This is a genomic window from Streptomyces sp. SCSIO ZS0520, from assembly GCF_025643355.1.
Lineage (GTDB): Bacteria > Actinomycetota > Actinomycetes > Streptomycetales > Streptomycetaceae > Streptomyces > Streptomyces physcomitrii.
Genome location: NZ_CP092644.1, coordinates 1,664,682 through 1,722,352, shown reverse-complemented (window position 1 = coordinate 1,722,352; position 57,671 = coordinate 1,664,682). Strand labels below are relative to the sequence as shown.

Annotated in this window: 42 protein-coding genes and 1 pseudogene (2 of these 43 cut by a window edge); 26 read left to right on the top strand and 17 right to left on the bottom strand. The window is 71.9% G+C overall.

From position 1 onward, the window contains the following. The 7 genes from MID12_RS05790 to MID12_RS05760 all read left to right on the top strand — a co-directional run. A protein-coding gene (locus MID12_RS05790; protein WP_263165252.1) for a GNAT family N-acetyltransferase crosses the window boundary here: on the top strand, positions 1 to 634 show its 3' portion. Its footprint begins 161 nt before the window's first position; only the last 634 of its 795 coding nucleotides appear in the window; the start codon falls outside the window, past its left edge; its stop codon occupies positions 632 to 634. A 135-nt stretch (positions 635 to 769) separates the two neighbouring features. Then, positions 770 to 2,020 carry a 1-deoxy-D-xylulose-5-phosphate reductoisomerase gene (dxr, locus tag MID12_RS05785; protein WP_040247668.1) on the top strand — a complete coding sequence of 417 codons (1,251 nt, stop codon included), beginning with the start codon at positions 770 to 772 and terminating at the stop codon, positions 2,018 to 2,020. After that, positions 2,017 to 3,321, top strand: a complete 1,305-nt coding sequence (locus MID12_RS05780) for a M50 family metallopeptidase (RefSeq protein WP_040247664.1) — start codon at positions 2,017 to 2,019, stop codon at positions 3,319 to 3,321. Before dxr ends, MID12_RS05780 begins: the two co-directional genes overlap by 4 nt. 120 nt (positions 3,322 to 3,441) lie before the next feature. Continuing rightward, a complete protein-coding gene (gene ispG / locus MID12_RS05775; RefSeq protein WP_078844776.1) occupies positions 3,442 to 4,596 on the top strand; it encodes a flavodoxin-dependent (E)-4-hydroxy-3-methylbut-2-enyl-diphosphate synthase in 1,155 nt (384 codons plus the stop codon). A gap of 110 nt (positions 4,597 to 4,706) precedes the next feature. Next, positions 4,707 to 5,555, top strand: a complete 849-nt coding sequence (locus tag MID12_RS05770) for a GNAT family N-acetyltransferase (RefSeq protein ID WP_040247662.1) — start codon at positions 4,707 to 4,709, stop codon at positions 5,553 to 5,555. Positions 5,556 to 5,642: 87 nt separating this feature from the next. Next, entirely contained in the window at positions 5,643 to 6,206 is a 564-nt protein-coding gene (locus tag MID12_RS05765) for a GNAT family N-acetyltransferase (RefSeq protein ID WP_040247660.1), read from the top strand. Positions 6,207 to 6,315: 109 nt separating this feature from the next. Further along, positions 6,316 to 8,007, top strand: a complete 1,692-nt coding sequence (locus tag MID12_RS05760; RefSeq protein ID WP_263165245.1) for a proline--tRNA ligase — start codon at positions 6,316 to 6,318, stop codon at positions 8,005 to 8,007. Between the two features lie 237 nt (positions 8,008 to 8,244). On the opposite strand, the gene MID12_RS05755 is transcribed toward MID12_RS05760, so the two are convergent. The 3 genes from MID12_RS05755 to MID12_RS05745 all read right to left on the bottom strand — a co-directional run bounded on the left by MID12_RS05755 (position 8,245) and on the right by MID12_RS05745 (position 10,428). Then, positions 8,245 to 9,165, bottom strand: coding sequence for an aminoglycoside phosphotransferase family protein (locus MID12_RS05755; protein ID WP_040247656.1), 921 nt, complete (start codon positions 9,163 to 9,165; stop codon positions 8,245 to 8,247). Between the two features lie 38 nt (positions 9,166 to 9,203). Next, a complete protein-coding gene (locus MID12_RS05750; protein WP_040256428.1) occupies positions 9,204 to 9,662 on the bottom strand; it encodes a DUF4439 domain-containing protein in 459 nt (152 codons plus the stop codon). A 205-nt stretch (positions 9,663 to 9,867) separates the two neighbouring features. After that, positions 9,868 to 10,428 (bottom strand): hypothetical protein, encoded by a 561-nt coding sequence (locus MID12_RS05745; protein ID WP_263165243.1) that lies wholly within the window; start codon positions 10,426 to 10,428, stop codon positions 9,868 to 9,870. 226 nt (positions 10,429 to 10,654) lie between these two features. Between MID12_RS05745 and rimP the strand changes: the two genes are divergently transcribed. The 9 genes from rimP to MID12_RS05700 all read left to right on the top strand — a co-directional run bounded on the left by rimP (position 10,655) and on the right by MID12_RS05700 (position 23,012). Then, the gene (gene rimP / locus MID12_RS05740) at positions 10,655 to 11,185 is read left to right on the top strand and encodes a ribosome maturation factor RimP (RefSeq protein WP_040247654.1); all 531 of its coding nucleotides are present in this window, start codon (positions 10,655 to 10,657) and stop codon (positions 11,183 to 11,185) included. Positions 11,186 to 11,187: 2 nt separating this feature from the next. Continuing rightward, entirely contained in the window at positions 11,188 to 12,189 is a 1,002-nt protein-coding gene (nusA, locus tag MID12_RS05735; protein WP_040247653.1) for a transcription termination factor NusA, read from the top strand. A gap of 130 nt (positions 12,190 to 12,319) precedes the next feature. Beyond that, positions 12,320 to 12,619, top strand: coding sequence for a YlxR family protein (locus MID12_RS05730; RefSeq protein ID WP_040247651.1), 300 nt, complete (start codon positions 12,320 to 12,322; stop codon positions 12,617 to 12,619). A gap of 161 nt (positions 12,620 to 12,780) precedes the next feature. Next, positions 12,781 to 15,900 carry a translation initiation factor IF-2 gene (gene infB, locus MID12_RS05725; protein WP_263165239.1) on the top strand — a complete coding sequence of 1,040 codons (3,120 nt, stop codon included), beginning with the start codon at positions 12,781 to 12,783 and terminating at the stop codon, positions 15,898 to 15,900. Positions 15,901 to 16,111: 211 nt separating this feature from the next. Further along, positions 16,112 to 16,405, top strand: coding sequence for a DUF503 domain-containing protein (locus MID12_RS05720; RefSeq protein ID WP_040247645.1), 294 nt, complete (start codon positions 16,112 to 16,114; stop codon positions 16,403 to 16,405). Positions 16,406 to 16,483: 78 nt separating this feature from the next. Continuing rightward, positions 16,484 to 16,963, top strand: coding sequence for a 30S ribosome-binding factor RbfA (gene rbfA / locus MID12_RS05715; RefSeq protein ID WP_040247642.1), 480 nt, complete (start codon positions 16,484 to 16,486; stop codon positions 16,961 to 16,963). Then, entirely contained in the window at positions 16,960 to 17,868 is a 909-nt protein-coding gene (gene truB / locus MID12_RS05710; RefSeq protein ID WP_263165236.1) for a tRNA pseudouridine(55) synthase TruB, read from the top strand. Before rbfA ends, truB begins: the two co-directional genes overlap by 4 nt. A gap of 185 nt (positions 17,869 to 18,053) precedes the next feature. Beyond that, positions 18,054 to 21,818 (top strand): trypsin-like peptidase domain-containing protein, encoded by a 3,765-nt coding sequence (locus MID12_RS05705; protein WP_263165235.1) that lies wholly within the window; start codon positions 18,054 to 18,056, stop codon positions 21,816 to 21,818. A 234-nt stretch (positions 21,819 to 22,052) separates the two neighbouring features. Next, positions 22,053 to 23,012 carry a bifunctional riboflavin kinase/FAD synthetase gene (locus tag MID12_RS05700; RefSeq protein ID WP_263165234.1) on the top strand — a complete coding sequence of 320 codons (960 nt, stop codon included), beginning with the start codon at positions 22,053 to 22,055 and terminating at the stop codon, positions 23,010 to 23,012. A 51-nt stretch (positions 23,013 to 23,063) separates the two neighbouring features. Here MID12_RS05700 and MID12_RS05695 read toward each other — a convergent pair whose 3' ends face one another. The 9 genes and pseudogenes from MID12_RS05695 to eccE form a co-directional block, all read right to left on the bottom strand. Further along, positions 23,064 to 24,074, bottom strand: a complete 1,011-nt coding sequence (locus tag MID12_RS05695) for an ABC transporter ATP-binding protein (RefSeq protein WP_040247631.1) — start codon at positions 24,072 to 24,074, stop codon at positions 23,064 to 23,066. Next, complete coding sequence (locus MID12_RS05690; protein ID WP_040247629.1) at positions 24,071 to 25,063, bottom strand: ABC transporter ATP-binding protein; 993 nt, start codon at positions 25,061 to 25,063, stop codon at positions 24,071 to 24,073. The genes MID12_RS05695 and MID12_RS05690 overlap by 4 nt, the downstream gene beginning before the upstream one ends. Continuing rightward, positions 25,060 to 26,034, bottom strand: coding sequence for an ABC transporter permease (locus MID12_RS05685; RefSeq protein WP_263165233.1), 975 nt, complete (start codon positions 26,032 to 26,034; stop codon positions 25,060 to 25,062). The genes MID12_RS05690 and MID12_RS05685 overlap by 4 nt, the downstream gene beginning before the upstream one ends. Further along, positions 26,031 to 27,107 carry an ABC transporter permease gene (locus MID12_RS05680; protein WP_040247623.1) on the bottom strand — a complete coding sequence of 359 codons (1,077 nt, stop codon included), beginning with the start codon at positions 27,105 to 27,107 and terminating at the stop codon, positions 26,031 to 26,033. The genes MID12_RS05685 and MID12_RS05680 overlap by 4 nt, the downstream gene beginning before the upstream one ends. A 69-nt stretch (positions 27,108 to 27,176) precedes the next feature. Then, the gene (locus MID12_RS05675; RefSeq protein WP_040247621.1) at positions 27,177 to 29,054 is read right to left on the bottom strand and encodes an ABC transporter substrate-binding protein; all 1,878 of its coding nucleotides are present in this window, start codon (positions 29,052 to 29,054) and stop codon (positions 27,177 to 27,179) included. Between the two features lie 490 nt (positions 29,055 to 29,544). Next, positions 29,545 to 33,888, bottom strand: a complete 4,344-nt coding sequence (locus MID12_RS32250; protein ID WP_317633417.1) for a MinD/ParA family protein — start codon at positions 33,886 to 33,888, stop codon at positions 29,545 to 29,547. An 801-nt stretch (positions 33,889 to 34,689) separates the two neighbouring features. Continuing rightward, a pseudogene (locus tag MID12_RS05665) lies at positions 34,690 to 34,818 on the bottom strand (SCO5717 family growth-regulating ATPase); the annotation flags it as partial. 379 nt (positions 34,819 to 35,197) lie between these two features. Next, a complete protein-coding gene (locus MID12_RS05660; protein ID WP_263165230.1) occupies positions 35,198 to 36,061 on the bottom strand; it encodes a hypothetical protein in 864 nt (287 codons plus the stop codon). Positions 36,062 to 36,066: 5 nt separating this feature from the next. Then, positions 36,067 to 37,431 (bottom strand): type VII secretion protein EccE, encoded by a 1,365-nt coding sequence (gene eccE / locus MID12_RS05655; protein WP_263165228.1) that lies wholly within the window; start codon positions 37,429 to 37,431, stop codon positions 36,067 to 36,069. Between the two features lie 227 nt (positions 37,432 to 37,658). Here eccE and eccB point away from each other — a divergent pair, with 227 nt between their 5' ends. Both eccB and mycP read left to right on the top strand, forming a co-directional pair. Then, positions 37,659 to 39,182, top strand: a complete 1,524-nt coding sequence (eccB, locus tag MID12_RS05650) for a type VII secretion protein EccB (protein ID WP_263165225.1) — start codon at positions 37,659 to 37,661, stop codon at positions 39,180 to 39,182. A gap of 50 nt (positions 39,183 to 39,232) precedes the next feature. Continuing rightward, positions 39,233 to 40,501, top strand: coding sequence for a type VII secretion-associated serine protease mycosin (gene mycP / locus MID12_RS05645; RefSeq protein ID WP_263165223.1), 1,269 nt, complete (start codon positions 39,233 to 39,235; stop codon positions 40,499 to 40,501). A 64-nt stretch (positions 40,502 to 40,565) separates the two neighbouring features. Here mycP and MID12_RS05640 read toward each other — a convergent pair whose 3' ends face one another. The 3 genes from MID12_RS05640 to MID12_RS05630 all read right to left on the bottom strand — a co-directional run bounded on the left by MID12_RS05640 (position 40,566) and on the right by MID12_RS05630 (position 43,989). Continuing rightward, positions 40,566 to 40,973, bottom strand: a complete 408-nt coding sequence (locus tag MID12_RS05640; protein WP_263165222.1) for a hypothetical protein — start codon at positions 40,971 to 40,973, stop codon at positions 40,566 to 40,568. Between the two features lie 188 nt (positions 40,974 to 41,161). After that, complete coding sequence (locus MID12_RS05635) at positions 41,162 to 43,456, bottom strand: hypothetical protein (RefSeq protein WP_263165221.1); 2,295 nt, start codon at positions 43,454 to 43,456, stop codon at positions 41,162 to 41,164. A 35-nt stretch (positions 43,457 to 43,491) separates the two neighbouring features. Beyond that, a complete protein-coding gene (locus MID12_RS05630) occupies positions 43,492 to 43,989 on the bottom strand; it encodes a hypothetical protein (protein WP_263165220.1) in 498 nt (165 codons plus the stop codon). Positions 43,990 to 44,300: 311 nt separating this feature from the next. Here MID12_RS05630 and MID12_RS05625 point away from each other — a divergent pair, with 311 nt between their 5' ends. The 5 genes from MID12_RS05625 (at position 44,301) to MID12_RS05605 (ending at position 48,668) form a co-directional block, all read left to right on the top strand. Beyond that, a complete protein-coding gene (locus MID12_RS05625) occupies positions 44,301 to 44,768 on the top strand; it encodes a hypothetical protein (RefSeq protein ID WP_263165218.1) in 468 nt (155 codons plus the stop codon). Next, on the top strand, positions 44,768 to 46,516 hold the full coding sequence (locus MID12_RS05620; RefSeq protein ID WP_263165216.1) for a hypothetical protein: 1,749 nt from the start codon (positions 44,768 to 44,770) through the stop codon (positions 46,514 to 46,516). Before MID12_RS05625 ends, MID12_RS05620 begins: the two co-directional genes overlap by 1 nt. Positions 46,517 to 46,716: 200 nt before the next feature. Further along, positions 46,717 to 47,850: a S8 family serine peptidase gene (locus MID12_RS05615; protein ID WP_263165215.1), complete on the top strand. Its 1,134-nt coding sequence runs from the start codon at positions 46,717 to 46,719 to the stop codon at positions 47,848 to 47,850. A gap of 60 nt (positions 47,851 to 47,910) precedes the next feature. Beyond that, positions 47,911 to 48,258, top strand: a complete 348-nt coding sequence (locus MID12_RS05610; protein ID WP_263165214.1) for a WXG100 family type VII secretion target — start codon at positions 47,911 to 47,913, stop codon at positions 48,256 to 48,258. A 110-nt stretch (positions 48,259 to 48,368) separates the two neighbouring features. Then, on the top strand, positions 48,369 to 48,668 hold the full coding sequence (locus MID12_RS05605; RefSeq protein ID WP_263165213.1) for a WXG100 family type VII secretion target: 300 nt from the start codon (positions 48,369 to 48,371) through the stop codon (positions 48,666 to 48,668). Positions 48,669 to 48,838: 170 nt separating this feature from the next. Here MID12_RS05605 and eccCa read toward each other — a convergent pair whose 3' ends face one another. Continuing rightward, complete coding sequence (gene eccCa, locus MID12_RS05600) at positions 48,839 to 52,807, bottom strand: type VII secretion protein EccCa (protein WP_263165211.1); 3,969 nt, start codon at positions 52,805 to 52,807, stop codon at positions 48,839 to 48,841. A gap of 354 nt (positions 52,808 to 53,161) precedes the next feature. On the opposite strand from eccCa, the gene eccD reads away from it, so the two are divergent. Continuing rightward, positions 53,162 to 54,682: a type VII secretion integral membrane protein EccD gene (gene eccD, locus MID12_RS05595; protein WP_263165209.1), complete on the top strand. Its 1,521-nt coding sequence runs from the start codon at positions 53,162 to 53,164 to the stop codon at positions 54,680 to 54,682. A 69-nt stretch (positions 54,683 to 54,751) separates the two neighbouring features. On the opposite strand, the gene MID12_RS05590 is transcribed toward eccD, so the two are convergent. Continuing rightward, positions 54,752 to 55,018, bottom strand: a complete 267-nt coding sequence (locus MID12_RS05590; RefSeq protein ID WP_040247617.1) for a DUF397 domain-containing protein — start codon at positions 55,016 to 55,018, stop codon at positions 54,752 to 54,754. Positions 55,019 to 55,397: 379 nt separating this feature from the next. Here MID12_RS05590 and rpsO point away from each other — a divergent pair, with 379 nt between their 5' ends. Together rpsO and MID12_RS05580 are read left to right on the top strand one after the other, a co-directional pair. Beyond that, a complete protein-coding gene (rpsO, locus tag MID12_RS05585; RefSeq protein ID WP_040247614.1) occupies positions 55,398 to 55,685 on the top strand; it encodes a 30S ribosomal protein S15 in 288 nt (95 codons plus the stop codon). 427 nt (positions 55,686 to 56,112) lie between these two features. After that, positions 56,113 to 57,671, top strand: the 5' portion of a protein-coding gene (locus tag MID12_RS05580; RefSeq protein WP_040247612.1) for a polyribonucleotide nucleotidyltransferase. It continues 661 nt past the right edge of the window; only the first 1,559 of its 2,220 coding nucleotides appear in the window; the start codon lies at positions 56,113 to 56,115; the stop codon falls past the right edge of the window.

The following is a 57,671-nucleotide window of genomic DNA, read 5'->3' as shown; positions in this document are numbered from 1 at the left end:
GCGCGGCGCGGCGCTCGACGAACTCATCGCCCGGCAGCGGGAGTTCTGGGCCGCGCGCGGCGAGGCCGTGGAGTGGAAGACCCGCGGGCACGACCTGCCCGGCGACCTCCCCGAGCGGCTGCGGGCGGCCGGGTTCGTACCCGAGGAGCGCGAGACGGTCGTCATCGGCGAGTCCGCGGCCCTCGCCGCCACCACCGTGCGGCTCGACCCCGGGCTGAGCATCCGCCGGATCGAGGACCGGGCCGACCTGGAACGCCTCGCCGCCCTGCAGAGCGAGGTGTGGCGGGAGGACTTCGGCTGGCTCGCCGAGGACCTCGCCGGGCGGATCGCCGCCGGTCCGCGGGACATCGCCGTACTCGCCGCCGAGGCCGGGGAGCGGATGGTCAGCGCCGCCTGGCTGGTCCTGAACCCCGGCACCGACTTCGGCGGACTGTGGGGCGGCTCCACGCTCGCCGCCTGGCGCGGTCGCGGCATCTACCGCGCGCTGATCGCCCACCGCGCCCGCCTCGCGGCCGAGCGCGGCGTGCGCCACCTCTACGTCGACGCCTCCGAGGACAGCGCCCCCATCCTCGGCCGGCTCGGCCTGACGGCGGTGACCACGACCACCCCGTACGTGTGGACTCCGGGCGGCTGAGGGCCCGTTACCCGGGGGCGCGGGAGCGGTGAAGGGCGCGGGACCCGGCTGAAGCTCCGCCGCCGAATGTCAGGAAAGGGTGACATCCCAGGGAGCGCTGTCCCCGCGCGCCGACCCACCGGCCACAATGGAGACATGAGCGACAGCCCTGCCTCACTCGCGGACCCGCATCTCGTCTACGACCCCGTCGACGGACACCGGGACATCGTCATCCTCGGCTCGACCGGCTCGATCGGCACCCAGGCCATCGACCTCGTGCTGCGCAATCCCGACCTCTTCCGGGTCACCGGGCTCTCGGCCGCGGGCGGCAGGGTCGACCTGCTCGCCGAGCAGGCCCACCGGCTGCGGGTGCGCACCGTCGCCGTCGCCCGCGAGGAGGCCGTACCCGCGCTGCGCGAGGCGCTGTCCGCGCGGTACGCCGGTCAGCCGCTGCCCGAGATCCTCGCCGGGCCCGAGGCGGCCACCGAACTCGCCGCCTCCGCCTGCCACACGGTGCTCAACGGCATCACCGGCTCCATCGGCCTCGCGCCGACCCTGGCCGCCCTGGAGGCGGGCCGCACCCTCGCGCTCGCCAACAAGGAATCCCTGATCGTCGGCGGGCCGCTGGTCAAGGCCCTCGCCAAGCCCGGCCAGATCATCCCCGTGGACTCCGAGCACGCCGCCCTCTTCCAGGCGCTGGCCGCCGGGACCCGCGCCGATGTGCGCAAGCTCGTGGTCACCGCCTCCGGGGGCCCCTTCCGCGGGCGCAGCAAGGCCGAACTCGCCGATGTCACCCCGAAGGACGCGCTCGCCCACCCGACCTGGGCGATGGGCCCGGTCATCACCGTCAACTCCGCGACCCTGGTCAACAAGGGCCTGGAGGTCATCGAGGCGCACCTGCTCTACGACATCCCCTTCGAGCGGATCGAGGTGGTCGTCCACCCGCAGTCGTACGTCCACTCCATGGTCGAGTTCACCGACGGCTCCACGCTCGCCCAGGCCACCCCGCCCGATATGCGCGGCCCCATCGCCATCGGCCTCGGCTGGCCCCAGCGGGTGCCCGACGCCGCCCCCGCCTTCGACTGGAGCCGCGCCTCCACCTGGGAGTTCTTCCCGCTGGACACCGAGGCCTTCCCCGCGGTCGGTCTCGCCCGGCACGTAGGCTCCCTGGGGGGCACCGCACCCGCGGTGTTCAACGCGGCGAACGAGGAGTGCGTGGACGCCTTCCTGAAGGGCTCACTGCCGTTCAACGGCATCATGGAGACTGTCACCGAGGTCGTCGCCGAGCACGGCGCACCGGCCGCGGGAACCTCCCTGACCGTCCGGGACGTCCTCGAAGCGGAGACCTGGGCGCGGGCCCGGGCCCGCGAACTGACCGAGCAGGCGATTGCTGAGGACCACGTATGACGGCACTGATGATGATCCTCGGGATAGTCGTCTTCGCGATCGGCCTGCTCGTCTCCATCGCCTGGCACGAGCTGGGGCACCTGTCGACGGCGAAGATGTTCGGGATCCGGGTGCCGCAGTACATGGTCGGCTTCGGGCCGACGGTCTTCTCCCGCAAGAAGGGTGACACCGAGTACGGCGTCAAGGCCATCCCGCTCGGCGGCTACATCCGCATGATCGGCATGTTCCCGCCGGGGCCCGACGGCCGGATGGAGGCCCGCTCCACCTCGCCCTGGCGCGGCATGATCGAGGACGCCCGCTCGGCCGCGTTCGAGGAGCTGAAGCCCGGCGACGAGAGCCGCCTGTTCTACACGCGCAAGCCCTGGAAGCGCGTGATCGTGATGTTCGCGGGCCCCTTCATGAACCTGGTGCTCGCCGTCGCGATCTTCCTCGGCGTGATGATGACCTTCGGGGTGCAGACCCAGACCACCTCGGTCGGCAAGGTCTCCGACTGCGTCATCGAGCAGAGCGAGAACCGCACCACCTGCCAGAAGGGCGACGCCGCCGCCCCCGCCAAGGCCGCCGGTCTGGAGGCGGGCGACAAGATCGTCGCCTTCGACGGGCGCAAGGTCGACGACTGGGGCACCCTCCAGGACGAGATCCGCGCCAACCCCGGCAAGGACGTCACCCTCACCGTCGAGCGCGACGGCAGGCAGCAGGTGCTCCAGGCCCACCTGATCCGCAACCAGGTGAGCAAGACCGACGGCAACGGCGGCTATGTCGAGGGCAAGTACGTCTACGCGGGCTTCCTCGGCTTCACGCCCGCCTCCGGCATCGTCCAGCAGGGCTTCGGGGACTCCGTGGACCGCATGGGCGACATGATGGAGAACGGCGTCGAGTCGCTGATAGCGCTGCCCTCCAAGATCCCCGCCCTGTGGGACGCGGCCTTCGGCGACGGAGACCGCGAACAGGACTCCCCGATGGGCGTGGTGGGCGCCGCCCGCGTCGGCGGCGAGGTCTTCACCCTGGACATCCCGCCGCAGAACCAGATCGCGATGATGCTGTTCCTGGTCGCGGGCTTCAACCTCTCGCTCTTCCTGTTCAACATGCTCCCGCTGCTGCCGCTGGACGGCGGCCATATCGCGGGCGCCCTCTGGGAGGCCGTGCGCCGCCACACGGCACGCGTCTTCAAGCGGCCCGACCCGGGCCCCTTCGACGTGGCGAAGCTCATGCCGGTCGCCTATGTGGTCGCGGGCATCTTCATCTGCTTCACGATCCTGGTGCTCATCGCCGACCTGGTGAACCCGGTCCGCATCTCCTGACCCGTACCCCCGCGCGCCGGGCCCCTGCGGCTGCTCGCCGGGGCCCGCGCAGCGGGTAATCTCGGAGGCCGCAGCCCGCTGATGCGGGACCTCGATCCAGACCTTGGGGTTGCACAGCACATGACCGCGGTTTCTCTCGGTATTCCGTCCGTTCCGACCAGGCTGGCCGAGCGGCGCAAGAGCCGCCAGATCCAGGTGGGCACCGTGGCGGTGGGCGGGGACGCTCCCGTCTCGGTCCAGTCGATGACCACGACCCGTACCTCCGACATCGGGGCCACGCTCCAGCAGATCGCGGAGCTGACCGCCTCGGGCTGCCAGATCGTACGGGTGGCCTGCCCCACCCAGGACGACGCGGACGCGCTGGCCACCATCGCCAGAAAGTCGCAGATCCCGGTGATCGCGGACATCCACTTCCAGCCCAAGTACGTCTTCTCCGCCATCGACGCCGGCTGCGCCGCGGTGCGTGTGAACCCCGGCAACATCAAGCAGTTCGACGACAAGGTCAAGGAGATCGCCAAGGCCGCCGGTGACGCCGGGACCCCGATCCGTATCGGCGTCAACGCCGGTTCGCTGGACCGCCGGCTGCTGCAGAAGTACGGCAAGGCCACCCCCGAGGCGCTGGTGGAGTCGGCGCTGTGGGAGGCCTCGCTGTTCGAGGAGCACGGTTTCCACGACATCAAGATCTCGGTCAAGCACAACGACCCGGTGGTGATGGTCAACGCCTACCGGCAGCTCGCCGAGGCCTGCGACTACCCCCTGCACCTCGGGGTGACCGAGGCGGGCCCGGCGTTCCAGGGCACGATCAAGTCGGCGGTGGCCTTCGGTGCGCTGCTCAGTGAGGGGATCGGGGACACGCTGCGAGTGTCGTTGTCGGCGCCTCCGGCGGAGGAGGTGAAGGTCGGTCTGCAGATCCTGGAGTCGCTGAACCTCAAGCAGCGGGGTCTGGAGATCGTCTCGTGTCCTTCGTGCGGGCGGGCGCAGGTGGATGTGTACAAGCTGGCCGAGGAGGTGACCGCCGGTCTGACCGGGATGGAGGTTCCCTTGCGGGTGGCGGTCATGGGCTGTGTGGTCAACGGTCCCGGTGAGGCGCGTGAGGCGGATCTCGGGGTGGCCTCGGGCAACGGCAAGGGGCAGATCTTCGTGAAGGGCGAGGTCATCGCGACCGTCCCGGAGTCGAAGATCGTGGAGACCCTGATCGAGGAGGCCATGAAGATCGCCGAGCAGATGGAAGCCGACGGCATCCCCTCCGGCGAACCCGAGGTCTCCGTCAGCTGACCCGCCCCGGGCGGTCCGGACCGGGCCGCCCGCCGATCGGGGCGGCACCGGGGTTTTCCGGCGGGTACAGTGCCAAGACCAGCAACCGTATTGGTGAGGCCGCTCCGCACGTGTTGACGCAGACCGCCACCCGGGTCCTCGACCCGGGCGACCTCGACGCCGCCCTCGCGATACTCGACCGCGAGCCGGTGGCCAACGCCTTCGTGGCGTCCCGGGTCCATGTCGCGGGCCTCGACCCCTGGCGCCTCGGCGGCGAGATGTGGGGCTGGTACGAGGACGGCATGCTGGTCTCGCTGTGCTACGCGGGCGCCAACCTGGTCCCCATCTGCGCCACCCCCCAGGCGGTGCGCGCCTTCGCCGACCGGGCCCGCAGGGCCGGCCGCCGCTGCTCCTCGATCGTCGGCCCCGCCGAGCCCACCGCCCTGCTGTGGAAGCACCTCGAACCCAACTGGGGACCGGCCCGCGAGGTCCGCGCCCACCAGCCCCTGATGGTCACCGACCGGCTGCCCACCGAGGTCGAGCCCGATCCGTACGTCCGGCGCATCCGCAAGGACGAGATGGAGACGATCATGCCCGCCTGCGTGGCCATGTTCACCGAGGAGGTCGGCGTCTCCCCGCTGGCCGGGGACGGCGGACTGCTCTACCAGGCCCGGGTCGCCGAACTCGTGGGCGCCGGACGCTCCTTCGCCCGGATCGACGAGGACGGCCAGGTCCTCTTCAAGGCCGAGATCGGCGCCGCCACCCCGCAGGCCTGCCAGATCCAGGGCGTATGGGTGGCCCCCGAACACCGCGGCAAGGGCCTCGCCGCCCCCGGCATGGCCGCCGTGCTGCGCTACGCCCTCGCCGAGGTCTCCCCGGTGGTCAGCCTCTACGTCAACGACTTCAACGAGGCCGCCCGCGCCACCTACCGCAGGACCGGCTTCCAGGAGACCGGCTCCTTCATGAGCGTGCTCTTCTGACCCGGCTCCCACGGGCGCGGCCGGCGGTGCCCCCGGCCCCGGCGAAACCCCTGCTGGCCAGGGTTTTGGCGGGGTAGTCTCCCCGGCATGCTGCGCATCTGCACACCCGGACGGCCCTCCGACATCCTCATCGGACCGCTGGACCTCGCCGCCCGCGTGGACGAGGCGCTCGCGGTCCAGGCCGAGGCCTTCGGGCTCGGCCCGGAAGAGGTCAATGTGCGGCGGCAGATCGTGCTGCGCCACCTCACCTTCCCCGGCGCCCGCGCCCTCGGCGCCACCACCGAGGACGGCACCCTGGTCGGCTTCGTCTACGGGATGCCCAACGACCGCCTGCACTGGTGGTCCACCGTCGTCGAGCCCTACCTCGGCACCCAGGGCCACCAGGGCTGGCTCGACCACTCCTTCGTCATCACCGAGCTGCACGTCCACCCCGGCCACCAGAAGCGGGGCGCCGGACGGGCGCTGATCACCCGGATCACCGACACCGCGGACGAACCCCGCTCGATCCTCTCCGCCATCGACGTCGAGAGCCCGGCCCGCGCCCTGTACCGCTCCCTCGGCTACCAGGACCTCGCCCGGCGGGTGCACTTCCCGAGCGCGCCCCGGCCGTACGCCGTGATGGGCGCGCCACTGCCGCTGCGCAGGCCCTGAGGCGCGAGGGCGGGACCACCGGGCGTACGGCGGGCGGGTTATGGATTTCCACCGGCCCCCGCCGCCCGGCTAACCTCTCGCCATCACCCTTTCGTAGCAGGAGTTCACCATGGCCCAGGTCCAGCGCATGTCCCGGTTGATGATCAAGACGCTGCGCGACGACCCGGCGGACGCCGAGACGCTGAGCCACAAGCTGCTCGTCCGCGCGGGCTACGTGCGCCGGACCTCCGCCGGCATCTGGAGCTGGCTGCCGCTCGGCAAGAGGGTCCTGGACAACATCTCCCGCATCGTGCGCGAGGAGATGGACGCCATCGGCGCCCAGGAGGTGCTGCTCCCGGCCCTGCTGCCCAAGGAGCCCTACCAGGAGTCCGGCCGCTGGGAGGAGTACGGCGACCTGCTCTTCCGCCTCCAGGACCGCAAGGGCGCCGACTATCTGCTCGGCCCCACCCACGAGGAGATCTTCACCCTCGTGGTCAAGGACCAGTGCACGTCCTACAAGGACCTGCCGGTGATGCTCTACCAGATCCAGACCAAGTACCGCGACGAGGCCCGCCCCCGCTCCGGGGTGCTGCGCGGCCGCGAGTTCCAGATGAAGGACTCGTACTCCTTCGACGTCAGCGACGAGGGGCTCGAGGAGTCCTACCGCCTGCACCGCGAGGCCTACCAGAAGATCTTCGCCCGCCTCGGCCTCGACTACCGCATCGTCTCCGCGGTCTCCGGCGCGATGGGCGGCTCCGCCTCCGAGGAGTTCCTGGCCCCCGCGGCCGCCGGTGAGGACACCTTCGCCGACTGCCCGCACTGCGACTACGCCGCCAACACCGAGGCCGTCACCTTCGCGCTGACCCCGGTCGAGGGCGAGCACGGCGCGGTCGAGGAGCTGGACACCCCGGACACCCCGACCATCGAGACGCTGGCCGAGCACCTCGGGGTGCCCGCCGCGGCGACCCTGAAGAACCTCCTGGTCAAGGTGGACGGGGAGATCGTCGCCGTCGGCGTGCCCGGTAACCGCGAGGTCGACCTCGGCAAGCTCGGCGAGCACCTGGCGCCCGCCGAGGTCGAACTGGTCACCGCCGAGGACTTCGTGGGCCGCGAGGACCTGGTGCGCGGCTATGTCGGACCGCAGGGCCTGGAGAAGGTCCGCTACCTCGCCGACCCGCGCGTCGCCCCCGGCACCGCCTGGATCACCGGTGCCAACAAGGAGGGCAAGCACGCGAAGAACGTCGTCGCGGGCCGGGACTTCGAGGTGGACGAGTACCTGGACGTGGTCGTCGTCGAGGAGGGCGACCCCTGCCCCAAGTGCGGCACCGGCCTCGTCCTCGACCGCGCCATCGAGATCGGCCACATCTTCCAGCTCGGCCGCAAGTACGCCGACACCTTCCAGCTCGACGTCCTCGGCAAGGAGGGCAAGCCGGTCCGGGTCACCATGGGCTCGTACGGCATCGGCGTCTCGCGCGCGGTCGCCGCACTCGCCGAGCAGAGCGCCGACGGGCAGGGCCTGTGCTGGCCCCGCGAGGTGGCCCCGGCCGAGGTGCACGTGGTCGCCGCGGGCAAGGCGCTGCAGACCGAACTCGCCCTGGAGGTCGGCGAACGGCTCGGCGCGGCCGGGCTGCGCGTCCTGGTCGACGACCGCGCGGGGGTCTCGCCCGGCGTGAAGTTCACCGACGCCGAACTGATCGGTGTGCCCACCATCCTGGTCGCCGGGCGCCGCTCCGCCGAGGGCATCGTCGAGCTCAAGGACCGCCGTACGGGGGAGCGGGAGGAGCTGACGGTGGAGGAGGCCGTGGGGCGGCTTACTGCTTGAGGTGGGGTGGGGGACGGAGGGCGCGGGTTGGGGTTGCGGGGGAAGGTGACGCGATTGACAGGGGACAGCTGACGGATAGCAGATGACGGATGACAGATAGTGAAATCTGTCATCTGTTATCTGCCATCAGTCACCTGTCGGCCGCTGGCTGTCGACTGCCCCCCGTCAGCCGCCCCCGCACCTCCCCGCCTTCGGACCCCCCGGCCCCCGCACCCCCAACTCACAACCACCCCGCACTCACAACCACCCCGCGAACTCCAGCAACAACTCACTGTCCTGCTCCCGCCCCACCCGCCGTGCCCGCACCCCCGACTCCACCGCGCGGAACAGGGTCCAGCCCCGCAGCCGCTCCTGGTCGACCTCCAGGGATTCGGCGAGCCGCTTGACCCGGCGCCGGGTGGTCGCGGGGCCCGAGGGCGAGGCGATCAGGTCCTCCACCCGGTCGCGGACCAGCCGGGCCAGGTCGAAGGCGCACTCGCCGACCACCGGGTCGGGGCCGACCGCGAGCCAGGGGGAGCGTTCGGCGCCGAGTACCTTGCTCTGCCGGAAGGTGCCGTGCAGCAGGTGCTCCAGCGGCGGGGCGGTGAGCAGTTCCTCCCGGGCGCCCAGCGCGGCGTCCACCAGCGGGGCGAGGACGGGATCCGTACGGGCGTCCGCCGCCATGGCCTCGGCCTGCCGCCCGGTGCGCGCGGCCACCGTCTCGAAGCGGTGCCCCTCGGGCGGCGGCACCCACAGCCGGCGCAGGGTGCCCGCCGCCTCCAGCATCGACTTGGCCTCGGGCAGGGTCCGTACCGACACATCGGGGTGCAGCCGCTCCAGGAGCAGGGCGCCGTTCTCCCCGTCGCCCGGGCCGTCGTCGAGGAGCCGTACCGCGCCGAGACCGCCCCAGTGGGCGAGGGCGGCGCGTTCCGCCTCGGGGCGGGCGCGCGGGGGCGCCAGCTTCAGGACGGCGGGGGAGCCGTCGGCCCGGCGGACGAAGACCACCAGGCTGCTGCGGCCGCCCGGCACCTGTACCCGCTCGGCGGTCGACTCCCGTGCGGCGACGGCCTGTTCGGCCAGTTCGGGCAGGCGGTGGAGCCAGTCGGCGATCTCCCCGGCCCCGGAGGCCGGTGTCTCGCCCAGTGCTCTGACGAGGCGCTGCGGCGGTGCGAAAGCCATGCGCGAGTCGTTCCTTCCCCTGCCGCCGCCCGGCGGTCCTACGTCTGCGGCGCCTGCCCGGCGGCCGCGGTGCCGTCCGACACCTTCTTCGCCGGCTGCTCGGAGAGACCAGGGAAGGCTACGCTCCCGTCCCGCCAGCGCGCTGCCCGCACCGCTGCCTCGCGCAGCGCGCGCGCCGCCTCCTTGCGCTCCTCGCCGGGAACGGCGCGCACCAGGTCCGAGTAGACGGCGGCCACCCGGTCCTCCAGCTCCGCGGCGAGCCGCCGGGCCGCGGCCGCGTCGGTGACCGGGAAGGGCAGCGCGTACCCGGCGGCGGCCGGTCGGGGCGCGGCGCCCAGGTCGCGCACGCTGCGGCGCAGCGCGTCCCGCCGGGCGCGATGGGCCTCGTAGCCCTCGCGGGCCTGCGCCTTGCCGTCCTTGCCGATGCGTCCGCCGACGACGCCGTAGCCGTACACCGCCGCGTGCTCGGCGGCGAGCGCGGCCTGCACGGCGCGCAGCCGGGCCTGCTCGGCCTTGTCGTCCGCGACCGCCCGCGCCCTCCGGTCCGCCGTCCCGGCCTTCCCGTCCGCCGCCTTCGTCCCGCCCGCCGAGGCGCGCGCCGCGATCACCGGCCCTTCGCCGACAAGCCCGTCACGAGGCGCCATGGGGGTCACCGTCCCTTCGTCAGGAAGAAGTCCGTCGCGCGTCAGGAGGCGCGGGTCGTCAGGAAGTACGTGTCGTCAGGAAGTACGTGTGGACGGCGCCGCAGGCCGCCACCGAGGCGAGCAGCCGGGCGGTCTCGCCGGGGGCGGCGGTCAGCGCGGCCTCCCTGCGCTCGGTGAGGGTCTTCTCGTTCCGCGCGAGGAAGGCGAGCGCGTCGGCCTCCTTCTCCGGTACGTCGGCTCCCGGGGAAGGGGAGCCCATCGCGGCGGACGGGCGCGGGGTCGCGGCCTCGGCGCCCGCGTGCGCGCCGCCGCCGAAGGCGGTCACATGGCGGGCGACCTCGGTGCGCAGCGGGGTGAGCCGGGCGGTCAGCTGCGGATGGGCGGCGATCACCGCGTCGTACTGGTCGAGGAGGAGGGCGCTGTCGCGTGCCGCGCGGGCGCGGGCGCGCTGGTCGGCGTCGGCCGCGCGGCCCTTTTCCGTACCGGATCCGGTGGAGCAGCCCGCGAGCAGCAGCAGGCCCGTGCCGCCCGCGCAGACGAGGAGGGACCTTCGCCCCGGTCCGGGGCCGGCGGCTGAGGGCTGCCCGGGACGGGCGGGTGACGACTCGGGGTGCGGCACGGCGTACGTCCTCGGGAGTTCGCACAGCGGACTGCTGCTGGTGTGATTGCGTGATCACCGTACCGTCGGATTCGCGCCGCCACCGCCATCGGCTCGTCCATCCGGCGACACCCGCCCGAGCGGCCGAAGCCGCCCGGAGGATGGCCGCGACACCCCCGGCGAACCGATACCCTTGACCGACACGCGACCTTCCCACAACAGCACACGCGGCCGAGGAGTCACCCGGATGAGCACCACCCAGAGCGAGAGGCTGCGGGAACTCCTGGAGCCCCTCGTCACCTCCAAGGACCTGGATCTCGAGGAGATCACGGTGACCCCGGCGGGAAAGCGGCGTGTGCTGCGCATCGTGGTCGACTCCGACGAGGGCGTGCTCCTGGACACCTGCGCCGAGCTGAGCCGTGAGATCTCCGACCGGCTCGACGCGGACGACGCCATGGGACAGGGCGAGTACGTCCTGGAAGTGACCTCCCCCGGGGCCGACCGCCCGCTGACCGAGCACCGGCACTACGTCCGCGCGACCGGGCGCCTGGTGAAGTTCCAGCTGGCCGAGGGCGGCGAGCTGACCGCCCGGATCCTCACGGCGGACCGGGACGGCCTCGACCTGGAGGTGCCCGGCGTCAAGGGCCGCAGGCCCACCGCCCGCAGGCTCGCCTTCGAGGAGATCGCCAAGGCGCGCGTGGAGATCGAGTTCAACCGCAAGAGCAGCAGCGCAGCGGGCGCCACCGGCGCCGGGGACGCAGAGGCAGAGGAGGCGTAGCCGTGGATATCGACATGAGTGCTTTGAGGGGCTTGGTCCGGGAGAAGGAGATCTCCTTCGACCTGCTGGTCGAGGCGATCGAATCGGCCCTCCTGATCGCCTACCACCGGACCGAGGGCAGCCGCCGGCGCGCCCGCGTGGAGCTCAACCGCAGCACCGGGCATGTGACGGTCTGGGCCAAGGAGGAGAGCGAGGAGCTCGAAGAGGGCCAGGAGCCCCGCGAGTTCGACGACACCCCCTCCGGCTTCGGCCGCATCGCCGCGACCACCGCCAAGCAGGTCATCCTGCAGCGGCTGCGCGACGCCGAGGACGACGCCACCCTCGGCGAGTACGCGGGCCGGGAGGGCGACATCGTCACCGGCGTGGTGCAGCAGGGCCGCGACCCGAAGAACATCCTGGTCGACATCGGCAAGCTGGAGGCCATCCTGCCCGTGCAGGAGCAGGTCCCCGGCGAGGACTACCAGCACGGCATGCGGCTGCGCTCGTACGTCGTCCGGGTGGCCAAGGGGGTGCGCGGGCCCTCGGTGACGCTCTCGCGGACCCACCCGAACCTGGTGAAGAAGCTCTTCGCGCTGGAGGTGCCGGAGATCGCCGACGGCTCCGTCGAGATCTCCGCCATCGCGCGCGAGGCGGGCCACCGCACCAAGATCGCGGTGCGCTCGGTGCGCTCCGGGCTGAACGCCAAGGGCGCCTGCATCGGCCCGATGGGCGGGCGGGTGCGCAATGTCATGGCCGAGTTGAACGGTGAGAAGATCGACATCGTCGACTGGTCCGAGGACCCGGCCGACATGGTGGCCAACGCGCTCTCCCCGGCCCGGGTCTCCAAGGTCGAGATCGTCGACCTCGCGGCGCGTTCCGCCCGGGTGACGGTGCCGGACTACCAGCTGTCCCTCGCCATCGGCAAGGAGGGCCAGAACGCCCGCCTCGCCGCGCGGCTGACCGGCTGGCGCATCGACATCCGGCCGGACACCGAGCAGGCGGCGGCCCCGGAGGACGCCGGGTAATTCCGGGCGGCGGGGCGCCCCGGCGCCGTATCGTGCCCCCGGATCGCAGAGATCCGGTCATGTTGCCGCAGACACCCGTTCGATTCTTCCCCCGATCGGGTGGGGTCGGTCCCAGGAGGTAGACTTAACGATGTCTGGCCGGACGCACGCCCGGGCATGCCCCGAGCGCACCTGTCTGGGGTGCCGGGAGCGAGCGGCCAAGAGCGATCTGCTGCGGATCGTGCTGAGCGGGGAGCAATGCGTCCCCGATCATCGCGGTACGCTGCCCGGCCGGGGCGCGTATGTGCACCCCGCCCCGGTCTGTCTCGACTCGGCGATCCGTCGCCGGGCGTTCCCCCGGGCCTTCAGGGTCAAGGGGCCGCTCGACACCGCGGCCCTCCGCCGGGACATCGAGGACAGCAGCCGCTCGGCCGCCGAAGACGGTGGCTGACCGGCTACACCGCACGACGTGCCGTACGGAATCCCCTGTGCGGTCCGGTACCTCGCGAGTCGGAAGTAGGTCGAGATTGCGATGAGCACTCGATGAGTACGCGATGAGTACGCCCATGAAGTAGCGACGGTCCGGCGTAACCCGGACCTAAAAGGAGCGAAGTGGCTAAGGTCCGGGTATACGAACTCGCCAAGGAGTTCGGCGTGGAGAGCAAGGTCGTCATGGCCAAGCTCCAAGAACTCGGTGAATTCGTCCGTTCGGCGTCCTCGACGATCGAGGCGCCTGTCGTACGCAAACTGACTGACGCATTCGAGCAGGGCAGCGGTTCCGGCAAGTCCGGCAAGCCCGCCCCCCGCAAGACCTCCGCGCCCGCCGCCAAGCGCGCGGACAGCACCCCGACGCCCGCCGCGCCCTCCCCGGCGCAGGCGGCCCGTCCCGCTGCCCCGAAGCCGGCGGCAGCGCCCAAGCCCGCGGCGGCCGAGAAGCCGGCCCCCGGCCCCCGGCCGACGCCGGGTCCCAAGCCGCCCGCGGCGCCCAAGCCCGCGGCGGCCGCACCGGCCGCCTCGGCCGGTGCCCCGGAGTTCACGGCTCCGCCCGCCGCGCCGTCCTCCGGTCCCGCGGCAGGTGCCCGTCCGGGCGCCCGTCCCGGTGCGCCGAAGCCCGGTGCCCGTCCGGCCGCTCCCGGCCAGGGCGGCGGTCAGGGCCAGGCGCCCGGCCGCGGTGAGCGTCCCGCCTCCGGCGGTGCCCCGCGTCCCGGTGGCCAGGGTGCCCGTCCGGGCGGCCAGGCCCCGCGTCCCGGCGGTGCCCGCCCCGCGGGTCCCCGTCCGGGCAACAACCCCTTCACCTCCGGCGGATCCACCGGCATGGCGCGCCCGCAGGCGCCCCGTCCCGGCGGTGCCCCGCGTCCCGGCGGCCAGGGTGCTCCCGGTGGAGCCCCCCGCCCGCAGGGCCAGGGCGGCCAGGGTGCGCCCCGTCCGCAGGCCGGCCCCGGTGCCGGTCGTCCGACCCCGGGCGGCATGCCCCGCCCGCAGGCCCCGCGTCCCGGCGGCGCCCCCGGCGGTCCCGGCCGTCCGAACCCCGGCATGATGCCGCAGCGTCCGGCTGCCGGTCCCCGCCCCGGCGGCGGTCCCGGTGGCGGTCGCGGTCCCGGCGGCGGTGGCCGTCCGGGCGGCGGTGGCGGTCGTCCCGGCGGCGGTGGCGGCTTCGCCGGCCGTCCCGGTGGCGGCGGCGGTGCCGGTCGTCCCGGTGGCGGCGGCGGTTTCGCCGGTCGTCCCGGTGGTGGCGGCGGCTTCGGCGGCGGCGGTGGCCGTCCCGGCTTCGGCGGCCGTCCCGGCGGTCCCGGTGGCCGCGGTGGCACGCAGGGCGCCTTCGGCCGTCCCGGCGGTCCGGCGCGGCGCGGCCGCAAGTCGAAGCGGCAGAGGCGCCAGGAGTACGAGGCCATGCAGGCCCCGTCGGTCGGCGGTGTGATGCTGCCCCGCGGCAACGGCGAGACCATTCGCCTGTCGCGCGGTGCCTCGCTCACCGACTTCGCCGAGAAGATCAACGCCAACCCGGCCTCGCTGGTCGCGGTGATGATGAACCTCGGCGAGATGGTCACGGCGACCCAGTCCGTCACGGACGACACGCTGGAGATGCTGGCGTCCGAGATGAACTACACCGTCCAGATCGTCAGCCCCGAGGAGGAGGACCGCGAGCTTCTCGAGTCCTTCGACCTGGAGTTCGGCGAGGACGAGGGCGGCGAGGCCGCGCTGGTCTCCCGTCCGCCGGTGGTGACCGTCATGGGTCACGTCGACCACGGCAAGACCCGCCTGCTCGACGCCATCCGCAAGACCAACGTCATCGCGGGCGAGGCCGGCGGCATCACCCAGCACATCGGTGCCTACCAGGTCACGACCGAGGTCAACGCGGAAGAGCGGAAGATCACCTTCATCGACACCCCGGGTCACGAGGCGTTCACCGCCATGCGTGCCCGCGGTGCCAAGTCGACCGACATCGCGATCCTCGTGGTGGCGGCCAACGACGGTGTGATGCCGCAGACGATCGAGGCCCTGAACCACGCCAAGGCGGCCGAGGTGCCGATCGTGGTCGCGGTCAACAAGATCGACGTCGAGGGCGCCGACCCGACCAAGGTGCGCGGTCAGCTGACCGAGTTCGGCCTGGTGGCCGAGGAGTACGGCGGCGAGACCATGTTCGTCGACATCTCCGCCAAGCAGGGTCTGCACATCGACAGCCTCCTGGAGGCCGTCGTCCTGACCGCGGACGCCTCGCTCGACCTGCGGGCCAACCCGGAGCAGGACGCGCAGGGCATCGCGATCGAGGCCCACCTGGACAAGGGCCGCGGTGCCACCGCGACCGTCCTGGTCCAGCGCGGCACCCTGCGGGTCGGCGAGACCATGGTCGTCGGCGACGCCTACGGCCGGGTCCGCGCCATGCTCGACGACCTCGGCAACAACGTCGAGGAGGCCGGTCCTTCCACCCCGGTCCAGGTCCTGGGTCTGACCAACGTCCCGGGCGCCGGCGACAACTTCATCGTCGTCGACGAGGACCGTACGGCCCGTCAGATCGCCGAGAAGCGTGCCGCCCGTGAGCGCAACGCCGCGTTCGCCAAGCGCACCCGCCGGGTGTCCCTGGAGGACCTGGACAAGGTGCTCAAGGCGGGCGAGGTCCAGCAGCTCAACCTCATCATCAAGGGCGACGCCTCCGGTTCGGTCGAGGCCCTGGAGTCCTCGCTGCTCCAGCTGGACGTCGGCGAAGAGGTCGACATCAGGGTCCTGCACCGCGGTGTCGGTGCGGTCACCGAGTCGGACATCGACCTGGCCATGGGCTCCGACGCCATCGTCATCGGCTTCAACGTGCGCGCCGCCGGGCGTGCCACGCAGATGGCCGAGCGCGAGGGTGTGGACGTCCGGTACTACTCGGTCATCTACCAGGCGATCGAGGAGATCGAGGCGGCCCTCAAGGGCATGCTCAAGCCGGAGTACGAGGAGGTCGAGCTCGGCACGGCGGAGATCCGCGAGGTCTTCAAGTCGTCCAAGCTGGGCAACATCGCGGGTGTGCTCATCCGCTCCGGCGAGGTCAAGCGGAACACCAAGGCCCGCCTGGTCCGCGACGGCAAGGTCATCGCGGAGAACCTCAACATCGAGGGCCTGCGCCGCTTCAAGGACGACGTCACCGAGATCCGGGAAGGCTTCGAGGGCGGTATCAACCTCGGAAACTTCAACGACATCAAGGTCGACGACGTCATCGCGACGTACGAGATGCGCGAGAAGCCGCGCGTCTGACGCGGCCGGGCACACCGCCCGGGACACGGTCCGCCCTCGTGGCGGCCCGGTCCGGGGCGGCGTCCGGAAGTGTGCTGCGTGAAGCGGTCCGGGGCCGGTCGGCGGGGAGGAAACTCCGTCGATCGGCCCCGGCCGCTGCGTGTACGGTTTGGCTGTCCCTGCCGAGGAAGGCAGGGCGCCGATCCCGTACCGGCGGGTCATCCGGGCTTCTATGTATGTGGGGACTCTGTCCTTCGATCTGCTGCTCGGCGACGTACGGTCGCTGAAGGAGAAGCGTTCCGTGGTCCGCCCGATCGTCGCCGAACTCATCCGCAAGTACGCGGTGAGCGCGGCCGAGGTCGACCACATGGATCTGCACCGCAGGGCCGTGATCGGCCTTGCCGCGGTGTCCGGCGACGCCGGGCACCTGACCGAGGTACTCGACCGGTGCGAGCGACTTGTCGCGGGGCGCCCGGAGGTGGAACTGCTGTCCGTGCGGCGGCGCTTCCACGGCGAGGACGACTGAACCGGCCGCTCGGCCGGAGACCGGGGCGGGCGCGAGCCACCCGGTCGAAGACCCAGGAAAGAAGAGGGAGACGGACCAGTGGCCGACAACGCGCGGGCGAAGAGGCTGGCGGACCTCATCCGGGAGGTGGTGGCCAACAAGCTCCAGCGGGGCATCAAGGACCCTCGGCTCGGATCGCATGTGACCATCACGGACACCCGGGTGACCGGTGACCTGCGGGAGGCGACCGTCTTCTACACCGTGTACGGGGACGACGAGGAGCGGGCCGCCGCCGCGGCAGGCCTGGAGAGCGCCAAGGGCGTGCTGCGCAGCGAGGTGGGCAAGGCGGCCGGGGTGAAGTTCACGCCGACCCTCGCCTTCGTCGCCGACGCGCTGCCGGACAACGCCCGCACCATCGAGGACCTCCTCGACAAGGCCCGGGCCTCCGACGAGAAGGTCCGCGAGGCCTCCGCCGGAGCCCGGTACGCGGGGGAGGCGGACCCGTACCGCAAGCCCGGTGACGAGGACGCCGAGGACGGTGCCGCCACCGACGACGGGGACGGCGACAGCTCTTCATGAGGCAGCAGACCACCAGGACGCCCGACGGCCTTGTCATCGTCGACAAGCCGTCGGGCTTCACCTCGCACGACGTCGTGGCCAAGATGCGCGGCATCGCCCGCACCCGCCGCGTCGGGCACGCGGGCACCCTCGACCCGATGGCGACCGGCGTGCTGGTCCTCGGCGTGGAGCGGGCCACCAAGCTCCTCGGCCACCTCGCGCTGACCGAGAAGGAGTACCTGGGCACCATCAGGCTCGGCCAGGACACGGTCACCGACGACGCCGAGGGGGAGATCACCTCCGCCGCGGACGCCTCCGGGATCGCCCGCGACGCGGTGGACGCAGAGGTGGCGAAGCTGACCGGGGAGCTGATGCAGGTCCCGTCCAAGGTCAGCGCCATCAAGATCGACGGCAAGCGCTCCTACAAGCGGGCCCGCGAGGGCGAGGAGTTCGAGATCCCGGCCCGTCCGGTGACCGTCTCCTCCTTCCTCGTCCACGACCTGCGCGAGGCCCGCGCCGAGGACGGCACCCCGGTCACCGACCTCGTCGTGTCGGTGACCTGCTCCTCGGGTACGTACATCCGCGCGCTCGCCCGCGACCTCGGCGCGGCGCTCGGCACCGGCGGGCACCTCACGGCGCTGCGGCGCACCCGGGTCGGGCCCTACCGCCTCGAGGCGGCGCGCACCCTGGACGCCCTCCAGGAGGAGCTGACCGTGATGCCGGTCGCCGAGGCCGCGGCCGCCGCCTTCCCGCGCTGGGACGTCGACGCCCGCCGCGCCGAACTCCTCGGCCACGGCGTCCGGCTGGACATGCCGGAGAGCTACGCGGGCCGCGGACCGGTCGCCGTCTTCGGGCCCGAGGGCCAATTCCTGGTCCTGGTCGAGGAGTTGAAGGGCAAGGCCAAGAGCCTCGCCGTCTTCTCCTGAACCGGTGGCCGCCGTCTGCCCGCCGCGGCCGGCGGCAACCCCGTTGAGCTGCCCGTTCACCCCATCGTGCAGGCGCTCGGAGTGAACCGGGGGAGCGCCGGGGGCGCGTTCGCCCGGACCCCTGTCCCGCTGATCATCCGCCGCCTACCGTCGAGGACATCGGGGGCGCACGGCGGGGAGGACATATGGCGGAACGGGACGCGCGGACGGCCGAGGAGAGCGATCTCGGCGGGGTCCTGGTGCGGATCTGCGACCTGGCGGGGCGGGTCCGCGGCATGGGCTTCGCCGCGGACGCCGACGGCACCGTGCTCACCAGCCACGAGGCGGTCGACGGACTGCCCCGGCTGGTGCTGCACGCCCCCGGCGACCGCGTCTGCGTGGTGACACCGGAGGCCGTCACCGAGGTCCCGGGCTCCGACCTCGCCCTCATCCGCACCGAGGGCCTCGGCCTGCCCCCGCTCCCGGTGACCGTGCGCGACAGCATCCCGGCGGGCTCCTACGTCCGGATCGCCGCCGAGGGCTGGCGCGAGGCCCGGGTGTTGGGGCGGGCCCCGGTCACCTACACCTCCACCGACCGCTTCCACCTGGTCACCGGCGCCGTCGAACTGGCCGTCGGCACCGAGGGCAGCGACGCGCTCCGCCTCGGCGGGCACGCCGCCGGGGGCCCGGTCCTGGACGCCGCCACCGGCTCGGTGCTCGCCGTCCTCGGCAGCGCCCTGCAGGCCGGTCACGGCGCCGCGGGCTTCGCGGTCACCCTGCGGGACGCGGCCGCGGGCGAACCGGGCGGACCCATCGCGCGGCTGCTCGCCCGCAACGCGGCCACCGTGCCCGGCTTCGGCGCCGACCTCAATCTCGCGGGCGTCCTCCAGCTGACCGCCACGGCCACCGGCTCGGACGGCCCCCGCCCCTGCCCGCTGCATGTCGAACGCCCTCTGGTGGCACAGGAGTTCCGGGACTTCCTGGCCGGTGACCGCGCCGTCCTCGGTCTGGTCGGCGCCCCCGGCAGCGGACGTACGACCGAGCTGGCCGCCCTCGCCGCGCAGCGCGCCGGCGGCAGCGGCCCGGGCCCCACCCTGTGGCTGCGCGGCGCCGATCTGCGCGCCGACGACGAGTCGATCGCGGAGGCGGTCGCCCGCGCGCTGAACCGGGCGGCACGCATCCTCGCCGCCTCCGCCGCAGCGGCCGCGTCCCCGGCTCCCGGGGCGGAGTCCGACCACCCGGGCACCACCGGTACGGGACCCCAGGAGCGCGGCGCCCTCCGGGCCGCGACCGCCCCGGGCGGCACCGAACCGACGGCTTCCGCAGCCCCGGGCCGGACGGCGCGCACCGGCGCCCCGGGCGGCCGGGAGGAGGGCCAGGGCAGAGCGCGGCCCCGCGCCGCCGCCCGCGCGACCGAGGCCGAGCGCGCCCCCGAGGGGCTGACCGGGCCGACCGGGCACCAGATCGCCTTCGGGGACATCTCGCCGGACCGGGTGGCCCGGCTCGCCCGCGACGCCGGGCGCCCGCTGCTGCTCCTGCTCGACGGGCCCGAGGAGATGCCGGCCGCCCTGGCGCAGCGGCTCGCCGACTGGAGCGCGGCCGGCTCCGGCTGGCTCCGCGACACCGGCGCCCAACTCGTCGTCGCCTGCCGCGCCGAGCACTGGGAGCAGGCCGGTGCGCACTTCCCGGCCCGGCAGCTGTACGGCCGGGGCACCGAGCAACTGCCCGCCTGCGTACGGCTCGGCCCGCTCACCGAGACCGAGGCGAGCCGGCTGCGCGCCCTGCACGGGCTGGACGCCTCGGCCCTCGACCCGGCCGGGGCACGCCATCCGCTCACCCTGCGGCTGCTCGCCGACGTACGCCGGGCCATGCCGGGACAGGCGCCCGGCAGACCCACCGGCGAGGAGATCCTCGGCGCCCACCTCGACCTGGTCTGCCTGCGGATCGCGGCCCGGCTCGCGCAGCGGCAGCAGCCCACCGGGGGCCGCGCGGTGGCCCGGCTCGCCGCCCGCGTCTCCGGGCAGGTGCACGAGGCCGCCCGCCGGTGCCTGGCCCCCGGGCAGGGCGAGCTGGACCGGGCCGGCTTCGAGGAGCTGTTCCCCTGGTCCACCGGCTGGGCCGCCGCCGTCCTCGCCGAGGGCCTGTTCGTCCCGGCGGGGGCGGGCTACCGCTTCGCCGACGAGGAGGTCGGCGACTGGATCCAGGGCACCCACCTCGACCTGGACGCCGCCCTGCGGGCCCTGGTCCACACCCGCCGCACCCGGCCGGAGGAGGCCCCCGCCCCCAGGCCCGCCGTACCGCAGCAGCGCAGACGCCGGAGCCAGCGCAGGCGGCCCCCGCTGCCGGGGCGCCCGCTCCCGCTGCCCCGGCACCGGATCGGACCCGTGGTGCAGGCCATGCTGCTGCTCGCCCGGGAGCGCGGCCCGGCCCGACTCGGCGCCCACCTCGCGGAGTTGATCGAGGCCACCGACGAGCTGACCCAGGTCGGCGAGCACGGCGAGGCGGGGGCGGGCGACGCCGTCTGGTGGTCCGCGCGGCTGCTCGCCGAGGCGCTGACCCGCTCCCCGGACGCCCGCCCCTATCTGAGCGTGCTGCGGATGCTCGCGGGCCGGGTGGTGGTCTGGCGCACCGAGGGCCGCCGGGCGCCCGGCGACTTCGGGCCCGGGTTCTGGGCCGGTCTCGCGCTGCCCGAGGAGGAGCGCTTCGACCTGCTGCGCCGCCTGGTCGTCGCGGACGGCGCGCCCGGCAGCGACACCCGCTACCTGGACGCCGTCGCCGCCCTGCTGCGCGCCGAACCCGTCTCCCGCCAGCGCAGGCTCACCGACTGGTTCAGCGACGAACGCAAGCTCGCCGCCACCCCGGCCGCCACCGTCGCCGCCGCGGCCCAGGCCCTGCTGCACACCCACCGCGGGCTCGCCCTGGACGAGCTGGTCGAGGCGCTGGTGGACTGCGCCCACGTCCGCGCGGACGAACTGCTCGCCACCCTCGCCCAGGAGGAGCCCTCCGCCCTGTGCCGCGCCGTCGACCGCTGGGCGCACGACGAGCGCCCGGCCCGCCAGGTCGCCGCGTCCGCCTACGGCACCCTGGTGGCCCGGCACGCCCGCCTGGACGCCGACCGCGAGCTGCTGCGCCTCGCCGCGCTCGCCCTCCTGGAGCGCAGCGGCGACTGCACCCTGCACGGCAGCGCCCTCGCCCTGCTCGTCCGCGACCCGCTGACCCGCGGCCGGTATCTGCCCGAGGCGCTGCGGCACTTCGCCACCGGCCAGGCCCGGCTGCCCTTCGAGGCCCTGCTGCTCGCGCTGCCCACCGACCCGGAGGCGGTGCTCGCCGCCTGCCGCACCCGGCTGCTGCGCACCGGCGGCCGGACGGAGGCCGCCGAACTGCTCACCACGCTCGCCGAGGTGACCTCGCCCGCCTCCTCGCGCCGGGTCGCCACCCTCGTCCGGGAGGTCCTGCGGCGCCGCCCCGAGCTGGCGCCCGCGATGGCCGCCTACCTCGAACAGCGCCTGGAGCAGGGCGACGTGGCGCGCTCGGTGCTGCTGCCCCTGGTCACCGAGGTGCTCCGGGAGGAGCCCGCCGAGGTGCGGGCCGAGATCGCCGCGACGGCCGGCCGGCACGGCACCGCCGCCTCACGCGCCCTGCGCGCGGAGCTCCTGGAGCTCCTGATCGAGGGCGAGCACGACCCCGAGGTCCTGGTCCGGCTGCTCGGCGCCCTCGCCGAGAACGCCGAGGACCGCGGCGATCCGGCCACCCGCGAGCTGGTGCACCGTACGGGGCTGCGGATGGCCCGGAGTCCGCAGGGCGCCGCCCGGCTCGACCGGGGCCTGGTGGAGCTGGCCCGCCGGGTGCCCGGTTTCGCCGCCCTGCTCGCCCGGTGGCTCGGCGAGGCCCCGGGCAGCTGGTCGCCGCTGCTCGGCCCGGGCGCCCGCCGCACCATCGAGAACCTGGCGGCGGAGCCGGTGGCCGTCTGACCTCCCGGCCGGGGCCTCGCCGCTGCTGTGGCCGGAGGTACCGGACATCGGCTGACACACCGGGCCCATCGCCGCTGTGCGGGGCGCCCGCCGCCCGTATCCGCCGCTCGTCCCGTGTGCGGCGCGCCTCACCGCCCCATGCCGATGCGGGCCGTCACCCCTCGGCATGGCACTCTTAGAGCTGCGGAGAGGCAACCGCCACAACCACTGACACGGGTTCGAGGAGAGGTCACAGTGCAGCGCTGGCGTGGCTTGGAGGAGATCCCCGAGGACTGGGGGCGCAGCGTCGTCACCATCGGGTCCTACGACGGGGTGCACCGCGGTCACCAGCTGATCATCGGCCGCGCCGTGGAGCGCGCGCGGGAGCTGGGCGTGCCCTCGGTGGTCGTCACCTTCGACCCGCACCCGAGCGAGGTGGTGCGCCCCGGCAGCCACCCGCCGCTGCTCGCCCCGCACCACCGCCGTGCCGACCTGATGGCCCAGCTGGGCGTGGACGCCCTGCTGATCCTGCCGTTCACCACCGAGTTCTCCCGGCTCTCGGCCGCCGACTTCGTGGTCAAGGTGCTCATCGACCGGCTGCACGCCAAGTGCGTCGTGGAGGGCCCCAACTTCCGCTTCGGGCACAAGGCCGCGGGCAATGTCGACTTCCTGCGCGAACTCGGCGCCACCTACGACTACGAGGTCGAGGTCGTCGACCTCTTCGTCACCGGCGAGGCGGGCGGCGGCAAACCCTTCTCCTCCACCATGACCCGGCGCCTGGTCGCCGAGGGCGAGGTGGCGGGCGCGGCCGAGATCCTGGGCCGCCCGCACCGCGTGGAGGGAGTGGTGGTCCGCGGCGCCCAGCGCGGCCGCGAACTCGGCTTCCCCACCGCCAATGTCGAGACCCTGCCGCACACCGCGATCCCCGCCGACGGGGTCTACGCGGGCTGGCTCCAGGTCGAGGGCGAGGCGATGCCCGCGGCCATCTCGGTGGGCACCAACCCGCAGTTCGACGGCACCGAGCGCACCGTGGAGGCCTACGCCATCGACCGCGTCGGCCTCGACCTGTACGGGCTGCACGTCGCCGTCGACTTCCTCGCCTTCGTGCGCGGCCAGGCCAAGTTCGACTCCATCGACGCCCTGCTCGAAGCGATCTCCGCCGATGTGCGGCGCTCCCGCGAACTCCTCGCGGGAGCGAGCGCGCCCCGGCACTGACCCCCGCTCACCCCGGGGACCCCCGAGAGGGCGGGCCCCCGAGGGGGCGCCTCAGCCCGCCTCCTGCCCCGCGCCCTTCCGGCGGGCCGCGGCCCAGTGGCAGGCGACCTGTTCGGCGCTGCCGCCCGCGAGCACCGGCAGCTCCTTCGTACGGCAGGCCCCCGCCACCCCGGCCCGCTCCGCCTCCCCGCTCGCGAGGATCTGGCAGCGGGCGTGGAAGCGGCAGCCGCCGGGGATCCGGGAGGGGTCCGGCGGCTCCCCGGTGAGCACCACCGGTTCGCCGTCGGCCTCCGGGAGCACCGACAACAGGGCCTGGGTGTACGGGTGCTGAGGGGCCGTCAGGACCTGCTCGACGGCGCCGGTCTCCACGATGCGGCCCAGGTACATCACCGCCACCCGGTCCGCGATGTTCCAGGCGAGACCGAGGTCGTGCGTCACCACCAGTGCGGACAGGCCCAGTTCGTCCCGCAGGCTCAGCAGCAGGGCCAGGATCTCGCCGCGTACCGAGGCGTCCAGGGAGGCCACCGGCTCGTCGGCGACGAGGAGTTCGGGCTCCAGGACCAGCGCACCGGCGATCACCACGCGCTGGCGCTGACCGCCGGAGAGCTCGTGCGGATAGCGCAGGAAGAACCGCTCCGGGGGACGCAGGCCCGCCCGGGCCAACGCCCCCGCCACGGCGGCCTGTTCGTCCCCGCGGTAGCCGTGGATGCGCAGCCCCTCGGCCACCGCGTCGTACACCGTGTGCCGCGGATTGAGCGAGCCGCTCGGGTCCTGGAGGATCAACTGCACGCGTTTTCGGTACGACTTGAGCGCGCGCCCCGAGTAGTCCAGGGGCTGCCCGGCGAAGGTGACCTGCCCGCCGGTCGGCGGCACCAGGCCGAGCAGCGAGCGCGCGAGGGTGGTCTTGCCGCAGCCGGACTCGCCGACCAGAGCGACGATCTCGCCGGGCGCGATGTCCAGGTCGACGCCGTCCACGGCGCGCGCCCGGGCCGCCCCGCGCCGCCCGGGGAAGGCGATGTGCAGCCCGGAGGCCGTGAGCAGGGGGCCGGTGGTGGTGGTCATGAACCGCTCCTCGCGTCCTCGGCGGCGCCCACGTGCACGCAGGCCGCCTGCCTGCCGGGTCCCGCGACCCGCAGTTCCTGGTCCTGGCCCGCGCAGACCTCCAGCGCCACCGGGCAGCGCGGGTGGAAGGTGCAGCCGCCGGGCAGCGCCGACGGGTCCGGTGGATCGCCCGGCAGCCCGCGCGGGGCGAACCGCGAGCCCGGGTCCCCGATGCGCGGGAAGGCCGCCGAGAGCGCCTTGCCGTAGGGGTGCTCGGCCGCCTCGTAGACCTCGCGGGCCGGGCCCTCCTCCACGATCCGGCCCGCGTACATCACCGCGAGCCGGTCGCAGGTGTCGGAGAGCACCGCCAGGTCGTGGCTGATCATGATCAGGCCGACGTCCTGCTCGCTCACCAACTGCTCGATCAGGCGCAGGATCTGGGCCTGGATCATCACGTCCAGGGCGGTGGTCGGCTCGTCCGCGATGATCAGCGCCGGATCGCAGGCCAGGGCCATCGCGATCATCACGCGCTGGCGCTGACCGCCGGAGAGCTCGTGCGGATAGGCCTGGGCGCGCGCGCCGGGCAGGCCCACCAGTTCGAGCAGCTCGCGCGCCTTGCGGCGGGCGCCCGCCGGGGTGGCCTGCTTGTGCAGCACGATCGGCTCGGCGATCTGGTCGCCGATCCGGTGCACCGCGTTGAGCGAGTGCATCGCCCCCTGGAAGACGATCGAGGCGCCCGCCCAGCGCACCGCGCGCACCCGGCCCCACTTCATGGCGAGCACGTCCTCGCCGCCGAGCAGCACCTGCCCGGTGGCCTTCGCGCCGGGCGGCAGCAGCCGCAGCAGGGCGAGCGCGAGGGTGGACTTCCCGCAGCCCGACTCGCCCGCGATACCGAGCTTCTGGCCCGCGGCCAGGCTCAGATCGACCCCGCGGACCGCGGCCGCGCCGCCCGCGTACGTCACCTTCAGGTCCTTGACCTCCAGCAGCTGCCCGCCTTTGGTGAGCGTCATCGGGCCACCCCCAGCCGGGGATTGAGTACGGACTCCACGGCCCGGCCGCAGAGCGTGAAGGCCAGCGCGACCAGGGCGATCGCGAGGCCCGGCGGCACCAGGTACCACCAGTGTCCTGAGCTGACCGCGCCGGCCTGGCGGGCGTCCTGGAGCAGCCCGCCCCAGGAGGTGAGCGAGGGGTCGCCGAGGCCGAGGAAGGCGAGGGTGGCCTCGGTGAGGATGGCGCTGGAGATGCCGAGCGTGGTCTGCGCGAGCACCAGCGGCATCACATTGGGCAGGACGTGCCGGGACATGATGTGCCGGTGGCCGCCGCCGAGCGCCTTGGCGCGCTCGATGTAGGGCCGGGACTCCACGGCGAGCGTCTGCGCCCGCACCAGCCGGGCGGTGGTCGGCCAGGCCGTCACGCCGATGGCGACGATGACGGTGAGCAGCGAGCGCTCCATCACGGTGGCGAGGGCGACCGCGAAGACCAGGGCCGGCATCACCAGGAACCAGTCGGTGACCCGCATGATGACGGTCGCGTACCAGCCCTTGAAGTGGCCCGCGGTGATGCCCACCAGCGCGCCGATGGCGACCGAGAGCGCCGCCGCGAGCAGGCCCACCAGGAGCGAGACCCGCGAGCCCCAGAGCACGAGACCGAACAGGCTGCGCCCGAACTGGTCGGTGCCGAAGGGGAAATCGGCGCTGGGCTCCTCCATCGGGCGGCCCGGCGCGTCGGTGACGCTCTGCACGTCGGAGCCGACGGTCCAGGGCGCGGTGAGGGCGACGGCCGCGAAGAGCAGCAGCAGACCGAGCCCGGCGAGCCCGGCCCGGTGGCGGCGGTACTCCCTCCAGAAGCGCGCCGCCGACTGCCGCCTGCGCCGCCAGGCGAGCGCCCGCGCGCTGCCGAGGCGGGGCGGGGCGCTCTTCTCGTCCCCGAGCGGGGGCCCCTCGGGGACCCGCTCGTCGGGGGCGGTCGATTCGGTCGTCATCGGGCCACCCTCGGGTCGAGCAGCGGGTACAGGAGGTCGGCGAGGGTGTTCATGATGATCACCGCGGCCGCGAAGAAGAAGAACAGGCCCTGCACCAGCGGCAGATCGGGCACGCTGAGCGCCTGGTAGAAGAGGCCGCCGAGGCCGGGCCAGGAGAACACCGTCTCCACCAGGATGGTCCCGGCGACCACCCGGCCGAGGTTGACGAAGATCAGCGTCACCGTCGGCAGCAGCGCGTTCGGCACCGCGTGCCTGCGGCGCACCAGGTCGTCCCGCAGGCCCTTGGCCCGGGCGGTGGTCAGATAGTCGCTGCCCATCTCGTCGAGCAGCGCCGACCGCGTCACGAGCAGCGTCTGCCCGTACTCCACGGCCACCAGCGTGATCACCGGCAGCACCAGATGGTGCGCCACGTCGAGGACGTACGCGAAGCCCTCCTCGTTCCCCGACTCCATGCCGCCGGTCGGGAAGAGGCCGGGCACCGGGCCCATGCCGACGCCGAAGACGATGATCAGGAGCAGGCCGAGCCAGAAGGCCGGCACCGAGAAGAGGAGCAGCGCGAGCCCGGTGTTCGCCCGGTCGCCGAGCCCCCCGCGGCGCCAGGCCGAGCGGGTGCCCAGGAAGACGCCGAGCGCGGTGTACAGGACGAAGGCGGTCACGGTGAGCAGCAGCGTGTTCGGCAGCGCCTCCATGATCTTGTCGTTGACGGGGGCGCGGAACTGGTACGAGGTGCCCAGATCCCCGGTGAGCGCCTGGCCGCAGTAGTGCGTGAACTGCTCCCACAGCGGCAGGTCGAGGCCGAACTCCTTGCGGTAGGAGGCCAGTTGCTCGGCGGAGACCTGCCTGCCGCCGGTCATGGTCTTGACCGGGTCGCCCGGGATGAGCCGGAACAGGAAGAAGCTGGTGACGAGGACGGCGAACAGCGAGACGACCGCCCCGCCCAGCTTGCCCGCCACATAACGCAGATACGCGGTGGTGCCGCGCCCGCGGGAGGCGCGGCCCGACGGCCCGGCCTTCACCGGACCGTCGGGCTTCACCTCCCCCACGAGCGCCGAAGTGCTGTCAGCTGCTGCCATACGGTCTTCCTCCGGCGGGCTCTTCGGGCCCCGTGGTTCGCTGATCCTCGGTGCGGGCGGGGTGGGTCGCTACTCGCGGTCCTCGGCCGTGGAGCGGCGGCGGACCGCGAAGAAGGCCCCGGCCGCGCCGAGCACCACGACCGCCGCGACGATGCCGATCACGACGCCCGTCGAGCTGGAGGAGCCGGAGGAGTCGTCGGAGTCCGCGGGGGTCGCCGACCACCAGCTCCAGTAGCCGTCCTGGCCGTAGATGTTCCCGGCCTTCTCCGGCATCGTCGTGATCGACTTGATCTGGTCGGTGCGGTAGGCCTCCACGGCGTTCGGATACGCCATGACGCTCATATAGCCCGTGTCGTAGAGCCGCGACTCCATCTGCTTGACCAGCGTGGCCCGCTTCGCCTCGTCGTACTCGGCGAGCTGCTTGGCGTAGAGCTGGTCATACTTCTTGTCGCAGATGAAGTTGTCGGTGGCCCCGGTGTCCTTGGGCGTCGCGGGCAGCGCGTCGCAGGTGTGGATGGACAGGACGAAGTCCGGATCGGGGTTGACCGACCAGCCGTCGAAGGCGAGGTCGTACTCCCCGGCCAGCCAGGGGTCGGTGACGTTGTCCAGGCAGTTCAGCTTGAGGCCGATGCCCAGCTCGCCCCACCACTCCTTGAGGTACTTGCCGACCGCCGCGTCGTTCGGGTCGGTGGCGTGGCACAGCATGCGGTAGTTCAGCGGCTTGCCGTCCTTGCCGACGCGCTTGCCGTCACCGTTCTTCTTGTACCCGGCCTCGTCGAGGAGCCGGCCCGCCGCCTTCGGGTCGTAGGCCCACTCCTGGCTGTCCGAGGGCTCCCAGTAGTACGAGGTGAAGCGGGGCGGGATGTAGCCCTTGCCCTCGACCGCGTGGCCCTGGAAGACCTTGTCCACGATGGTCTTGCGGTCCACCCCGAGGAAGAGCGCCTTGCGCACCTTCTGGTCGAGCAGCGAGGGGTGCCCGTTGCCGAACTTCTCGCCGTCCTTGGAGCGGGCGCCCGGGTTGGTGGCGATGGAGTAGAAGCGCCGGCCGGGGGCGTCGTTCACCTTGATGTCGCTCTGGCCCTCAAGTGCCGCCGCCTGGGCGGGAGTCAGGCCCTGGACGAAGGAGACCTCGCCCTTCTTCAGCGCGGCGACCGCGGCGTCCCCGTCCTTGTAGTACTTGAAGACCAGCTCGTCGAACTTGGGCGCGCCCCGCCAGAAGGACTTGTTGGGCTTCAGCCGCACATAGCTGTCGGCCTTGTAGTCGGTGACCACGTACGGACCGTTGCCGACGATCGGGAACTTCTTGTCGTTGTTGAACTTGGAGAAGTCCTCCACCGACTCCCACTCGTGCTTGGGCACGATCGGCACGTCCAGCGCCGCCATCGTCGCCTGCGGCTTCTTCAGCTCGATGACGAGCTTGGTCGGGCTCGGCGCCGTGACCTTCTCGAAGTTCCCGACGAAGCTGCCGTTCGCGGTGGCGGCGCCGTCGTCGGTCATCATCTTGTTGAAGGTCCAGGCCGCGTCCTCGGCGGTGACCTTCTTGCCGTCCGACCACTTCGAGTTGGAGCGGATCGTGTACGTCCAGGTCAGCTTGTCCGAGGAGGGCTTCCAGTCGGTGGCCAGACCCGGGATCGCGTGGTTGTCCTTCGGGTCGTAGTTCGTCAGGTACTCGTACATCAGCCGGTGCACGCTGGTGCTCACCAGGCGGGTGGCGAGGAAGGGGCTCAGCGAGTCGACGCTCTGCGCGACCGCGACCGTCAGCGTCTTCTTGCCGTCGTCCGCGGCCTGTGCCTGCTGCGGGGCGGGGCTGAGCGGAGTGGCCAGGGCGGCCGTGAGTCCGAAGGCGGCGGCGCCGGAGGCGGCCAGCATCTTCAGGCGGCCACCGCGTCCGCGCCTCTGAAGCCGGGTCAGAAATCGGGCCGTGCCGTGTGGATCTTGTCTGTCCATGGGTCGTGACCTCGCGTCATCACTCGCGCAGGGTGGCTGGTCGATCATGAGACGCCAGCGGGTTGATGTGTGTGTCTATCAGCGGCAATCGGCAGTCGTCAACGGCGGGTGAACCCCATGTGGCCTGCGGAAATAACGAGTTGACCGGCATTTCACGCCCATTGGACCAGACCGGTGAAAGCTGCCAGGCCAGGACGTGGCGGTGGTCGGCGGGCTGGTGGGAGGCACTGGGCACCGGAGACAGGGCGGACGCGGTGGACCCGGGCTGCCGGGCGGGATCTGACGCGATGTCGGCCACGGAGTGTGCCATGCGCACGCAGGGCCCGCACCGCGAGAACGGTGCGGGCCCTCGTCAGGCCGTACGGATGAGGCCGGGGCGCGTGCGGGCACCTGCGGCCGGGGCAGGTGCGGGCGCCTCGGCCGCAGGCGGCGGCCGGGGCGAGCGGGCCGGCAGCACCTCGCGCAGTGGTCCGCGCGGGCGCCGGATCCGCTACTGCTGCGGCTGCCCGCCCAGCGGTATCGGCCCCTGGAGCCCCCCCGGCGGCACCGGCTGCCCCGGCGCGCCCTGCCCCTGCTGCGGGTACTGCTGCCCCGACTGCCCGGGCGGCAACTGGTGCTGCGCCGGGGGCTGTTGGTAGGGCTGCCCCGGCCCCGGCTGCCCCCAGCCCTGACCGGCGCCCGGCTGCTGCGGGTGGCCCCCCGGCGCGGGCTGGCCCTGGCCGGGATAGGGCTGCTGACCCTGCCCCTGGTAGGGCTGCTGCGGGTAGCCCTGGCCGGGGCCCGGCTGCCCCGGCGCCTGCTGCCCGCCGGGCATCGGCGGCGCGACCTGCGGCGGCGGGTTGCCGTCCGAGGTCCAGAGCCCCTGCGCCTGCTGGGCCCGCGAGAAGTCCTCCGCGACCATCGCCGAGAGGTTGAAGTAGGCCTCGCGCACCTTCGGGCGCATCATGTCGAGGTCGACCTCGGCACCGGCCGCCAGGTGCTCGTCGAAGGGCACCACGACCACCCCGCGGCAGCGGGTCTCGAAGTGGCTGACGATGTCGTCCACCTTGATCATCTTGCCGGTCTCGCGGACCCCCGAGATCACCGTGATCGAGCGCGAGACCAGGTCCGCGTACCCGTGGGCGGAGAGCCAGTCGAGCGTGGTCGAGGCGCTGCTCGCGCCGTCCACCGAGGGCGTGGAGATGATGATCAGCTGGTCCGCGAGGTCGAGCACCCCGCGCATCGCGCTGTACAGCAGGCCGGTACCGGAGTCGGTCAGGATCACCGGGTACTGCTTGCCGAGCACATCGATCGCCCGCCGGTAGTCCTCGTCGTTGAAGGTCGTCGACACCGCCGGGTCCACGTCGTTGGCGAGGATCTCCAGACCGGAGGGCGCCTGCGAGGTGAAGCGCCGGATGTCCATGTACGAGTTCAGGTACGGGATCGCCTGGACCAGGTCGCGGATGGTCGCCCCGGTCTCCCGGCGCACCCGGCGGCCGAGTGTCCCCGCGTCCGGGTTGGCGTCGATCGCGAGGATCTTGTCCTGGCGCTCGCTGGCCAGGGTGGCACCGAGCGCGGTGGTGGTGGTCGTCTTGCCGACGCCGCCCTTGAGGCTGATCACCGCGATCCGGTAGCAGGAGAGCACCGGCGTACGGATCAGCTCCAGCTTCCGCGCCCGCTCCGCCTCCTCCTTCTTGTTGCCCAGCTTGAACCGGCTCGCCGCCGAGGGCTTCCCGCTCCTGGCCTTCTGCCGCTTGGCGTTGACCAGCCGGTCCGAGGACAACTCGGTGGCCGCCGTGTACCCGAGCGGCGTCCCCGGATGGGTGGGCTGCCGCTGCTCGTGCTGAACCGCCTGCGGATAGGTGGCACCGGTCCGCGGGTCGACTCCCGGCTGACCCGGCCCGCCCTGCTGGCCCGGCCCGCCCTGCTGCCCGGGCCCGCCCGGCTGACCCGGTCCGGCTTGCTGACCCGGCACAAAGGGCTGGCCGGGGGCGTAGGCACCCGGGGCCTGGTGGGGCTGGGGGGCCTGCGGGTTCTGGGGCTGGTCGGGGTTCGGGGCCTGGTGGGGATTCTGCGGCTGGGACTGGGACTGGGACGGGGGCTGGTACTGGGACGGAGGCTGGCCCTGGGGGTGCTGACCCTGCGGGTAGGGCTGGGCCTGACCGGGCTGGGCGCCCGGGTAGGGCTGGCCGGGGTACTGCTGGCCCGGCTGGGCCCCGGGGTAGGGCTGACCCGGTCCGGGCTGGCTGGGCTGGCCCGCTTGTCCCGGTTGGCCCGCCTGGCCCTGCTGGGGTGCCTGGCCGGGCTGGGGTGCCTGGCCCGGGTACGGCTGCTGTCCCTGCGGGTAGCCCTGGCCGGGCTGCTGGCCGTACGGGGGCTGCTGTCCCGGGAGTTGGTGGCCGGGGCCCGGCTGGTGCGGCGGGTACGGGTGGCCGGGCTGACCCGGCTGCTGCGGGAACTGACCCGGCTGCTCGGGGTGCCCCTGCCCCGGCGCCTCCTGCCCCGGGCCGCGCGGCGGTACGGCGGTGGGCCCCTGCCCCGGCTCCGCGGTCCGGTCGACGGGCGCGGGCAGGTTCGCCCCGGGGGCCGCGTCCTCGGCGCCCGGCCGGTTGCCCGGGGTCGGGAACGGGGCACGGCTGGTCGGCTGCGAGTGCACCGAGGCCGCGGGCTCCGAGGAGGCAAAGGGGCCGGCGGAGCCGGGGGACTGCGCGGCACCGGGGGGCTGCGCGGGGTCACCGGGGAACTGCGCGGCGTCGGTGGGCCCGGCCGGTCCGGAGGGCGCGGCGCCGGGGCCCTGCGGGAAGCCGTAGCCGCCCTGGGGGAAGCCGTACCCGCCCTGCGGCGGCTGGGCTCCCGGCTGCGCCGCGGCGGCGGGGTTCGGGAAGCCGTACCCGCCGGGCACGTCCGCCTGCGGGGGCTGGACCCCCGGTTGGGGCTGGGCGCTTGGCTGCGGCTGTGCTCCGGGCTGGGGCTGGGCGCCCGGCTGTCCGGCGCCGAAGGGCTGGGGGAAGCCGTAACCGCCGTTCTGCGGACCGGAGTCGGGGCCCGTACCGGCCGGTCGCGGGAAACCGTAACCGTCGGGCTGACCCTGTGACGGGCCGTCAGGTACCGGTGCCTCGCCGCCAGTTGGCTGCGGGAAGCCGTAACCACCGCCCGGCTGCTGCTCGTTCCGCGCGGCGGGGGCCGCGCCCGGCGTGGGCATGCCGTAGCCGCCCGGGCGCGAGGGGGCGCCGGGGGCGAAGGGGTTCCGGGGGACGTCCTCGGCCGCGGGGTCACCGGCAGCGGCCGGGGCGCCCGACGCCGGGCCACCGGGGGCGCCGGGAGCGGGCGTCGGGGTGCCGGAGGCCGGGGTGGCGGGATGCACCGGGGGCACAGCGGCCGTCGGCGGCTGCCAAGCCTGCGGGGCGGGCTGCGGGGCCTGCGGCTGGTACGGCGCCGAGGGCGGCAGCTCACCCGGCGCCTCCGGCCCGGCGGCCGAATCCCCTTGCTCCGCCCGGGAGTCGGCGGGCCACTGCCCCGCGGTCGGCGGCGCCGCGGGCTGGAAGTCCGGCGGCAACGGCGGCAGCCCCGCCTGCGGCACGGGCGGCGGTGTCCACGCCGGGGGCGCGTCCCGCCGAGCACCCTCGGTGCCGAAGTCCGAGGGCACGGCGTCCTGTGGCTCAGGCGCCGCGGTCGGCGGTACGGAATCCTCCGGCCCCCCGGACCGCGGCTTCGCGCGACCGCTCAGGCTGATGCGGATGGTGCTGGGGGAGGAGAGGTCGCCGTCGTCGTCCGACAGGTCGCCTTCATTCGACAGGTCGGCTTCGTCGTGCAGGTCGCTGGGGCCGGGCAGATCACCCTGGTTGGCCGGGGCGTCCTGGCTCAACAGCTTGTCCTGGTCAGGCAGTTCGGCCTGAGCATCGTGCGTGCTGGTGCTGGTGCTGGTGCTGGTGCTGGTGCTGGTGCTGGTGCTGGTGTCGGCGTCGGTGTCGCTGTCCGGGTCGGCCGATGCTGCCGGAGGGAGGACCGTGGCGTCGGCGTCGGTGCCGCCTTCGGTGTCGGCGCTGTGTTCGGTGAACTCGTCGTTCTCCGGGGCCTCTTGGTCGCTTGCCGACCCCGCCTCGGCCGCGTGCGCGGAAGCCTCGCTCCCCACAGCGGTGCCCGAGACGCCCATCGCATCCGGGGAAGCCTCGTCCTCGGACTCCTCATCCTCGGCCCTGGCCGTGGCCCCGGCTTCTTCCTGCCTCGGCAGGACTGCCCACTCGTCGCTGTCGTTCCGCTCGGCCCCCGGGCTCTCCGGGTCGTCGGGCAGGGTGAAGCTGTCCGGTCCCAGCGGCGGGGCGGAGGAGTACAGCTCGTCGCTGTCTTCGTCGGTGCCGATCTCGGCGTCAGTGTCAGTGTCAGCCTCGGCGCCGGTCTCGGAACCGGCATCCTTCGCGTACGCGGAGGCCGTACCGGAAGCGGTCTCGCCCGCGAGGTCGGAAGCCTGCTCGCTATCGCCGTCCTCGGTGGCGTCCGCGCCGTCCGCCTCCGTGCCCGTGGCCCCATCGCTGAACCCGGAGGCAGCCACCCCAGAGGCATCGAACCCGGAGGTGCCGGGCGGGGCGGTCGAGGTACCGGCCCAGCCTTCGGTCTCCGACTTCGACTCCGCTTCCGTCCCGTCCTGGGCCTCGGTTCCGGCGGCGGCCGCTGCGGTCTCTGCGGCCGCCTCGCGTTCGGCGGCCTTGCGCTCGCCGATCTCGCGGAGTTCCTGCTGAAGGGCGGAGGAGCTGAAGCGCATGGTGGCGCCGCTCTCCAGATCGCCGCTGCTGTCCGCCGCCCCGGACGAACCGGCCCCGACATCAGTGGCGTTGGCGCTACCGCCCTCGTCCGGCACCCCCGTACCGCTCCCCTCCGCAAACGGAGCCGGAGGAGCACTGGGAGGCGGCGGCGCGAAGGGCGCCGGGAAGGACGGCACCTCGGGCGCGGCAGCGGAAGCCTCAGGCACTGCCGGTGCCGAGGATGCCGAGGACGCCGGGTATCCGGAGGGGTCCGCGTACCCGGAGGAGTCCGAAGCCCCCGCGGTTCCAGCGGAGTTGCCGGACCCAAAACCCCCAGAACCCTCGCCAGCCCCGTACGAACCAGAAGAAGACGAACCAGAAGAAGACGAACCGGAAGAGGGGGAACCGGAAGGTGAACCGGAAGAAGACGAATCAGAGGAACCGGCCGACTCGAAGCCGCCCGGCAGCGGGAAGCTCGGCACCGCGGTCGGGTCCGCGACGCTGCCGGGGACCTCCCCGGAGGAGGCGCCGCCGCTCCAGGGTCCGCTCACCGGGGTCCCGGAAGCGGCGCCGCCCCCGAGCACACTGGCGAAGCCGTAGCCGGAGGGGTCGGTGGTGGCACCGGGCCCCGAGCCCTCGGCGCCGTAACCGCCCTCGTCCGAGGTTCCGGGCCCGCTCCCGTCCGCCTGTCCGCTTCCCGGAGCCGGAGGGGGCGTACCCCAGCCCGGCCCGGAGTCCCGGCCGTACCCGTCCTGGGGCTGCGGCGGCACGGCGCCCGGACCGGCCTGCGGCGGGAGCGGAGCGCCCACCGGCGGCGGGGGAGGAGTGGCACCGAAGGGCGGAGGCGTCGGCGCGGAGGCCGGAGGCGAGGCGGCCGCGCCGCCCGTGGGTTCGTCGGCGGCGTCGGAGGCGTTCTGGGTGTACCAGGCAGGCGGGGCGTAGTCGATGGTGAACTCGCCCGTCGTCTCCATGGGGGACTCGGCGTCGGACTGGTCCTCGCCGGGCGTGGCCCAGCCCCCGCGGTTACCGTCCCGATCGCTGCTCACAATTCCTCCTGCTGATGTGGTCGAGCACCCTCGTGCGCCGTCGGCACACCGCGACTTCCGCTCTCCAGAAGCCGCCGCCACCGCCGGATTACCCCTCGGGCGCGAACGGCCCTTCCGCTCTCACCGCCGCCGGACACCCATGCCGCGCCCCACCCCAGCCTAATCATCGGCGGCGGCGCGCTGTCAGTTCCGCCCGGCGACCGGTACCGGGCTGGTACATGCGCCGCTCGGAGAAGGCCCAAGCCGCCCCCCATAGGGGATATTTCGGTACGTGAGGGTGTATCGCGTCAAAGCAGGCATGGCCGAAGTCACCCTCGCCCGAGCGGCGTCGGCCCCTCGGCGGGGTCCGCTCTCGTACGCCGCGTCCGTCCCGGAGGGCTCAGTCCATCCGCCGCGGTGTCCCGAGGAGCCCGGTCTCCGCGTCCGTGGCCTGCGTCATCACGTACTGGCGTTCCCGGTCGGCGCACCACAGCGTGACCCCGTCGGCGAGCGTGGGCAGCGAGGCCACATCGGCGCCCGGCAGGGCCAGATGGCGCCCGATCTCCCGCGCCTCGTCCGGCGAGACCCGCTGCACGCCGACCAGCCGGGCCTGGCGCACCAGGCGGGGAGCGACCGGGCTCAGATACGGGAGCAGGGTCAGGACGGACTGCCAGGGCCCGGAGGCCACCCGGCCCCGGGGCGGGCGCATCCCGCAGTCCCGGATGACCAGGACGGGCCTGCCCGCGGAGGGGCCCTGCGGCGGTACGCGGCCCACATCGTGCAGGCCCATGAAGGGCTGGTCGGCGCCGACGGCCCGGACCAGCGGGGCCCAGGACTGGCCGCGCCCGGTCTCGACGGCGACCCGGGCTCCGGTGGCGGCCGCGCGCAGGGCGAGGACCTGGGCCGTCCAGAGGCCGCCGATCAGCACGATGTCGTACGGCGTCGGCCGGTTGATCCCGAGCACGGCCGGACGGGACTCGGCGTCCACCCCTATGACCACGCCGTCGTCCCCGATCGGCAGGGACAGGGTGTCCAGTTCCGCGGCGGACAGGGTGTGCCGCCGGTGGCGCGGGCCGAGCAGACCGCGGCCCCGGCGGACGCGGGCCCGGAGCCGCTCCAGGAGAGCCGGGTCCACGGAGCTGCCGATGCCCTCGACGGGCCGCCCGGTGACTCCCGGCCGGTCGAAGTACGTTCCCTGGACGGCCTGTTCGACCGGCCCGGCCTGCCCGGGCTGTGCCGTCGACCGATGCGGAGACCTCCGCATGCCCATCAGCGGGCACCTCCGAGCGGCAGAGTGGCGAGGACGCCGGGCAGTTGCTCGCCGTCCAGCCGCATCAGACCGGTACGCGACTGCCGTGCGGCGCGCTCCAGATCGCGGCGGGCGGTGGCGAGTTCGCTCTCGCCGCGGCCGGTGACACGCAGATGACCGGTGAGGGTCACGCCCTGACGCTCGCCGCCGGCCAGCGTCAGACTGAAGGTCGTGGCCAGCGCCGGGACGGACGTCAGGATGCTGACGAGCTGGGGCAACGAGCTTTCTCCGCCGCCCAGTCGGGGCCAGCGCCGTACCCAGTAGGTGGTGTGGCGGCGGTTGTCGCAGCGCCAACTGCGGCCGGACTCCTCGGTCCTGCGCGCAGGCGCCTCCTCCTGCCCCGCCTGCGCGGTGACCATCGGATTGGCGCAGGCCGAGGTCGCCACCGCGGTGACCAGTTCGTCCTCGGTGAGCACCGTGGCCCGAAATCCCTTACCGGACAGCCGACTCGACAGGTGGTCGGCCACCCGGGCCAGACACTTCCGCGCGCCGGTGACCCCGCCGCCGCGGGCGGCCACGGCCTCCGCGCAGAGTTCGGGGTCGAGCTTCAGCGCGATCCAGGTGATCCGCACGGCGGGCGAACCGGTGCCCGCCTGCAGGGGCGCGTAGTTGCGCACCGCCACGGACTCCTGCGGCAGATGCAGCGCGGGAGCGGGCTGTGTGTGCAGGACGATCTGCGCCGACTCCAGGCGGATGCCGTCTACTTGGAGGGCGTCGCGGACCAGGGCGACGGGCAGCGGGCGCCGGTTGCGCTCGGCGCGCAGCGCGGTCGCGTCGGACTCGACCTGCAGGACGGCGGTCAGGAAGGCGCCGTCGCCGATGAGGCCGATCGGCCGCTGGTCGCGGGCCCCGCCCCGGGTGCAACTGGACGTCCGCAGGCTCGGATCGCACTCCACAGCGGGCGCGAGGCCGGGCTCCGTGCCCGGCAGCAGCGGCTCACCGCGGGCCCGGCGCCGACGGGCCCGCAGGGCGAGCACGGTACCGAGCCACTCCGGCAGGGTCCGTCCCCGGCGCCGCACGAAGGCCAGGCAGAGCAGCAGGGCGGCGATCACCCCCGCGGCGGCGAGCGCGGCAGGGCCGATCACCCAGCCGCAGACCACCAGCGCGGCCGCGAGTTCGATCAGCACCAGGCGCTGCACCCCGAACGAACCACCGCGTCCGGAACGGGTCTTGAGGAGGGGAGTGACGGAACTCACCGAAGAAGTACCGGAGTTCGCCGTTCCGGGGCCCGGCTGAGGTGTCCGCAGTTGTGAACCGGCCGCTGATTCCCGCGTCGTGGCACGGCCACCCGAGCGCGATGGCCGCGACCCTGCTGCGGAAGCCATCCGCCCACCCCCGAACTCTCCCCGGCGCCCATGCGTACCGGCTCCCGCCTCCGGCCGGAACCACGGCCCGACTGGCGGGCGTTCGCACTCTACCCGCGGTATACGCGCGACTTCGAAGAGGCATAGTAGGGGCCGTGCCCGGCGGCGGGGCCACCGGAGGCGGCCGCGGGCGACCGAAGCGGGGGAGGGCTCCCCCATGGCTCCGCACGGGGAGAGAGCGGACACAGATGGCATCACGGCGGGACGAACTCAACGCCTACACCTTCGCGAAGCGCCGTACGCTGGCGGCCTTTCTGCAGCCCTCGCCGTCGGGCTCGGAGGAGGGCGCCCCGCGGCCGCTGCGGGGGTTCCTGCCGGGCACCATCGTCGGGATCGTCATCCTCGCGGTCTTCGGCGCGATCGGCATGTTCAGCCCGACGGCACCCGAGGGCTGGGACAGGACCCAGGCCCACCTCATCGTGGCCAGCGACTCCACCACGCGGTACGTCGTCCTGGACACGGACGGCCAGAAGCAGCTCCACCCGGTGCTCAACACCGCCTCCGCGAAGCTGCTGCTCAAGGACTACACCGACGAGGTGGTGACCGTCGACGAGAAGGTCCTCGACAACGGCAGGATCCCGCACGGCGCGACCATCGGCATCCCCTACGCCCCCGACCGGCTGCCCAGCGCCGAGGAGGCCGAGACCGCCAAGCGCTGGATGGTGTGCGAACGCCCCGGCACCGGCGGCCGGGCCGGCCAGAAGGCGGCCTTCGTCCTCGCCAGGAAGGAGTGGGCCAAGGCGGAGGGACGCAACCGGCTCACCGGCGGCCAGTTGATGTACGTGGCCGACCAGGCGACGAAGAAGCAGTTCGTCATCGACGCGAGCGGCACCGCCTACCCCCTCGCCGACCCCGCGCAGGAAGGCCTGCTCAGCGCGCTCGACACCCGGGGCCGCGCCCCCCAACGGGTCTCCCCGGACTGGCTGAAGACCTTCCACCGGGGCTCGGCCGTCTCGATCCCGAAGGTGCCGGGTGAGCCGGGTGAACCGGCGGGCGCGCTCCTCGGCGACGGCAACGACCGGTACGACCAGGTCGGCAGGGTGCTCAAGGCGCTCGACGGCACGCGTATGAACTACTACATCGTCCTCAAGGGCGGGGTCGGCCGGATCTCCGAGTTCACCGCCAGGCTGCTGCTCCGCAGCCCCCAGCTCGCCGACGTCAACCGCGACGAGCTGGCGGCCCGGGTGAACGGCGCCGTGGTCGATCACAGCACCCCCTTCGCCGGGCAGGGCGGCACGTGGCCGAGCAGGACCCCCGAGACCGTCAACAACGGCTCCGGCACCGGCCGCGACACCGTCTGCAACACCCTGCGCGCGATGGACGGCAGCGGCACCGAACTGTCCACCTGGGCCGGCACCGACTTCCCCGCGACCCTGCCGACCGGCTCCGCCAGCGCCTACGCCACCCCCGGTTCGGGCCAGGTCTTCCGCCAGATCAAGGGCACCGACACCAAGTCCGGCGGCATCTTCCTGGTGACCGACACCGGTCTGCGTTACGCCCTGCAGTCCAACGCCGACGGCAGCGGGACCGACCAGGGCATCGGAAAGTCCACGTCCGAGTGCAAGGTGGGTTATCGGGACGACAAGTGCGCCCAGAAACTCCTCGGCTACGACGCGCTGACCCCCGCCCTGATCCCGGACACCTGGGCGGAGTTCCTGCCCAAGGGCCCCCGGCTCTCCCAGGCGGACGCCCGGCAGCCGCAGAGCTCCTGACCCGCCTCCGGACGCGACCCAAGCCGTACAGAAACGGAGACGAGGACTTCATGGCGCCCATCCGCAACCGGGCGGGAACCGGACGACGCCTCGCCGTGGCCGTCGCCGCGGGGATACTGACGGCCTCGGGAACGGTGCCGGCCCTGCCCGCCTCCCACGCGGCAGCCGACACCGGCCAGTGCACCTTCGGCGGCAAGAAGTACGCGGGCCGCCCCTGGGCCCTGCAGCGCGTCAACCTCGACGAGCTGTGGGAGACCGCCACCGGCAAGGGGGTACGGGTCGCGGTCATCGACACCGGTGTCGATGCGGGGCACCCTCAGCTGAAGGAGGCGGTCGACGCCGGGGCCGGCGCCAATGTCCTCCCGGCCAAGGACAAGGACGGCAAGCCGGTCGAGGACCGCGGCAACAAGCACGGCACCACGGACACCGTCGGACACGGCACCCGGGTCGCCGGACTCATCGCCGCGCGCAAGGACAAGGGCACCGGCTTCGTCGGGCTCGCCCGGGACGCGAGGATCATCCCGGTCAAGCAGAACAACGCCCAGGGAGTCGGCACGGCGCAAAGCCTCGCCACCGCGATCGACCACGCGGTGCGCGAGCGGGCCGATGTCATCAACATCTCCCAGGACACCGCCGATGCCGCCAAGCCCGAGGAGAAGCTGCGGGCGGCGGTCGACAACGCCCTCGCGCACAACGTCGTCGTGGTGGCCTCCGCGGGCAACGACGGACTCGACGGCACCACCAAGCCCACCTACCCGGCCTCCTTCGACGGCGTCCTCGCCGTCGCCGCCTCCGACCGCAACAACGAGCGGGCCCCGTTCTCCCAGTCCGGCAACCAGGTCGACGTGGCCGGCCCCGGCGTCGACATGGTCTCCACCGTCCCCCGGGGCGGGCACTGCGCCGACAACGGCACCAGCTTCTCCGCCCCGTACGTGGCCGGGGTGGCCGCCCTGCTGAAGGAGGACCACAAGGAGTGGACACCGCGGCAGATCGGCGCCCAGATCGAGCAGACCGCCGAACGCTCCGTCCTCGGCAGGGACGACCGCGTCGGCTGGGGCGTGGTCGACCCGGTGGCGGCCGTCACCGAGATCCCCGACCCCGCCCACCCCCTCGAATCCCCCCACCCCGACAAGGCCATGACCGGCGCGGCACCCCCTGACCTGTCCCCCGTCCCCCTCGGCGAAACCCCCGAGGAACGCAACACCCGCCTGGCTACGTACATCCTGATCGGGGGTTTGGTGACGGTGGCTGCCCTCACCGGCACGGCGGTCGCGGTACGGGACGGGCGGCGGAGGCGGGTGGAACGGGGTGGGGCGTGAGCAGAGCCGGGACGCATTTCGTCGCTGCATGCTCACTCGGGTCCGCTCGTGGCTGGCGGGGTGGTCAGGCGCAGGCGTCCGTGCGCTCCACTGCCTTGGTGTAGGCGACGATGAGCTTGTTCATCGCGTCCCTGTCGTCGATGTCCTCAGCCCTTGTCTCGATCACAGTGAAGAGCTTCATGTCCGGATGATCCGCAGAGGCGCAGGACGTGGGGCTGCCCGTAGCTTCCGTGCCCGTATACATGAACCGGTTGTCTTCCGACAGCTCGCCGTTCCCCATCCCGAGATAGCTTCTGGCAACTGTGCCCGCCGTGTCCGTCCGCTCCCGCCAGCTCTGACGCGCGATGAGGACGGTCTCGCCGTCCACTGAGACATCGCAGCGGTCCGTGCCCCCGTTCGGTTCGGTTGCCGCCTGCGAAATGTTGTCCCCGTCCGGTAGAAGGGGCTTGAGCAGGGCGGAGTCGACAGTCACTCCACAGAGGGCGCCGGGGATCGCGTACCGCTGGCTCTTCCCTTCTTCTGAGCATGCCGTCAAGTTCAGAGCAATCGGTGCGATGGCGCTCAGGGAGATCGTGAGCTTGAGCAGACGGCGAGATGTGCAAGGTAGAAGCAAGATCTGTCCTTTCGCTTCGAAAAACTCGGGAGCGGAGCGCCCAGTTCCTAGATCTCTGTCCGCAGGTGAGGCGCCATGAAAATGGCATTGGTGCCTGCAGCGCGGAAACCAGACTCTGAGTGGACGCGTGCCTTCTCATCGATGCTCTGGTCCAAGATCTCTTTCTGGTGATGGGTCTTGGCGGCGTGCTGAACCGCCTTCTCGGTGTACTCGGAATTGCGATCGATCCCGGTCTCCCAATACGCACCCATCTTCGCTCCAGCATCCTCTTTGGCATGACCCTCCGCGTCCTGGAAGAGGCTTTCCAGGACGACGCTGCTGGCCGTTTCAGCCGCACCACCGACGGCGGCTCCGACGAAGGGGCTGGCGATGGACGCCGTCCCGACACCGATACCCGTCCCGACCACCCCGGAAGCCGTGTTCTTCCACTGCGCCACGGACTGCTCGTACTTCTTGTCCTCTTCTTCGGCAGGGCCCGCTACGGCCTCCTGGCGACCGATGGCGAGCGTCCCGGAGACCTCGCCGGAGCCGTGAGCGATCTCCTTGACCGTGAACTCGAGGTCCCGGGAGTACCGCAGGCTCTCCGGGACATCGGGATGCAAGTGGTAGTCCATCAGGCTGCCCAAGTACGCCTTGTTGGCGACCTCCACCGCCGCGTACCCCTCCGGGTTCTGACCGACGGTCACCAACAGGGCTGTCACGTCGCGGTGGTTGAGTGTGGCAGAGCTTCCGGCGACGGGAAAAAGCCTCTTCGTGTCTCCGTCGCTGTCATCCGTCATCGCCCGGTTGATGTCCGGCAGGTATTCGGCGGTGATCTGTCCCACGCTGTCGGACATGTATCCGTGTTTGGTGAGCCGCTCGTTGTCGTCCGAGATCGAGGAGACAAGGTCCTCGAACAGCTTGGTCTGCTGGGCGTTGTGCGCGGGCGTGTCCGCGTTGGGGCGTTCCCCCGCCGGGTGCCCCGTCGTGGCGGCCTCCAGTGCGAGAGCCAGGTTGTTGCGGCCGGTGTGGTCGGTTTCGCCCTTCAGGTTGGACTCCTCCGGCCAGTCCCGTTCCTCGAAGAGGTACTGGAAGTTGGTCAGGGCGACCTTGCCCTTTTTGCCGTTGCCGTCCGTGTCCCGTTCGAACGGGGAGTCCTCCTTGGCGACGTATTCCTCGTTGAAGAAGTCGGTCGCCGCGGCGGGGCTGTTGGACAGGCCCTTGAGGTAGCCGGTGAAGGGATCGGTGCCGCTGTCGTCGCCGATGTGGTTGAGCAAGGGGTCGCCGCCCGATCTGGTCCAGGACCTGTGCTCCCCGTTGTGGGTGAGTTTGCGGTCCGTCTCCATCAGGGCGGTGCCGTAGTTCTTGAGGAACTGGTCGTCGTAGTCGCCTGTCCTCATCAGGTTGCTCATCACCTGGAATCCGAAGGGACCGCCTCTGTCGCCGTGGAGAGGCTTTCCCCCGAGTTCGACCATGTCGTATTTCCACGTCGCCATCGCGGTGGAGTCACTCTGCGAGGCCGAGGCGAGGGTCATCCCCAGATGTCGTTGGAGATCGTCCAACTCATCGCGGCGGTCGAAGCTGACCTGCCGATTCACCGCAGGGTCACTGAGGCCGGCCCAGAACTCCAGAGTTCTCTTGGGGCCCAGGCGCGTGGCGAAGCGTTCGGAGAACAGCGGATCGTCGTGGTACTCACTCAAGCCCTTGTTGATCCTGTCGAACTCTTCCGGCGTGAGGTCCTCCGGCTTCTTGGCCGCGATCCTGGCGATTTCCTCGGCCTTCTTGAGGGCGTCCGCCGCGCTGTCCCGATCCTTGTAATCGGCGTCGGAGAAGCCCGTATCCGCCTGGTGGGCGATCGCGCGCAAGATCTTGTTCGCCGAACTGTCGCTGGTGGAAGCCTTGTTGAGGATCTTCTCGATCTCGTCGCGGAGCGCGTGCACATCGCTCTCGTCGTGGTCAGGGACCTCGGTGTCCTGGGCCGCACGGTCCGGATGGGTGTTCATCGACACCGTGAACCCGCCGTTGCCCGTGCTCACCACGGTGAGGTTCTTCTTCGCTCCGCGATCGATGGCGGCTTCGAGGTCGCTCTTGAACTGCTTCAACTCGTTGCGGGTATCGCGCAGAATCCTGTGGACGGTCCGTGCCTGGGTGTGCGCGTCCTTGAACTCACCGGCGGTCTTGCCGATGAACTGCTTCGACACCTGGGCGTTCACACCGGCCCAGTTGGCCTTGTTCGCCGCCTGGTGGAGACCGTCCTCGGCGTCCTTCTTCAGCTCGTCGAGGTGGCGGACGAGTGTGCCCCAGTCGGAGACGGCTTCATCGAGCAGGGCGAAATTGGCATGGCGCAGCGCGTCGAGTTCCATGGTCGTCTCTCCTGTGGATCGTGATCCCCGCGGCGCTACGGCTTCTTGGGCGGCCCGTACACGGGATTCTTGTCGCCGGGCTTGCCGACCCGCTCGTCGAAGCCCTCGTCCAGAGTGTCGATGCTGCTCATCTGGCGCTCGATGTAGTGCTCGTCACCGGAGTGCACCTTCTTGGTGACCTGCATGTGGTTGGAGATGTGCGCACAGGCGTCCCTGAGAGACGCCAACTGCTTCTCCCAACGGTCCGCCACATGCTGCAGCCCGCCCCCGAGGTCGAACTTCTGCTTCGAGAGGTCCTCGGCCGCCGCTCCACTACTGGGGATGGCCACGCGCGCCTTGTCCCAGAGCGAGTTGTAGAGAGTGTGGGCGTGGCTGCCGATCTTCACGAGATCGGAGTGACCTACCGTCAGGTCACCGGTCTCGTACGGGGTCTTCGCGTAGCCGCCGGGATCGTCCAAACGGTTTAACCGCATTCCGGTCGATTGACGGTCCGCGGCCTCCGCTTTCAGCTGCTCCCACTCGTCCCAGGCCATGGGTGGTTCCCTCCCGCGTTCAGGTCGGTCGATGCCGGGCAACTGCCACGCCGCGTTCACCGCGGCTTGGACCGGGTCCGGTCGATGTCATGTGCGCCTACAAGGGGTTGTCCGGACCTTCCCGGACTCTGCCTGCCGGAAGATCCGTTGTGGCGCAGCCGATACAGAAGATCAGTTGGAACGGATGTAGCGGTCAACTAGAGTAACTGGCTGTCGACACGCGGTAGTCGGCGACCGCCGGGACCATCTGCGGCCCCGATGAGAGGCTCAGTCGGGTCGAGTTGCGGGAGACGCGCGGGAGGGGACACGTCGTGCTGGCTGACATCGGTGGGGGAGGGAATTCCCAGGGCGCTGCTGCGGACCTGAAGGTCGGCGCCGGGGTCCTGCTCACCTTCAAGCAGCGAGTGGACAAGATCCTGGACGAGTTCGAGGGATCGAACGGCAGCGCCTCCAAGGTCGGCCATCTCCGCTTCACGCAGGGGGCCGTGACCGGGAGCGCGGACTTCCATGAGGCGGTCGCGCTGCACTCCGAGTACGAGTCGATCCACGAGCGCATCACCAGCCTGTCGAAGATGCTCTCCCTCCAGATCGAGGCGATGGGTATCGCCGTCCATGGAGCGGAGATCGGTTTCGACAACCTGGAAGAGGACGAGCGTCGTCGCTTCTGGGAGATCCAGACGCGGGTCGATCGTGAGATCGCGGCGAATGAGCAGCGCCAAGACCCGCACAAAGACATTCCGAGCAATGAACGCAAGGGCGTCGGCGGAGAGTTGTCCTGATGAGTGGAGAAGAGAAGCCCGAGGAACTGCCCGCGTTCGCGGACCTTGCCGACGCGAAGCACCGGGCCGAGTGGCAGGTGCAGGGAACGGATGTGGTGCGCTCCGGCTTGGCCGGCGGTATCGCACCCTTCGGTCTGGTTCCGCATGACACCCGCGCCTATCAGTACGGCAAGGCCTCCAACTTCGAGGACCACGAGCTCAACACCATGCTCGACATGGTGGAGGACACCAAGCCGAGCGACCTGGAAGAGGCCGCGCGCGCTCTGCGCAAGGCAGGCAAGGCGATCAACGAAGCCGCCGTGGAACTGCGCAAGAACATCCGCCACGCCAACGAGGGCTGGGAGGGCGAGGCGGGCCGGGCCTTCGAGAAGTGGGGCAAGAAGCTGGCGGGCACCACTGAGGTGTTCGCCTCCTTCGTTCAGATGGCGAGCATCGAGACCGAAGCCGCCGGCATCGGTCTCGCCTCGGTGAAGAGTTCCCTGCCGCCCAGGGACAACCGGTTGATCCAGAAGAAACCCAGCGCCTTCATCTCGCCGGAGCAGACGGATTCCAACGCCGACTACACCGCGGCGAAGAAGGTCGAGAAGGACCGCCAGGAAGCCATCAACCAGATGAACCGGTTGGCGTCCTTCTACTCGGTCTCGGCTCAAGGGCTGAACACGCTCAAGTCCCAGGAGCCGACGTTCGAGATGATGCCGAATGTGGGGGTGCCGAGGCCGGAGGGCGACGGCTGGGGCGGATCCGGCTCCGGCGAATCGGCTGTGCCGACGGGCGACAGCAGTGCCGGGAGACGGGACGTTCCCCTGTACACCACCGGATCGGTGGCAACTCCCGAAAGCCTGGTGGCCGATGCACGGGGGACCGATGAGCCGGTCAATCTTGATCGGAGAGTCGGGACGGAGCTGGACAGCGTGAATACGCTGCCGCCCACGGCAAAGGACCCGCCTGTCGCCCCGCAGCCGTCCCCGATCGCTCCCGGTGGCGGTAATAACCAGAGCATCGTTCCGCCGTACCCGACCGGAGGGCTCTCTCCGGTGCGCACGAGCCCTCCGCCCACGGCCAAGGGCTACGGCACCGGGAGTGGTAAGACGCCTTCCACCATGGGGCAGGGACGCCCGACCTCCACCTCGCCGGGGAACCGCTCCACGACCAACACCCCTATGGGCCGCCAGACTTCGACCGGTCAGTCTCCTGGCCGTGGTGCGGGAGGCGGGCGACAGGTGCCGATGGGGCGTGCGATCTCCGGAGGCACTCCCCGGCCCAATTCGCCTTCCAGCGGCCGTGGCAATGCATGGGGCAACCCCGCTGCGAATCGCGACGGTGTCACCGGCGGCCGTCAATCCGCCACCAGCTCAAATCGCGGCCAGGAAGGCCGCAATGGGGCGCGGGGCACGGTGGTCGGAAACGAAACGTCGGCGGATTCCCGTTCCGGGGCAGGTCGCGTCGCCCAGCGTGGCGTGGTCGGAGGTCCCGCCGCCGGAACCTCCGGAGCGCGGACTTCGACGGGTGGCCGACGCGTTCAGGGCGCATCCGAAGCGGTGACAGGGAAACCCGCCGCCCGGAACGCGGGAGGCCGCTCCGGAAGGCAAGGTTTCACCTCCGGGGGTTCAGGCCTTGCGCGACCGGGTGAGGGCAGCCGTGAGGAAGAGACAGAAGAGGGCGGTTCCCGGCCGGACTACCTGGTCGAGGATCCCGAGACGCATACGCCCGACAGGCCGCGGCCGAACGTGCCGCCGGTGATCAACTAACCCGAGCGAGGACGTACTCCAGCATGAAGCCAGTGATCACCCGTCGAGGAGCAACGGCGCCCCCGGGTATGGCACGCAGCGTGGTGAGACGCGTCGCGGTCTTAGGGATCTCCTTCGGAGTGGCGCTCGGTTCGGTGGCGGGCACGGGCTCGCCCGCCACCGCTGCGGACGCACAGTCCCAGCAGTGGTACCTCCCGAGAATGAGCGCCGAGAAGATCTGGAAGGTGAGTACCGGTCGAGGGGTGAAGGTTGCCGTCATCGACACCGGTGTGAACGCGAATACCTCGTCACTCAAGGGCCAGGTGCTGACCGACGAGGTGCCGAAGAAGGTGTCCTATCACGCGACCGGCGACTATACGGGGCACGGCACCACCATGGCAGAGGTGATCGCCGGTACGGGTGCGGGCGGCGGGCTCAGAGGAATCGCTCCCGGAGCCAAAGTCGTTCCCTATCGCGTTCTGCTGAACGGCCTCGAGGACAAGAACGAAATCAAGCGGACACCTGAACCGTCGGAAGCGCTTCGTGCCGCAGCGGACACCGACGTGAAGGTAATCAACATGTCCATGGGTGTCTACGCTGCGACTCCGGACATGAAGGCGGCCGTCCAGTACGCGTATTCCAAGGGCAAGCTAATGTTTGCAGCCGTGGGAAACACCGCCAAGGAGAAGAACCTCATTGGCTATCCCGCAGCCTTCCGAGGAGTTGTGGGCGTCTCCGCGTTGGATCAGAACGGTAAGGTCGGCGAATTCTCCCAGCACGGCGACTACATTGACCTGTCAGCACCCGGACTTGATCTCCCGCGCTGGTGCGACTCCACCTTCGAGTCCTACTGCGGCAAGAGTCAGGGCACCAGCTTCTCCGCCGCCTACGCCTCCGCTTCCGCCGCACTCATCTGGTCCGCGCACCCCGACTGGACTTCCCACCAGGTCCTGCGCGTCCTGATCGACACCGCCGGCCGCGACTGGCCGAAGGACGAGCGGAGCAACTACCTCGGCTACGGCGTAGTGCGGCCCGCGCGGAATCTGCTGCGTCACGAGGGTGACCCCGGGCCTGCCGATGTCGATCCGATCACCGGCAGGACGGTGGCGATGCCCGCTGGTGGTGGGCAGGGGGAGGCGGCTGAGCCCGAGTCGAGCTCGGCTCCCTCCGCCTCTGGGTCGGAGTCCTCGCAGGCATCCGGAAACACCTCCGGAAAGGCTTCGGAGGACAAGCCCTCAGCCGCAGGTTCGTCGGACGACCGTACCGGCCTGTGGATCGCGCTGGGTTCGGTTGCCGCGCTCGCCGTTCTCGGGGGCGGTGGTGTCGCCGTGGTGCGGTCGCGGCGCGGGCACTGAGCAACCCACCCCTGTGAAGACGAAAGCCCCCGAGGACGCTCTGAGAAAGGAAGGCAGGCCATGACCGGCAAGCAGAAGCTCGAAGATGCCGCAGTAATCAAGATGCAGGAGGACATGTCCCAGAAGTACGACAACATCCGGAGCAAGGTGCACAAGCTCCAGGGTGTCATCGACGGACTTGAGGGGCAGTGGCACGGCATCGGTCGCGCCGCCTTCGACAAGAAGCAGTACGAGATCAACACCTCGCTGCAGAACATCGGCGGCATCCTCGCCGACGTGATCGACGCGATGACCAAGACGCGGAACATCAAGGACACCACGGAGGACGACGTCCGGGCCGCGGTGGAGAAGATCGATGTGCGGGACGGTGCGCCCACGATGCCGTCGTCCAACCTGAGCAGTTACTGAGCCGCACGGTTCTGAGTTCCGAGTCCGGATTCTGAGTTCCGGAATAACTCGGGATCACCCGGAAACACCCGGCGTCACCCACACGACAATTGGAAGGCGAGGCATCCGGCATGGGAAACAATGCTGACGGTCTCAGCGTCAAGTACGACGGACTCGATCTGGCGGCGACCGACATCGGCAACCAGGCCAAGGCCCTGGAGACCGACCTGCGCGAGCTGCGTGCGCTGGTCGTGAAGAGCCTGGAGTACTGGGAGGGCGAAGCCCGTACGACCTTCGGCGAGAAGCTGCAGAAGTGGGACAAGGAAGCCGCCGACATCCACACGGCGCTGACCGGCATCGGCCATGTGGTGGGCATGGCCGGCGGTGACTACATGGGCGGCGACAAGAAGGCCGCCGGCTACTTCATGTGAGGCGGCACGGAAGCAGGCGCCGCAGGACGACGTGAGGGTGGACACATACAGGGGGTGTTCACCCTTTGTCGTACCCGGTCTCGGTCGTACCCGGCCCTCTTCTCACCCGGCGCGGCGACCGGCCCGGCCGCGGAGCCAGGCCCGGCCCGCTGATCAGCCCCCCGCGGATGTCAGCCCTCCAAGCCCACCTGGATCAACGGCTTGCCGCGCTTGCGCGAGACGAAGACGCCGCGGCCCGCCGGCATCGGACGGGGCCGTACGCCGCCGAGGAGGTCGCCCTCGGACGGGTCGCCGGTGAGGACCACGCCCTGCGCGCCGAGCTCTTTCACGCGTTGCAGGAAGGCCTCGTAGCCCGCCCGGCCCGCGCCCGCGGTGGAGCGCGCGATGATGAAGCGGACGCCGACGTCCCGCGCGAAGGGGAGCAGTTCCGTCAGGTCGGCCAGCGGGTTGCCGCTGGACGTCGAGACCAGGTCGTAGTCGTCGATGATCACGTAGACCGTCGGGCCGCGCCACCAGCTGCGGTCGCGCAGCTGCTGGGCCGTGACGTCGGCCGTCGGGGTGCGGCGCTGCATCAGGTCCGCCAGGGCTTCCATGTGGTGCTGCATCTGGTTCGACATCGGGATGTACTCGGCCAGGTGCGACTCCGGCGTCGCGTCGAGCAGCGTGCGCCGGTTGTCGACGACGAAGAACTTGCAGTCGTTGCCGTCGTAGCGCTGGGTGAGCTGCCGGATGAGGAGCCTCAGCAGGTTCGACTTGCCGGACTCGCTCTCGCCGAAGATCAGGAAGAACGGGTCCTGGTCGAGGTTGACGAAGACCGGCTCCAGATTGTCCTCGTCCAGCCCGAAGGCGATGCCGCGGTCCGGGAAGCGGTCGCCCGGGGGCAGCTGCCGCGCGGAGAACTCCCGTGGCAGCAGCCGGACTTCGGGCGCGCCCGGCAGCGTCCAGTGCCGGGACACCTCGGTGCTGAGGGCTGCGGTGGCGTCGGCGAGGTCGGTGTCGGAGGACAGTCCGTCGATGCGCGGGACCGCCGCCATGAAGTGCTGCTTCTGCGGGGTCTGGCCCCGGCCGGGCACCCCCGTGGGGACGTTCGCGGCGACCTTGCGGTCGAACTCGGAGTCCATCGGGTCGCCGAGGCGCAGCTCCAGACGGTTCATCAGATGGTCCTTGAGGTTCGAGCGCACCTCCATCGACCGCGACGCCGTGAGCAGCAGATGGACCCCGTAGCCGAGACCGCGGGCCGCGATGTCCAGGACCAGCGGTTCCAGGACGTCGTACTCCGTGCGGAAGTTCCCCCAGCCGTCGATGACCAGGAAGACGTCGCCCCAGGGCTGGTCGGTCACGGAGATCTGGCCCCGTGCGCGGCGGGTACGGAAGTCGGCGATCGAGGCGATGCCCGCCGTACGGAAGTACTCTTCACGGCGGGTGAGCACCCCGTAGACCTCGGCCAGGGTGCGGCGCACCCGCTCCGGGTCGAGGCGGGAGGCCACGCCGCCGACGTGCGGCAGCCCGGCGAGGGACGCCATCCCGCCGCCGCCGAAGTCCAGCCCGTAGAACTGCACTTCCTGCGGGGTGTGGGTCAGCGCGAAGGCGGTGACGAGGGCCCGGAGCAGGGTGGACTTGCCGGACTGCGGGCCGCCCAGGATCTGCATATGGCCCGCCGCGCCGCCGAAGTCGACCCACAGCGGATCGCGGCGCTGCTCGTACGGCTTGTCGACGAGTCCGGCGGGGACCACCAGGCGTCCCGCGCCCTGGTAGCCGGGCTGGGTGAGCCCGCGCTCGGGCACCGGGGCCAGGCCCGGGAGCAGGGAGTCGAGCGAGGGCGGGCTGTCCAGCGGGGGCAGCCAGACCTGGTGTGCCGCGGGCCCCTGCGCCTCCAGGCGCCGCACGATGACGTCGAGAACGGTGTCCGCGAGGGCGTCGTCCTGCTGCGGTTCGGCCCGGGCTGCTTGGCGTTGCTGCGGCACCGGCGCGTACTGCACGGGCACTTCGGCCGCCGTGAACAGCACCGGCCGCCGATGCACCGGCAGGGGGCCGCCCGAGGACACCGGGCGCGCGGAGCCGGAGCGGTGGACGCCGGAGACGTAGGCCGCCTTGAACCGCACCATCTCGTCGGTGCCGAACTTCAGGAAGCCGGAGCCGGGTACGTTCGGCAGCTCGTAGGCGTCCGGGACGCCGAGGGCGGCCCGGGACTCGGCGGCCGAGAAGGTCCGCAGGCCGATGCGGTAGGAGAGGTACGTCTCCAGGCCGCGCAGCCTGCCCTCCTCCAGGCGCTGCGAGGCGAGCAGCAGGTGCACGCCGAGCGAGCGGCCGATGCGGCCGATCTGCACGAACATGTCGATGAAGTCCGGCTTCGCCGTGAGGAGTTCGCTGAACTCGTCGATGACGATGATGAGGGAGGGGATCGGCAGCAGGGCCGCACCGGCCGCCCGGGCCTTCTCGTAGTCGTGGATGTTGGCGTAGTTGCCCGCGTCGCGCAGCATCTCCTGGCGGCGGTTGAGCTCCCCGCGGATCGAGTCGCCCATCCGGTCGACGAGGGTCAGGTCGTCCGCGAGGTTCGTGATCACGGCGGCCACATGCGGCATCTGGGACATGCCCGCGAAGGTCGCGCCGCCCTTGAAGTCCGCGAGGACCAGGTTCAGCGTCTCCGAGGAGTGCGTCACCGCGAGACCGAGCACCAGGCTCCGCAGCAGCTCCGACTTGCCGGAACCGGTGGCGCCCACGCACAGCCCGTGCGGGCCCATGCCCTCCTGCGCGGCCTCCTTCAGGTCGAGCATGACCGGGCGGCCGTCCGGGCCGACGCCGATCGGCACCCGCAGCCGCTCCGCCTGCGCGCGGGGCCGCCAGGTGCGCCGGGTGTCGATCGAGGCCGCGTCGCCCAGGTTGAGGAGATCGGTGAACTCCAGGTTCGCCAGGAGCGGTTGGTCGTCGCTGTCGCCGCCGGAGGCGATCCGCAGGGGGGCCAGCTGCCGGGCGAGCGCCTCCGCGGACTCGCTCGACAGGGTGTCCGGGGTGCCCTCGTAGACCATGCCGTGCGCGGACTCCAGGCGCAGCAGCCGGGGATGGACGACCACGGAGAGGTCCCCGCGCCCGCCGCTGAGTTCGCCGGGCACGATCTGCAGGACCGTGACGCCCTGCAGGCCCTCCGGGCTCGCGAGGATCGAGGTCGGCGGCAGCGAGACCCCGTCGAGGACCAGCACCAGGTGCGGCATCTCCGGCACCGGGGGCGCCGCCGGGCTAAAGCGCGGCCTGCTCTCCAGGCGGGCGGCGAGCAGCTCTTCCAGGTGCACCGGGTCCGCCGTGATCAGACGGCGGCTGCCGGCGCCGTCCCCGGGGCCCGGCAGCTGGGTGTGCGGCAGCCACTTGGCCCACTCCCAGGCGCCCAAGGCCGCCCGGTCCGCGGCGACGGCGAGGACCAGGTCCTCGGGGGAGTGGAGCGCGGCCAGCGAGGCGGCGAGCGCGCGGGCGCTGCCGCGTACCGTCGCCGGATCGCCGCTGATCGTCACGTGGTAGAAGGCACGCAGCGAGATCGCCATCGGCAGATCCTCCAGCGTGCTGTGCGCGGCGAGGAAACGCTGCATGGCGCCGGCGGTCAGCGGCTCCAGCTCGTCCACCGGCCCCGTCTCCGGCGGCAGCAGCGGGGTGGCCAGGTCCTGGGGGCCGAGTCCCACCCGGACCTGCCCGAAGTCCTCGTCGCCGGTGCGGCGTTCCCAGACGCGGCTGCCCTCGGCGACCAGCGCCCACAACTGCTCGGGCGAGGGGTGCAGGTAGTACTGCGCGTCGCGCTGCTTGCGCGCCACCTCCACGGCTTCGCGCCGGGTCCGGGAGAGGTAGCGCAGATAGTCCCGGCGGGTGTCCGCCATCTGCCCCTGGCTGCCGCGCCGGTAGCGGACCAGCATCGCGACGCCCATCGCGAGGGTGCTCGCCACCATCACCATGCCCATGATGCGCATGAAGGGCTGTGCGCCGGGGTTGAAGAAGAAGACCACGGAGCCGCCCATGCCGAGCATGGGCAGGATCTGCATCAGAGCGCCTTCCTGCTGCCCCCGCGGAAGCTCCGGGGGAGGCTGCAGCACGACCTCGTCCGTGGGCACCTCGGACGGCAGCGTCCGAGGCGGGCGCTTGACGACGATGTGGCTCACTCTGCACCAATTCCCTTGCCGGACCGGTCCGTTCCGTCCGCCGCCCCGTCTTCCGCGGACGCCGATCGCGCTAGGAGATCCTACTTATCGGCGCGGACAGACGCTCATGACCGGCGACGAAGTGTGAGCGGTAGGCTGCTGTTGGTGCACACCGGCGGGTACGAATCGGCCCGCAAACCGGCGCATTCCGTGGGAAGTTGACGGATCAGGCTCGCCGGGTGCGGGTGCTCGGGGGCGCACCCGTGGTCCGGTCGGGACGTACGGCTCCCGTGCACCGGATCTTCACCTACGGAACCGACAGAGGCGCGCGGCACGGCGCCGCGCCCGGTCTCCACCACCGAGGGGGAACAGCACGTGCGCACGACGGCTTCCGCGCCGACCGGCGGGCCCGGCGGCTCGGGTACCAGGGCTCCCGCGGGGACGGACTTCGGCCTCGGCTTCTGCCGCGTCACCATCGTGGCGCCCGACAGCCGCATCGATGTGGCGCTGCCGGACGACGTCCCCGTGGCGGACCTCAACCCGGAGATCCTGCGGCTCGCCCAGCAGAGCCCGGCCGAGGGCGGCCCCGTCGGCTACCACCTCGTACGGCGCGACGGGACGGTGCTCGACAGCGCCCGCTCCTTCGCGGCGCAGCGCATCCTCGACGGGGAGCTGCTCACCCTGCGGCCCTTCTCCGAGTCGCTGCCGCCCGCGGTCTTCGACGACGTCTCCGAGGCAGTGGCCTCGGCGGTCACCAAGGACCGCGCCCTGTGGAGCGGGGACCTCACCCGGGCCGCGTCCCTCGTGGCCGGCGGCGTACTGCCCGCCCTGATCGCCTTCGTCGCCTGGCACGCGCAGCTCCGCCACGACATGCACAGCCTCCCGGGTATCCTCGCGGCGGTCGCCGGAGTCCTCCTGGTCACCCTCGCCTGCGTCCGCGCCCGCGTCTACGAGGACCGGGGCTCGGCCCTCGCGCTCGGCCTCGGGGCGCTGCCGAACATCGGCGTGGCCGGCTCGGGGCTGGTGACGCTCGCCGAGGGGCAGGGCATCGGGCGCCTGCAGTTCCTGCTGGCCTGCGCCGCGGTCCTGGTCGCCTCGGTGGTCCTGACCCTGGTCTCGCCCGGCGGCGACGGCCCCTTCGTGGCCTTCGTCCTCGCCTCGCTGATCGGGCTGCTCACCACCTTCCTCGCGATCCTGACGGATCTGGAGCCCACCGAGACGGCCGCCGTCTGCGCCCCCCTCGCGGTGAGCGCGCTCGCCTTCCTGCCGGGCCTGTCCATGCGCTTCGCGCGCCTGCCCATCGGCTTCGAACCGCCGAACCAGGGCGGCACGGCGTACGCGCCGGCCGCGGACCCCGTCCCGCACGGACCCGTCGACGCCGAGCGGGTGGCCGAACAGGCCCGCCGGGGCCACGAGTTGCTCGTCGGCCTGGTGGGCGGCTGCGCGCTCGTCGCTGTGGGCGCGTCGATCGTGCTCGGCTTCTCCAGCGATGTCTGGGCCCAACTCCTCGCGCTGGCCACGGGGGTGGCGATGCTCATGCGGGCCCATCTCTTCCGCTATACCGCGCAGGTGGGGGCCACCCTCGCGGCGGGCCTGGCCGCGCTGGTCGCGCTCGGACTCGGGCTCGCCCTGCATCCCCCGGCGGGATACGTCCGCGAGGCGCTGCTGAAGAACGACACCACCGCGCTCGACATCCGCTCGGTCTGGATCGTCGCCGCCATCGGCGCGACCGCCGCGCTGCTCACCGCGATCGGCCTGATCGTCCCCCGCCGCGGCCTGACCCCGTTCTGGGGCCGCTTCTTCGAGATCGCCGAGGCCTTCGTCCTGCTCACCCTGATCCCGCTGGCCCTCGCCGTCTTCGACGTGTACGCGAGCGCCCGCGCGATGACGAGTTGACGCCCCGTCCGGCCGCGCCCCTGACGGCAGAAAGGGGCCCGGCACCCGGCCGTGCCCGGCCCCGCCCCGTCAGGCCAGGTCGAACTCCCCGTCCCGCGCGCCCAGCACGAAGGCGCGCCACTCCGCCTCGGTGTACCGGAGCACCGTCTCCGGGTCGGCGGAGGAGCGCATCGCGACCGCGCCGCCAGGCAGGTGGGCGATCTCCACACGTTCCTCGTCCTCGCTGGTGCCCGGGGCGCTCAGCCACTCGACCCCGGAGATGTCGAGTGCGTAGAGCTCGTCCTTCTCGCGCTCCTTGCGCGCGGCGAGTTCCTGGTCCTGTGCTGCGTCCGACATCGTTGCGCGGCCTTTCCCCTGATTCCACTGAGTACGCGGCGGGTGCGCCGGAGGGCGTGGTCCACCGTGCACCGAGCGTATATAAGGTGCACACGGTGCCGTACGGCTATCGCGGATTCGCCGTCCGCGGGCGCGAGCAGGTGGGGCGGGCGGGCGTCCGCGCGGGCCTGCCGCGCACCGGCGGTGCCTCTTCCCCGGGGCGGAATACGCGGCCCTCACCCCCTGGTACCCTGTGTGACGACCCCCTGAGCAGTCGGCGCCGGAGCCCCCGGGCACCGCCGTGCGACGGCCGGCGGGGAGCATCGCCTTCCGAGTCACCGAAGCCCTCCTGAGAAGAAGACCAGGAGCACTCGGGGCAACAACCTTTCGAGGAGTACGCGTGTCGCTCGACGTCGCAACGAAGAAGCAGATCATCTCCGAGTTCGCCACCAAGGACGGTGACACCGGCTCCCCCGAGGTGCAGGTCGCGCTGCTTTCGCGCCGGATCTCCGACCTAACCGAGCACCTCAAGACCCACAAGCACGACCACCACTCCCGTCGTGGTCTGCTCATCCTGGTGGGTCAGCGCCGCCGCCTGCTGCAGTACCTGGCCAAGAAGGACATCCAGCGCTTCCGTGCGCTGGTCGACCGCCTCGGCATCCGCCGCGGTGCGGCGGGCGCCCGATAAGACGCCGTGAAGGGAGCGGTTCCCACTCCAGGGGGCCGCTCCCTTTGCTGTACGTGCGACATGTCACTCCCGCTTTGTAGTCTGGTCGCACGAGGCCGTACACATGCCCGCAACAACCGGGGTGTGGGCGCGGTCCCCGGTCCGTACCGCCGCCGCCGGGAACCCCTTCACGAGGGCTCGCCCGGCCGGGTGCGGACAAAGCGGAAACACACAACGCCATACTGGACGAGGAGAGCGCACCCCGCCGCCGGTCCTCGGTAGTGGCCCCCGGGGCAGGAACCCCGGGTGCTTCGATCGAAGACCGGCCGAGCACCACTGAGGCGCGCTGCTCCGATCGTCCGCCCGCCACACGGGCGGCGCGGACGAAAAGACGCTACAGACGCACGCGTGAAACGCGTAGACACAGAAGAACACGGAGACAGCACTGGTGGAGAACGAGACCCACTACGCCGAGGCCGTAATCGACAACGGCTCCTTCGGCACCCGCACGATCCGCTTCGAGACGGGCCGCCTGGCCCGCCAGGCCGCCGGCTCCGCCGTGGCCTACCTGGACGACGACACCATGGTCCTCTCGGCGACCACCGCGTCCAAGAACCCCAAGGACCAGCTCGACTTCTTCCCGCTCACGGTGGACGTCGAGGAGCGGATGTACGCCGCCGGCAAGATCCCCGGCAGCTTCTTCCGCCGCGAGGGCCGCCCCTCCGAGGACGCCATCCTCACCTGCCGCCTGATCGACCGCCCGCTGCGCCCCTCCTTCAAGAAGGGCCTGCGCAACGAGATCCAGGTCGTCGCCACGATCATGGCGCTCAACCCCGACCACCTGTACGACGTCGTCGCGATCAACGCCGCGTCCGCGTCCACCCAGCTGGCCGGTCTGCCCTTCTCCGGTCCGATCGGCGGCGTCCGCGTCGCGCTGATCAAGGGCCAGTGGGTCGCCTTCCCGACGCACACCGAGCTCGAGGACGCCGTCTTCGACATGGTGGTCGCGGGCCGCACCCTGGAGGACGGCGACGTCGCGATCATGATGGTCGAGGCCGAGGCCACCGAGAAGACCATCAAGCTGGTCGAGGGCGGCGCCGAGGCGCCGACCGAGGAGATCGTCGCCGCCGGTCTGGACGCCGCGAAGCCCTTCATCAAGGTGCTGTGCCGCGCGCAGGCCGACCTCGCCGCCAAGGCCGCCAAGGAGACCGGCGAGTTCCCGATCTTCCTGGACTACCAGGACGACGTGCTCGAGGCCCTGACCACCGCGGTCCGCAGCGAGCTGGCGCAGGCGCTGACCATCGCGGGCAAGCAGGAGCGCGAGGCCGAGCTGGACCGCGTCAAGGCGCTGGCCGCCGAGAAGCTGCTCCCGCAGTTCGAGGGCCGCGAGAAGGAGATCTCCGCCGCGTACCGCTCGCTGACCAAGACCCTGGTCCGCGAGCGCGTCATCAAGGAGAAGAAGCGCATCGACGGCCGCGGCGTCACGGACATCCGTACGCTGGCCGCCGAGGTCGAGGCCATCCCGCGGGTGCACGGCAGCGCCCTGTTCGAGCGCGGCGAGACCCAGATCCTGGGCGTCACCACCCTGAACATGCTCCGCATGGAGCAGCAGCTGGACACCCTCTCCCCGGTGACCCGCAAGCGCTACATGCACAACTACAACTTCCCGCCCTACTCCACCGGCGAGACCGGCCGCGTCGGCTCCCCGAAGCGCCGCGAGATCGGCCACGGCGCGCTCGCCGAGCGCGCCCTGGTGCCGGTGCTGCCGACGCGCGAGGAGTTCCCGTACGCGATCCGCCAGGTCTCCGAGGCGCTGAGCTCCAACGGCTCCACCTCGATGGGCTCGGTCTGCGCCTCCACCATGTCGCTGCTGAACGCCGGTGTGCCGCTGAAGGCCCCGGTCGCCGGTATCGCCATGGGCCTGATCTCCCAGGAGATCGAGGGCGAGACGCACTACGTCACCCTCACCGACATCCTCGGTGCGGAGGACGCCTTCGGCGACATGGA

What these genes read in the sequence shown, in the direction of transcription:
- MID12_RS05675 (WP_040247621.1), bottom strand. Translation starts at nt 29,054, where the DNA reads ATGGACAGACAAGATCCACACGGCACGGCCCGATTTCTGACCCGGCTT.
- MID12_RS05695 (WP_040247631.1), bottom strand. Translation starts at nt 24,074, where the DNA reads ATGACCACCACCACCGGCCCCCTGCTCACGGCCTCCGGGCTGCACATC.
- MID12_RS05730 (WP_040247651.1), top strand. Translation starts at nt 12,320, where the DNA reads ATGTCTGGCCGGACGCACGCCCGGGCATGCCCCGAGCGCACCTGTCTG.
- MID12_RS05760 (WP_263165245.1), top strand. Translation starts at nt 6,316, where the DNA reads ATGGCCCAGGTCCAGCGCATGTCCCGGTTGATGATCAAGACGCTGCGC.
- dxr (WP_040247668.1), top strand. Translation starts at nt 770, where the DNA reads ATGAGCGACAGCCCTGCCTCACTCGCGGACCCGCATCTCGTCTACGAC.
- MID12_RS05610 (WP_263165214.1), top strand. Translation starts at nt 47,911, where the DNA reads ATGACCGGCAAGCAGAAGCTCGAAGATGCCGCAGTAATCAAGATGCAG.
- MID12_RS05620 (WP_263165216.1), top strand. Translation starts at nt 44,768, where the DNA reads ATGAGTGGAGAAGAGAAGCCCGAGGAACTGCCCGCGTTCGCGGACCTT.
- MID12_RS05660 (WP_263165230.1), bottom strand. Translation starts at nt 36,061, where the DNA reads ATGCGGAGGTCTCCGCATCGGTCGACGGCACAGCCCGGGCAGGCCGGG.
- MID12_RS05630 (WP_263165220.1), bottom strand. Translation starts at nt 43,989, where the DNA reads ATGGCCTGGGACGAGTGGGAGCAGCTGAAAGCGGAGGCCGCGGACCGT.
- MID12_RS05605 (WP_263165213.1), top strand. Translation starts at nt 48,369, where the DNA reads ATGGGAAACAATGCTGACGGTCTCAGCGTCAAGTACGACGGACTCGAT.
- mycP (WP_263165223.1), top strand. Translation starts at nt 39,233, where the DNA reads ATGGCGCCCATCCGCAACCGGGCGGGAACCGGACGACGCCTCGCCGTG.
- MID12_RS05765 (WP_040247660.1), top strand. Translation starts at nt 5,643, where the DNA reads ATGCTGCGCATCTGCACACCCGGACGGCCCTCCGACATCCTCATCGGA.
- MID12_RS05690 (WP_040247629.1), bottom strand. Translation starts at nt 25,063, where the DNA reads ATGACGCTCACCAAAGGCGGGCAGCTGCTGGAGGTCAAGGACCTGAAG.
- MID12_RS05755 (WP_040247656.1), bottom strand. Translation starts at nt 9,165, where the DNA reads ATGGCTTTCGCACCGCCGCAGCGCCTCGTCAGAGCACTGGGCGAGACA.
- MID12_RS05615 (WP_263165215.1), top strand. Translation starts at nt 46,717, where the DNA reads ATGAGCGCCGAGAAGATCTGGAAGGTGAGTACCGGTCGAGGGGTGAAG.
- MID12_RS05720 (WP_040247645.1), top strand. Translation starts at nt 16,112, where the DNA reads ATGTATGTGGGGACTCTGTCCTTCGATCTGCTGCTCGGCGACGTACGG.
- MID12_RS05680 (WP_040247623.1), bottom strand. Translation starts at nt 27,107, where the DNA reads ATGGCAGCAGCTGACAGCACTTCGGCGCTCGTGGGGGAGGTGAAGCCC.
- MID12_RS05590 (WP_040247617.1), bottom strand. Translation starts at nt 55,018, where the DNA reads ATGTCGGACGCAGCACAGGACCAGGAACTCGCCGCGCGCAAGGAGCGC.
- MID12_RS05705 (WP_263165235.1), top strand. Translation starts at nt 18,054, where the DNA reads ATGGCGGAACGGGACGCGCGGACGGCCGAGGAGAGCGATCTCGGCGGG.
- eccE (WP_263165228.1), bottom strand. Translation starts at nt 37,431, where the DNA reads ATGGCTTCCGCAGCAGGGTCGCGGCCATCGCGCTCGGGTGGCCGTGCC.
- eccB (WP_263165225.1), top strand. Translation starts at nt 37,659, where the DNA reads ATGGCATCACGGCGGGACGAACTCAACGCCTACACCTTCGCGAAGCGC.
- truB (WP_263165236.1), top strand. Translation starts at nt 16,960, where the DNA reads ATGAGGCAGCAGACCACCAGGACGCCCGACGGCCTTGTCATCGTCGAC.
- rimP (WP_040247654.1), top strand. Translation starts at nt 10,655, where the DNA reads ATGAGCACCACCCAGAGCGAGAGGCTGCGGGAACTCCTGGAGCCCCTC.
- MID12_RS05780 (WP_040247664.1), top strand. Translation starts at nt 2,017, where the DNA reads ATGACGGCACTGATGATGATCCTCGGGATAGTCGTCTTCGCGATCGGC.
- ispG (WP_078844776.1), top strand. Translation starts at nt 3,442, where the DNA reads ATGACCGCGGTTTCTCTCGGTATTCCGTCCGTTCCGACCAGGCTGGCC.
- MID12_RS05685 (WP_263165233.1), bottom strand. Translation starts at nt 26,034, where the DNA reads ATGACGACCGAATCGACCGCCCCCGACGAGCGGGTCCCCGAGGGGCCC.
- MID12_RS05635 (WP_263165221.1), bottom strand. Translation starts at nt 43,456, where the DNA reads ATGGAACTCGACGCGCTGCGCCATGCCAATTTCGCCCTGCTCGATGAA.